The sequence below is a fragment of the Caulobacter sp. 05L422 genome (assembly GCF_056397765.1).
In genome coordinates this window covers 1-55572 of record NZ_JBFTOB010000012.1, presented here as the reverse complement: position 1 = coordinate 55572, position 55572 = coordinate 1, and the positions used below count along the sequence as shown (strand labels likewise).

At 67.3% G+C, this 55572-nt stretch carries 58 protein-coding genes and 2 tRNA genes (1 of these 60 only partly in view); 51 read left to right on the top strand and 9 right to left on the bottom strand.

The annotated features are described in order from the left end of the window. On the bottom strand, positions 1-306 hold the start of the coding sequence (locus AC1DMQ_RS12810; protein WP_477033941.1) for a glycosyltransferase. Its footprint begins 948 nt before the window's first position; only the first 306 of its 1254 coding nucleotides appear in the window; the start codon lies at positions 304-306; its stop codon lies beyond the left edge, outside the window. A 118-nt stretch (positions 307-424) separates the two neighbouring features. Here AC1DMQ_RS12810 and AC1DMQ_RS12805 point away from each other — a divergent pair, with 118 nt between their 5' ends. Together AC1DMQ_RS12805 and AC1DMQ_RS12800 are read left to right on the top strand one after the other, a co-directional pair. Next, positions 425-1297, top strand: a complete 873-nt coding sequence (locus tag AC1DMQ_RS12805) for an SPFH domain-containing protein (RefSeq protein WP_477033940.1) — start codon at positions 425-427, stop codon at positions 1295-1297. A 284-nt stretch (positions 1298-1581) separates the two neighbouring features. Next, a complete protein-coding gene (locus AC1DMQ_RS12800) occupies positions 1582-2817 on the top strand; it encodes a glycosyltransferase family 4 protein (protein ID WP_477033939.1) in 1236 nt (411 codons plus the stop codon). On the opposite strand, the gene AC1DMQ_RS12795 is transcribed toward AC1DMQ_RS12800, so the two are convergent. Continuing rightward, positions 2814-3893, bottom strand: a complete 1080-nt coding sequence (locus AC1DMQ_RS12795; RefSeq protein ID WP_477033938.1) for an LLM class flavin-dependent oxidoreductase — start codon at positions 3891-3893, stop codon at positions 2814-2816. The two genes, AC1DMQ_RS12800 and AC1DMQ_RS12795, sit on opposite strands and share 4 nt — an antisense overlap. 58 nt (positions 3894-3951) lie before the next feature. Here AC1DMQ_RS12795 and AC1DMQ_RS12790 point away from each other — a divergent pair, with 58 nt between their 5' ends. Beyond that, entirely contained in the window at positions 3952-4257 is a 306-nt protein-coding gene (locus AC1DMQ_RS12790; protein WP_477033937.1) for a UBP-type zinc finger domain-containing protein, read from the top strand. 21 nt (positions 4258-4278) lie between these two features. Beyond that, the gene (locus tag AC1DMQ_RS12785; protein WP_477033936.1) at positions 4279-5277 is read left to right on the top strand and encodes a hypothetical protein; all 999 of its coding nucleotides are present in this window, start codon (positions 4279-4281) and stop codon (positions 5275-5277) included. 19 nt (positions 5278-5296) lie between these two features. Here AC1DMQ_RS12785 and AC1DMQ_RS12780 read toward each other — a convergent pair. Continuing rightward, positions 5297-5373 (bottom strand) — tRNA-Asp (locus tag AC1DMQ_RS12780). Between the two features lie 77 nt (positions 5374-5450). Further along, positions 5451-5527 (bottom strand) — tRNA-Asp (locus tag AC1DMQ_RS12775). A 311-nt stretch (positions 5528-5838) separates the two neighbouring features. On the opposite strand from AC1DMQ_RS12775, the gene AC1DMQ_RS12770 reads away from it, so the two are divergent. The 28 genes from AC1DMQ_RS12770 to AC1DMQ_RS12635 all read left to right on the top strand — a co-directional run bounded on the left by AC1DMQ_RS12770 (position 5839) and on the right by AC1DMQ_RS12635 (position 30441). Further along, positions 5839-6216: an NADH-quinone oxidoreductase subunit A gene (locus AC1DMQ_RS12770; RefSeq protein WP_035074791.1), complete on the top strand. Its 378-nt coding sequence runs from the start codon at positions 5839-5841 to the stop codon at positions 6214-6216. Then, on the top strand, positions 6186-6803 hold the full coding sequence (locus tag AC1DMQ_RS12765; RefSeq protein WP_477033935.1) for a NuoB/complex I 20 kDa subunit family protein: 618 nt from the start codon (positions 6186-6188) through the stop codon (positions 6801-6803). The genes AC1DMQ_RS12770 and AC1DMQ_RS12765 overlap by 31 nt, the downstream gene beginning before the upstream one ends. Then, positions 6800-7456: an NADH-quinone oxidoreductase subunit C gene (locus AC1DMQ_RS12760; RefSeq protein ID WP_477033934.1), complete on the top strand. Its 657-nt coding sequence runs from the start codon at positions 6800-6802 to the stop codon at positions 7454-7456. Before AC1DMQ_RS12765 ends, AC1DMQ_RS12760 begins: the two co-directional genes overlap by 4 nt. Before the next feature lie 5 nt (positions 7457-7461). Next, entirely contained in the window at positions 7462-8712 is a 1251-nt protein-coding gene (locus AC1DMQ_RS12755) for an NADH-quinone oxidoreductase subunit D (RefSeq protein ID WP_477033933.1), read from the top strand. Beyond that, positions 8709-9041: a nuclear transport factor 2 family protein gene (locus tag AC1DMQ_RS12750; protein WP_477033932.1), complete on the top strand. Its 333-nt coding sequence runs from the start codon at positions 8709-8711 to the stop codon at positions 9039-9041. The genes AC1DMQ_RS12755 and AC1DMQ_RS12750 overlap by 4 nt, the downstream gene beginning before the upstream one ends. Beyond that, positions 9038-9724 carry an NADH-quinone oxidoreductase subunit NuoE gene (gene nuoE, locus AC1DMQ_RS12745; RefSeq protein WP_477033931.1) on the top strand — a complete coding sequence of 229 codons (687 nt, stop codon included), beginning with the start codon at positions 9038-9040 and terminating at the stop codon, positions 9722-9724. The genes AC1DMQ_RS12750 and nuoE overlap by 4 nt, the downstream gene beginning before the upstream one ends. Continuing rightward, the gene (locus AC1DMQ_RS12740) at positions 9724-9954 is read left to right on the top strand and encodes a hypothetical protein (protein WP_477033930.1); all 231 of its coding nucleotides are present in this window, start codon (positions 9724-9726) and stop codon (positions 9952-9954) included. The genes nuoE and AC1DMQ_RS12740 overlap by 1 nt, the downstream gene beginning before the upstream one ends. Further along, positions 9951-10217, top strand: coding sequence for a hypothetical protein (locus AC1DMQ_RS12735; RefSeq protein ID WP_477033929.1), 267 nt, complete (start codon positions 9951-9953; stop codon positions 10215-10217). The genes AC1DMQ_RS12740 and AC1DMQ_RS12735 overlap by 4 nt, the downstream gene beginning before the upstream one ends. Positions 10218-10220: 3 nt before the next feature. Continuing rightward, positions 10221-11540, top strand: a complete 1320-nt coding sequence (nuoF, locus tag AC1DMQ_RS12730; protein ID WP_477033928.1) for an NADH-quinone oxidoreductase subunit NuoF — start codon at positions 10221-10223, stop codon at positions 11538-11540. A gap of 6 nt (positions 11541-11546) precedes the next feature. Beyond that, positions 11547-13607: an NADH-quinone oxidoreductase subunit NuoG gene (nuoG, locus tag AC1DMQ_RS12725; RefSeq protein ID WP_477033927.1), complete on the top strand. Its 2061-nt coding sequence runs from the start codon at positions 11547-11549 to the stop codon at positions 13605-13607. Positions 13608-13611: 4 nt separating this feature from the next. Next, positions 13612-14685: an NADH-quinone oxidoreductase subunit NuoH gene (gene nuoH, locus AC1DMQ_RS12720; RefSeq protein ID WP_477033926.1), complete on the top strand. Its 1074-nt coding sequence runs from the start codon at positions 13612-13614 to the stop codon at positions 14683-14685. After that, complete coding sequence (locus AC1DMQ_RS12715; protein ID WP_477033925.1) at positions 14682-14930, top strand: hypothetical protein; 249 nt, start codon at positions 14682-14684, stop codon at positions 14928-14930. Before nuoH ends, AC1DMQ_RS12715 begins: the two co-directional genes overlap by 4 nt. Positions 14931-15030: 100 nt before the next feature. Continuing rightward, positions 15031-15522, top strand: coding sequence for an NADH-quinone oxidoreductase subunit NuoI (gene nuoI / locus AC1DMQ_RS12710; RefSeq protein WP_477033924.1), 492 nt, complete (start codon positions 15031-15033; stop codon positions 15520-15522). 82 nt (positions 15523-15604) lie between these two features. Then, on the top strand, positions 15605-16216 hold the full coding sequence (locus tag AC1DMQ_RS12705) for an NADH-quinone oxidoreductase subunit J (protein ID WP_477033923.1): 612 nt from the start codon (positions 15605-15607) through the stop codon (positions 16214-16216). Beyond that, the gene (gene nuoK / locus AC1DMQ_RS12700; RefSeq protein WP_056446651.1) at positions 16213-16518 is read left to right on the top strand and encodes an NADH-quinone oxidoreductase subunit NuoK; all 306 of its coding nucleotides are present in this window, start codon (positions 16213-16215) and stop codon (positions 16516-16518) included. The genes AC1DMQ_RS12705 and nuoK overlap by 4 nt, the downstream gene beginning before the upstream one ends. 5 nt (positions 16519-16523) lie before the next feature. Then, positions 16524-18608 carry an NADH-quinone oxidoreductase subunit L gene (nuoL, locus tag AC1DMQ_RS12695; RefSeq protein WP_477033922.1) on the top strand — a complete coding sequence of 695 codons (2085 nt, stop codon included), beginning with the start codon at positions 16524-16526 and terminating at the stop codon, positions 18606-18608. A 9-nt stretch (positions 18609-18617) separates the two neighbouring features. After that, positions 18618-20102, top strand: a complete 1485-nt coding sequence (locus AC1DMQ_RS12690) for an NADH-quinone oxidoreductase subunit M (protein ID WP_477033921.1) — start codon at positions 18618-18620, stop codon at positions 20100-20102. Positions 20103-20110: 8 nt separating this feature from the next. Continuing rightward, the gene (gene nuoN, locus AC1DMQ_RS12685; RefSeq protein ID WP_477033920.1) at positions 20111-21562 is read left to right on the top strand and encodes an NADH-quinone oxidoreductase subunit NuoN; all 1452 of its coding nucleotides are present in this window, start codon (positions 20111-20113) and stop codon (positions 21560-21562) included. Position 21563: 1 nt separating this feature from the next. Then, positions 21564-22316, top strand: a complete 753-nt coding sequence (locus AC1DMQ_RS12680) for a biotin--[acetyl-CoA-carboxylase] ligase (protein WP_477033919.1) — start codon at positions 21564-21566, stop codon at positions 22314-22316. Next, positions 22313-23101, top strand: coding sequence for a type III pantothenate kinase (locus AC1DMQ_RS12675; protein WP_477034055.1), 789 nt, complete (start codon positions 22313-22315; stop codon positions 23099-23101). Before AC1DMQ_RS12680 ends, AC1DMQ_RS12675 begins: the two co-directional genes overlap by 4 nt. After that, positions 23098-24792, top strand: coding sequence for a ribonuclease J (locus AC1DMQ_RS12670; protein ID WP_477033918.1), 1695 nt, complete (start codon positions 23098-23100; stop codon positions 24790-24792). The genes AC1DMQ_RS12675 and AC1DMQ_RS12670 overlap by 4 nt, the downstream gene beginning before the upstream one ends. 88 nt (positions 24793-24880) lie before the next feature. Beyond that, positions 24881-25546, top strand: a complete 666-nt coding sequence (locus AC1DMQ_RS12665) for a rhomboid family intramembrane serine protease (protein ID WP_477033917.1) — start codon at positions 24881-24883, stop codon at positions 25544-25546. 196 nt (positions 25547-25742) lie between these two features. After that, the gene (locus AC1DMQ_RS12660; RefSeq protein ID WP_477033916.1) at positions 25743-26060 is read left to right on the top strand and encodes an antibiotic biosynthesis monooxygenase family protein; all 318 of its coding nucleotides are present in this window, start codon (positions 25743-25745) and stop codon (positions 26058-26060) included. 58 nt (positions 26061-26118) lie between these two features. Beyond that, entirely contained in the window at positions 26119-26535 is a 417-nt protein-coding gene (gene mce / locus AC1DMQ_RS12655; protein WP_477033915.1) for a methylmalonyl-CoA epimerase, read from the top strand. After that, positions 26535-26795, top strand: a complete 261-nt coding sequence (locus tag AC1DMQ_RS12650) for a DUF1467 family protein (protein ID WP_477033914.1) — start codon at positions 26535-26537, stop codon at positions 26793-26795. The genes mce and AC1DMQ_RS12650 overlap by 1 nt, the downstream gene beginning before the upstream one ends. Positions 26796-27129: 334 nt before the next feature. Beyond that, positions 27130-28467, top strand: coding sequence for a proline--tRNA ligase (gene proS / locus AC1DMQ_RS12645; RefSeq protein ID WP_477033913.1), 1338 nt, complete (start codon positions 27130-27132; stop codon positions 28465-28467). After that, positions 28467-29741, top strand: coding sequence for a lipoprotein-releasing ABC transporter permease subunit (locus tag AC1DMQ_RS12640; protein WP_477033912.1), 1275 nt, complete (start codon positions 28467-28469; stop codon positions 29739-29741). Before proS ends, AC1DMQ_RS12640 begins: the two co-directional genes overlap by 1 nt. Positions 29742-29754: 13 nt before the next feature. After that, positions 29755-30441, top strand: coding sequence for an ABC transporter ATP-binding protein (locus AC1DMQ_RS12635; protein ID WP_477034054.1), 687 nt, complete (start codon positions 29755-29757; stop codon positions 30439-30441). A gap of 20 nt (positions 30442-30461) precedes the next feature. On the opposite strand, the gene AC1DMQ_RS12630 is transcribed toward AC1DMQ_RS12635, so the two are convergent. Both AC1DMQ_RS12630 and AC1DMQ_RS12625 read right to left on the bottom strand, forming a co-directional pair. Beyond that, positions 30462-31694 (bottom strand): hypothetical protein, encoded by a 1233-nt coding sequence (locus AC1DMQ_RS12630; protein ID WP_477033911.1) that lies wholly within the window; start codon positions 31692-31694, stop codon positions 30462-30464. 65 nt (positions 31695-31759) lie between these two features. Next, on the bottom strand, positions 31760-32719 hold the full coding sequence (locus AC1DMQ_RS12625) for a nucleoside hydrolase (protein ID WP_477033910.1): 960 nt from the start codon (positions 32717-32719) through the stop codon (positions 31760-31762). A 165-nt stretch (positions 32720-32884) separates the two neighbouring features. Between AC1DMQ_RS12625 and sidA the strand changes: the two genes are divergently transcribed. The 3 genes from sidA to AC1DMQ_RS12610 all read left to right on the top strand — a co-directional run bounded on the left by sidA (position 32885) and on the right by AC1DMQ_RS12610 (position 36964). Continuing rightward, positions 32885-32974 carry a cell division inhibitor SidA gene (sidA, locus tag AC1DMQ_RS12620; RefSeq protein WP_035018457.1) on the top strand — a complete coding sequence of 30 codons (90 nt, stop codon included), beginning with the start codon at positions 32885-32887 and terminating at the stop codon, positions 32972-32974. A gap of 24 nt (positions 32975-32998) precedes the next feature. Further along, positions 32999-36433, top strand: a complete 3435-nt coding sequence (gene dnaE, locus AC1DMQ_RS12615; RefSeq protein WP_477033909.1) for a DNA polymerase III subunit alpha — start codon at positions 32999-33001, stop codon at positions 36431-36433. A gap of 180 nt (positions 36434-36613) precedes the next feature. Further along, entirely contained in the window at positions 36614-36964 is a 351-nt protein-coding gene (locus AC1DMQ_RS12610; RefSeq protein ID WP_477033908.1) for a GFA family protein, read from the top strand. Between the two features lie 231 nt (positions 36965-37195). On the opposite strand, the gene AC1DMQ_RS12605 is transcribed toward AC1DMQ_RS12610, so the two are convergent. From AC1DMQ_RS12605 to AC1DMQ_RS12595, 3 genes are all read right to left on the bottom strand, one after another. Further along, the gene (locus tag AC1DMQ_RS12605) at positions 37196-37702 is read right to left on the bottom strand and encodes a cupin domain-containing protein (RefSeq protein ID WP_477034053.1); all 507 of its coding nucleotides are present in this window, start codon (positions 37700-37702) and stop codon (positions 37196-37198) included. Positions 37703-37920: 218 nt separating this feature from the next. Beyond that, a complete protein-coding gene (locus tag AC1DMQ_RS12600; protein ID WP_477033907.1) occupies positions 37921-38571 on the bottom strand; it encodes a haloacid dehalogenase-like hydrolase in 651 nt (216 codons plus the stop codon). Between the two features lie 96 nt (positions 38572-38667). Next, positions 38668-39585: an HNH endonuclease gene (locus AC1DMQ_RS12595; protein ID WP_477033906.1), complete on the bottom strand. Its 918-nt coding sequence runs from the start codon at positions 39583-39585 to the stop codon at positions 38668-38670. Positions 39586-39848: 263 nt separating this feature from the next. Between AC1DMQ_RS12595 and rpsB the strand changes: the two genes are divergently transcribed. The 16 genes from rpsB to AC1DMQ_RS12515 all read left to right on the top strand — a co-directional run. Further along, a complete protein-coding gene (rpsB, locus tag AC1DMQ_RS12590; RefSeq protein WP_477033905.1) occupies positions 39849-40793 on the top strand; it encodes a 30S ribosomal protein S2 in 945 nt (314 codons plus the stop codon). Positions 40794-40950: 157 nt separating this feature from the next. Beyond that, entirely contained in the window at positions 40951-41889 is a 939-nt protein-coding gene (gene tsf / locus AC1DMQ_RS12585; protein ID WP_477033904.1) for a translation elongation factor Ts, read from the top strand. Positions 41890-42088: 199 nt separating this feature from the next. Beyond that, positions 42089-42826, top strand: coding sequence for a UMP kinase (gene pyrH, locus AC1DMQ_RS12580; protein WP_477033903.1), 738 nt, complete (start codon positions 42089-42091; stop codon positions 42824-42826). A gap of 25 nt (positions 42827-42851) precedes the next feature. Then, positions 42852-43418: a ribosome recycling factor gene (gene frr / locus AC1DMQ_RS12575; RefSeq protein ID WP_477033902.1), complete on the top strand. Its 567-nt coding sequence runs from the start codon at positions 42852-42854 to the stop codon at positions 43416-43418. A gap of 44 nt (positions 43419-43462) precedes the next feature. Further along, the gene (gene uppS, locus AC1DMQ_RS12570) at positions 43463-44242 is read left to right on the top strand and encodes a polyprenyl diphosphate synthase (RefSeq protein ID WP_477033901.1); all 780 of its coding nucleotides are present in this window, start codon (positions 43463-43465) and stop codon (positions 44240-44242) included. Continuing rightward, positions 44220-45068: a phosphatidate cytidylyltransferase gene (locus tag AC1DMQ_RS12565; protein ID WP_477033900.1), complete on the top strand. Its 849-nt coding sequence runs from the start codon at positions 44220-44222 to the stop codon at positions 45066-45068. The genes uppS and AC1DMQ_RS12565 overlap by 23 nt, the downstream gene beginning before the upstream one ends. Then, positions 45065-46270, top strand: coding sequence for a 1-deoxy-D-xylulose-5-phosphate reductoisomerase (locus AC1DMQ_RS12560; protein WP_477033899.1), 1206 nt, complete (start codon positions 45065-45067; stop codon positions 46268-46270). Before AC1DMQ_RS12565 ends, AC1DMQ_RS12560 begins: the two co-directional genes overlap by 4 nt. Positions 46271-46289: 19 nt before the next feature. Further along, positions 46290-47774, top strand: coding sequence for an RIP metalloprotease RseP (rseP, locus tag AC1DMQ_RS12555; protein ID WP_477033898.1), 1485 nt, complete (start codon positions 46290-46292; stop codon positions 47772-47774). A gap of 17 nt (positions 47775-47791) precedes the next feature. Continuing rightward, positions 47792-50152, top strand: coding sequence for an outer membrane protein assembly factor BamA (gene bamA / locus AC1DMQ_RS12550; RefSeq protein WP_477033897.1), 2361 nt, complete (start codon positions 47792-47794; stop codon positions 50150-50152). Positions 50153-50157: 5 nt separating this feature from the next. Next, on the top strand, positions 50158-50799 hold the full coding sequence (locus tag AC1DMQ_RS12545) for an OmpH family outer membrane protein (protein ID WP_477033896.1): 642 nt from the start codon (positions 50158-50160) through the stop codon (positions 50797-50799). 48 nt (positions 50800-50847) lie between these two features. Beyond that, positions 50848-51873: a UDP-3-O-(3-hydroxymyristoyl)glucosamine N-acyltransferase gene (gene lpxD / locus AC1DMQ_RS12540; RefSeq protein WP_477033895.1), complete on the top strand. Its 1026-nt coding sequence runs from the start codon at positions 50848-50850 to the stop codon at positions 51871-51873. Next, positions 51870-52346, top strand: coding sequence for a 3-hydroxyacyl-ACP dehydratase FabZ (gene fabZ, locus AC1DMQ_RS12535; protein ID WP_477033894.1), 477 nt, complete (start codon positions 51870-51872; stop codon positions 52344-52346). Before lpxD ends, fabZ begins: the two co-directional genes overlap by 4 nt. After that, a complete protein-coding gene (gene lpxA / locus AC1DMQ_RS12530; RefSeq protein ID WP_477033893.1) occupies positions 52343-53137 on the top strand; it encodes an acyl-ACP--UDP-N-acetylglucosamine O-acyltransferase in 795 nt (264 codons plus the stop codon). Before fabZ ends, lpxA begins: the two co-directional genes overlap by 4 nt. 10 nt (positions 53138-53147) lie before the next feature. Further along, positions 53148-53990, top strand: a complete 843-nt coding sequence (gene lpxI / locus AC1DMQ_RS12525; protein WP_477033892.1) for a UDP-2,3-diacylglucosamine diphosphatase — start codon at positions 53148-53150, stop codon at positions 53988-53990. After that, positions 53987-55186 carry a lipid-A-disaccharide synthase gene (gene lpxB / locus AC1DMQ_RS12520; protein WP_477033891.1) on the top strand — a complete coding sequence of 400 codons (1200 nt, stop codon included), beginning with the start codon at positions 53987-53989 and terminating at the stop codon, positions 55184-55186. Before lpxI ends, lpxB begins: the two co-directional genes overlap by 4 nt. A 107-nt stretch (positions 55187-55293) precedes the next feature. Then, a partial coding sequence (locus AC1DMQ_RS12515; protein ID WP_477033890.1) for a hypothetical protein occupies positions 55294-55572 on the top strand: 279 nt, incomplete at its 3' end.

The window sequence follows — 55572 nt, the reverse complement described above, 5'->3', positions numbered from 1 at the left end:
CAGCGTGTCCTTGGCGTAGGCGAGGGCGGGGCCTGCCATCACCCGGTCCAGCAGGCGCTGGATCACCGCCAGCGGATTGTCGGCCTCGTGATCCTTCAACCGGTCGTCGTCACGGGTCTTGCCGGTCTGGAACGGCGCGGTCGTCCAGGCCCCGAACGGCACGTCCAGGGCGGCGGCGTCGGGCGCGTTGCACGGATCGCTCAGGACCAGCACGGCGTGGCCGCGCGCCGCCAGGTCGCGGGCGACCAGCAGCATGGGCTGCACATGGCCGCCGCCTTCCCAGGTGGTGAAGAGATATCGCGCCATCCGACCTCGCACGCCCCGCTTTTTGCAGGCTTTGGGGATGCCTGCCTACGCGGTCCGGGCGAGCCTTGCCATAAGCGATCAAAGTGATATCACTTTGACATCAAACCTGGAGGGCTCCATGTCCGACGCGCCGAATATCAACCGATCGACCGAACGCGCCTTTGGCGGGATCGGCGGCGGGCTGCCGCTGCTGTCGCTTCCCCTGCTGATCGCCGCCGCCGTCTGGGGTTTCACGCACGGCCTGCCGGCGGTCGGCGCCGTGCTGATCGTCCTGTTCCTGCTGACCAGCCTGGGCTTCTACTCGCTGCAGCCCAACGAGGCCTATGTCGTCACCCTGTTCGGGACCTATGTCGGCACGGATCGCCGGACCGGCCTGCGCTGGGTGCTGTTCTGGTACGGCCGCAAGAAGATCAGCCTGCGCGTGCGCAACGTCACCAGCGAGCGGCTGAAGGTCAACGACAAGCGGGGCAACCCGATCGAGATCGCCGCCAACATCGTCTGGCGCGTGTCGGACACCGCCCAGGCCCTGTTCGACGTCGACGACTACACCGCGTTCGTGAATATCCAGATCGAGACCGCGCTGCGGGAAACGGCCTCGCACTATGCCTATGACCACGACGACAGCGGCGAACCCACGTTGCGGGCCGACGCCGACCAGGTCGGCGAGCGCCTGCGCAGCGATCTGCGGGGCCGCACGGCGGTGGCCGGGGTGGCGATCGACGAGACCCACCTGATGCATCTGGCCTACGCCCCGGAGATCGCCGGCTCGATGCTCAAGCGCCAGCAGGCCGAAGCGGTGCTGGCGGCGCGCCGCACGATCGTCGCCGGCGCGGTCGGCATGGTCGAGAACGCGCTGCAACAGCTCAGCGAGCGGGACGTCGTCGTCCTGGACGACGAGCGCAAGGCGGCGATGGTGTCCAACCTGCTGGTGGTGCTGTGCGCCGACCGCGAGGCCCAGCCCGTGGTCAACACCGGCACCCTCTACGGCTGATCCGTTGGCCGCGTCCCCACCCGAGTCGCCGAAAAGCGGGCGCCGCGCGTTCCTGATGCGCGTGCGCCCCGAAGTGCTGGCCGCCGTCGAACATCTCGCGGCGGCCGAACTGCGCAGTGTCAACGCCCAGGTCGAAATGCTATTGCGCGAAGCCCTGTTGCACCGCGGTGCGCTGCGACCGCTGGACAGCGGTTCAGCTTCGGAGGAACCTCCGTCCCCGTGAGTGTCTTAAGGCTCTGTGGCCGCCTCGGTGGGCGCGGCTGACTAAGCGAGGTTCCGGCGTGATGGATTTGAGGTTTGATCCGCCCTCGGCGTTCAACGAGGCAGAAGAACCCCTGTTCAGGGCGGTCCGGTCCGGCGGCAAGCCGGTCAGGCTGGTTGACACCACCATGCTCTACGCGCCTCGCAGCGGTGGAGTGCGACGCTATTTGAACTCCAAGCGGACGTGGATCGCGGCGAATCGGCCCCAGGTCCGGCACACGCTCGTGGTGCCCGGTCCGCGCGATGCGCACGACGGTCACGGACGAGTCTCGATCTACGCGGCGCCTCTGCCGTTCGGCGACGGCTATCGCTGGCCGGTGGTCAAGAACGCCTGGATGGAGCGCCTGATCCGCCAGCGGCCCGACATCATCGAGGCCGGTGATCCGTACACCCCAGGTCTGGCGGCCCTGAAGGCCGGCGACGCCCTGGGCGTGCCGGTGGTCGGCTTCTGCCACACCGATCTGGGCGCCCTGGCGGCGCTGCATATCGGCGAATGGGCGGAAAAGCCGGTGCAGAAACGCTGGGCGGCGATCTACAGCCAGTTCGACCAGGCCGTGGCGCCCAGCCAGTTCATCGCCGGGCGGCTAATCGAGGCCGGGGTCCAGAACGCCATCGGCCTGCCGCTGGGCGTCGACACCGAGATCTTCAATCCGCACCGCGGCGACCGCGAGGCCTTGCGGCGCAAGCTGGGCCTGACCAGCCGTCATCGGATCCTGGTGTTCGCCGGCCGTCCGGCCAAGGAGAAGAAGCTGGACGTGCTGGTCGAGGCGGTCGAGCGCCTGGGCGATCCCTACGTGCTGCTGTTCGTGGGGGCGGGCTCCGGAGCGCCGTCCAGCGACCGGGTGATCTGCATGGACTATCAGCGCGACCCGCAGAGCCTGGCCGCCGTGCTGGCCGGCTGCGACGCCTTCGTCCACGCCAACGACAACGAGCCGTTCGGCCTGATCGTGCTGGAGGCCATGGCCTGCGGCCTGCCGGTGATCGGCGTGGCGGCCGGCGGCGTGGCCGAGTCCGTGGACGAAACGGTCGGGGCCCTGGCCACGGCCTCGGAAGCCCGCGCCTTCGCCGAGGCGGTCGAGTCGGTGTTCGCCCGCGACGTGAGGGCCTTGGGCCAGGCCGCGCGACAGCGGGCCGAGCTGCGGCACGGCTGGGACCCGGTGTTCCGCAAGCTGTCGGCGATCTACGGCCGGCTCACCGGCTGCGCCGCCTTCGAGGACGTGGCCGCCGCGCCGGTCCCCGAACTGATCGGCTGGAACTAGGCGGCGGCCTTCGTCAGCTGGCCGCGCACCTGGGCCAGGATCTCGTAGGACCGCAGGCGCGCCCCGTGATCGTGGATCTGCGAGGCGGCCATCAGCTCGTCGGCGCCGGTGGCGTCCAGCACCTTCTGGATCTTGGCGCGGACCGTGTCGGGCGAGCCGATCGCCGAATAGCGGAAGGTGTGGTCCAGCCCCGCGATCTCGGCCTCCGAGGCGACCTCGCGAATATCGTCGACCGGCGGCGGCAGCAGGCCCGGATTGCCGCGACGCAGGGCCACGAATTGCTGCTGGCTTGAGGTGGACAGGCGGCGGGCCTCGTCATCCGTGTCGGCCGCGCAGACCCCGATGCAGACCAGGACGTAAGGCTGGGCCAAGGCCGCCGACGGCTTGAAGGTGCGCCGATAGACGGCGATCGCCTCCATCAACTGGTCGGGCGCGAAGTGGGCGGCGAAGGCGAAGGGCAGGCCGAGGGCGGCGGCCAGCTGGGCGCTGTAGGTGCTGGAACCCAGCAGCCAGAGCGGCACGTCCTGGCCCTCGCCCGGCACGGCGCGCACGGCCTGGCCCGGCTGGGCCGGCTGGAACCAGGCCTGCAGCTCGACGACGTCCTGGGCGAAGCTGTCGACCGCGCCCATGTAGCGGCGCAAGGCCCGCATGGTGGCCTGGTCGGTGCCGGGCGCGCGGCCCAGACCCAGGTCGATGCGGCCGGGATGGAGAGCGGCCAGGGTCCCGAACGCCTCGGCCACCATCAGCGGCGCGTGGTTGGGCAGCATGACGCCGCCCGAGCCGACCCGGATCGTCGAGGTGCCGGCCGCCACGTGGCCGATGACCACGGCGGTCGCGGCGCTGGCGATTCCCGGCATGTTGTGGTGCTCGGCCAGCCAGTAGCGGTGATAGCCCAGCCCTTCGGCGTGGCGAGCCAGGTCCAGGCTGTTGTGAAGGGCTTGGCCGACGCTGGTTCCTTGCGGAACGGGGGCCAGGTCGAGGACGGAAAAGGGCAGGGGATGGGCGTGCGACATGCACGCTAGATCGGGACGCGAAGGGCGAACCTCAAGGCAGCAGCTTCCTACTAGCCGCGTCATCGCGATCCGCGCACTAATCGCGATGTGAGACCGCGCTGGCGGTGAGCGGGAGACGGCCATGGCGTTGAAATGCACCCACCTCGACCAGATCCAGGACGTGACGCCGGGAACGGCCGGCTGCGAGGAATGCCTGCAGTCCGGCGATCGTTGGCTGCACCTTCGGCTTTGCCGCACGTGCGGTCATGTCGGCTGCTGCGACCAGTCCAAGAACAAGCACGCCACCAAGCACTTCAAACTGACGGGCCACCCGATCATCGAGGGCTACGACCCGCCGGAAGGCTGGGGATGGTGTTATGTCGACGAGGAGTTCTTCGAATTCGATGCGCCGACCCCACATCCTGGGCCCATCCCACGTTTCTATTGATCGAGCGTCGAGACCTCCGCCATGGGCAAGCCGAGCAAGATTCTCCTCCAGACCACCATCCAGACGGCCGCTGAAGACTGGTCGATCGCCCGGTTCTCGATGCTGGCGGACTATCTGGGGCAGCTTCGCGACCCTGACGGCGACCCGGTCTTCGAGGTCGTGGCTCGCGACCGTGGACCGCTCGACAGGCCCGATCCGGTGTTATCGGAGCTGGAGGAGTCGGATTTCGCGGCGATGTGGCTGTTTGCGGTCGATGTGGGCGACGGGCTCAGCGCTGACGAATGCACGGCCATCTCGCGGTTCCGGGCTCGTGGCGGCGGCCTGATGGTGACGCGCGACCACCAGGACCTGGGCAGCAGCGTCTGCACCTTGGGCGGGGTCGGGGCGGCGCATTACTTTCACAGCAAGAATCAGGACCCGGACGGATCACGCCACCAGATCGACGACCCGTTCACGACCTACATCAGCTGGCCGAACTATCATTCCGGCGCGAACGGCGACTTCCAGACCATCAAGATCGTGGGCGACGTCCATCCCGTCCTGAGCGACGCCGCCTCGGAAAGCGGGGCCATACGCTTCCTGCCGTCGCATCCTCACGAAGGGGCGGTCGGCGCGCCGGCCGATGATTCGACCGCGCGGGTGATCGCCACGGGCGTCAGCAAAGTCAGCGGCGCGGCCTTCAACCTGGCCGTGGCGTTCGAACCCTCGCCGGATGGCGGCCCCGCGGTGGCCCAATCCACGTTCCATCACTTCGCCGACTACAACTGGAATCCCGCCGTCGGTGCGCCCAGCTTCGTCTCCGAACCGCCCGGCGACACCCTGTCGCGTTCGCCACAGGCTCAACGCGACATCAGGCTCTATGCGCGTAACGTGGCGCTCTGGCTGGCAGGACAACCCGTCGAAAGGCCCGTGCATGACGCTGTGCTGGATGACTTGCATCAGGACATCGTGCTGGATGAGGAGCTGGACGAAAGCTTTCCGGCCAGCGATCCGCCGGCCGCTACGCGTCGTGGCGGCTGATCTGCAAGGGAAGTGGAAGTGGCGCGAATGACGGGACTTGAACCCGCGACCTCCGGCGTGACAGGCCGGCGCTCTAACCAACTGAGCTACATCCGCGTCGGGCGCGAACCAATGTCCGGCGCGGTCGTTCCATAGACTAGCCTGGCGGTGGGAAGCAGCCAACTTCAGGGAAGTGGCGCGAATGACGGGACTTGAACCCGCGACCTCCGGCGTGACAGGCCGGCGCTCTAACCAACTGAGCTACATCCGCATCAGGCTCCGCCGAAGCGAAGTGCGACCCGCCGTGCGGCGAGGGGCGTCTGATATGTCGGGCGAAGACTCGTGTCAACGGCCATATCGAAGAAGCGACAAAACGCGGCTGAGGCGGGCGGGATTTCGTCCGGACCGGCCAAAAAGCAACAATCCGACGTGCTGTTCGCGATGCACGCGCCGGTGTCCGTTTTTCACAGATCGCCGTTAGGTAAAGGCGGTCTAGTTGCGACCGTTTCTCAATGTAGCGCAGGCGTTTGAAGCGTCGGCGACACTGGGCTACAACCCGCTCGATTCAAGCCAAGGGCTGTCATGAACGCCTTCCTTCTCCAGTATCTGCCGATCGTGATCTTCCTAGGGATCGCGGCGGTCATCGGCATTGCCTTCATCCTTGCCGCCGCGGTGCTCGCGCCCAAGGCGCCGGACCCGGAAAAGCTGTCCGCCTACGAATGCGGCTTCAACGCTTTCGACGACGCGCGCATGAAGTTCGACGTCCGGTTCTACCTGGTCTCGATCCTGTTCATCATCTTCGACCTGGAAGTGGCGTTCCTGTTCCCGTGGGCCGTCTCGCTGATGAAGCTGCCGCATGACGTGGCCGCCTTCGCGTTCTGGTCGATGATGGTCTTCCTGGGTGTTCTGACCGTCGGCTTCATCTACGAATGGAAGAAGGGCGCCCTCGAATGGGAGTGATCGTTCCCCCCACCGGCGCGGCGCCCAGCTCCCCGCTCGTTCCCGCCGGCTCGGCCGCGCGGTCGACCGTGCAGGGCTATGACCCCAAGCTGCACGACCCCTATTTCGACGGTCTGTCGGGCCAACTGGCCGACAAGGGCTTCGTCATGGCGGCCGCCGACGACCTGATCACCTGGGCCCGTACCGGCTCGCTGATGTGGATGACGTTCGGCCTGGCCTGCTGCGCCGTCGAGATGATGCACTCGGCCATGCCGCGCTACGACCTGGAGCGCTACGGCTTCGCGCCGCGCGCCAGCCCGCGCCAGTCGGACGTGATGATCGTCGCCGGCACCCTGACCAACAAGATGGCTCCGGCTCTGCGCAAGGTCTACGACCAGATGCCCGAGCCCCGCTACGTCATCTCGATGGGCAGCTGCGCCAACGGCGGCGGCTACTATTATTACAGCTACAGCGTCGTGCGCGGCTGCGACCGGATCGTGCCGATCGACATCTATGTGCCGGGTTGCCCGCCGACCGCCGAGGCCCTGGTCTACGGCGTGCTGCAGCTGCAGAAGAAGATCCGTCGCACGGGGACGATCGAGCGATGACCGACGTTGTTTCCACCGAAGAAGTCACCCCCGAGCCGGCCCTGGCGCCGCTCGAGACGCTGGGCCAGGCGATCGTCGCCAATTCGGCCGGCGCGATCACAGCCTGGTCCGTGGCGTTCGGCGAGCTGAACCTGCTGGGCCCGGCCAATCGGGTCGTCCAGGCGCTGACCTATCTGCGCGACCACCCCGACTATCGGTTCCACCAGCTGGTGGACCTGACGGGCGTTGACTATCCGGAGCGCGAGCGCCGGTTCGACGTGGTCTATCACCTGCTGTCGCTGATCAAGAACCATCGCGTGCGCTTCAAGGTCCAGACCGACGAGGACACCGCCGTTCCCAGCGTCACGCCGGTGTTCCCGGTCGCCGACTGGTTCGAACGCGAAGCCTTCGACATGTACGGGATCTTCTTCGACGGTCACCCCGACCTGCGCCGGATCCTGACCGACTACGGCTTCCACGGCCACCCGCTGCGGAAGGACTTCCCGATGACGGGCTATGTCGAGGTCCGCTACGACGACGAGCTGAAGCGCGTGGTCTACGAGCCCGTGAAGATCACCGAGTTCCGCGCCTTCGACTTCATGTCTCCGTGGGAGGGCGCCAAGTACGCCCTGCCGGGCGACGAGAAGGCCGAAAAGCGGGCAGGGGACGCGTAAGAGTCATGACTGGTTCCAACTCCCCCGCCGCCGCGACCGACTTCTTCCACGACGCGCCGTCGCTGCCGGCCGTGCCGGAAACCCCGGTGCGCAAGTTCAACATCAACTTCGGTCCGCAACACCCGGCCGCGCACGGCGTGCTGCGCCTGGTGCTGGAGCTGGACGGCGAGATCGTCGAACGCGTCGATCCGCACATCGGCCTGCTGCATCGCGGCACCGAGAAGCTGATGGAGGCCCGCACCTACCTCCAGAACATTCCGTACTTCGACCGCCTCGACTACGTGGCGCCGATGAACCAGGAACATGCGTTCTGCCTGGCCATCGAGAGGCTGCTGGGCGTTGACGTGCCGATGCGCGGCAGCCTGATCCGCGTGCTGTTCTGCGAGATCGGCCGGGTGCTGAACCACCTGCTGAACGTGACGACCCAGGCCATGGACGTCGGCGCCCTGACGCCGCCGCTCTGGGGCTTCGAGGAGCGCGAGAAGCTGATGGTGTTCTACGAGCGCGCCTGCGGCGCTCGCCTGCACGCCAACTACTTCCGGCCGGGCGGCGTCCACCAGGACCTGACCCCGTCGCTGATCGACGACATCGAGAAGTGGGCGAAAGCCTTCCCGAAGATCTGCGACGACATCGAAGGCCTGATCACCGACAACCGCATCTTCAAGCAGCGCAACGTCGATATCGGCGTGGTGACCAAGGAAGACGCGCTGGCCTGGGGCTTCTCGGGCGTGATGGTGCGCGGCTCGGGCATCGCCTGGGACCTGCGCCGCAACCAGCCCTACGAGTGCTACAACGACTTCGAGTTCGACATCCCGCTGGGCAAGAACGGCGACTGTTACGATCGCTATCTGTGCCGCATGCAGGAGATGCGCGAGTCGACCAAGATCATCCTGCAGGCCATCGAAAAGCTGCGCGCCACGCCCGGCCCGGTGATGACCGAGGACAACAAGGTCAGCCCGCCGCGCCGCGCCGAGATGAAGCGGTCGATGGAAGCCCTGATCCACCACTTCAAGCTCTACACCGAAGGCTTCCGCACGCCGGAAGGCGAGGTCTACGCGTCGGTCGAGGCCCCCAAGGGCGAGTTCGGCGTGTTCCTGGTGTCGAACGGCACCAACAAGCCGTACCGCTGCAAGATCAAGGCGCCGGGCTTCTCGCACCTGGCGGCCATGGACTGGATGAACCGCGGCCACCAGCTGGCCGACGTCTCGGCCATCCTGGGCTCGCTCGACATCGTGTTCGGCGAGGTCGACCGGTGAGCCTGGAAGCCATCGCTCAGGCCCAGCTGGACGCCTACAACGCCCAGGACCTGGACGCCCACTGCGCCCATTTCGCCGACGACGTCGTGGTCGCCGGCCTGAACGGCGACGTTGCCCGCACGGGGATCGAGGCCTATCGCGCGTGGTACGAGGCCGCGTTCGCGCAGTTCCCGAACAACAAGGCCAAGCTTCTCAACCGCATCGTGGTGGGCGCGAACGTGATCGATCACGAGCACGTCGACCGCGGCAACGGCGATGCGCCCTTCCAGGTCGCCGCCATCTACACCTTCAGGGGCGACAAGATCGCCCGCGTGGATTTCGCACGATGAGCGTACGTCGCCTCGCCAAGGAACAGCCGGCCAGCTTCGCCTTCTCCAAGGACAGCCAGGCCAAGGCCGACTGGTGGAAAGCCAAGTATCCCGCCGAGCGCAAGCAGTCGGCGGTGATCCCGATGCTGTGGCTGGCCCAGAAGCAGGAAGGCTGGGTCTCCGAACCCGCCATCCAGGAGATCGCCAAGCAGCTGCAGATGCCGGTCATCCGCGTGCTGGAGGTCGCCACATTCTACGTGATGTTCCAGCTGCAGCCGGTCGGCAAGGTCGCCTTCGTCCAGCTGTGCGGCACCACGCCGTGCCAGCTGCGCGGCGCGCTGGACCTGAAGGCCGTGCTGAAGGCCAAGATCGGCGAAGCCAACGACGTCTCGGCCGACGGCAAGTTCAGCTGGGAAGAGGTCGAGTGCCTGGGCGCGTGCTGCAACGCGCCGATGGCCGCCATCAACGACTATTACTACGAGGACCTGACGCCGGAGAGCCTGGCCCAGATCCTCGACGACTTCGCCGCCGGCAAGTCGCCCAAGCCGGGCAGCTATGAAGGCCGTGGCGCGTCGGAACCCAAGGGCAAGATCCAGACCCTGACGGACCCGAAGCTGTTCGACGGCTCGCTGGCCAAGAAGATCAAGATCCCGAACCTGCCCGAAAAGCCGAAGAAGGCTCCGAAGACGGAGCCGGCGGCCTGATGCAGAACGCCGACGCCATCCAGAAGAAGCGCCTGACCACGATGTTCGCCATCGATGTGGTCTGCTTCGTGCTGGCCGGCGCGGCGATCATCGGGTTCGTCGCCGCCAAGATCGCCTGGCTGGCGCCCGTGTTCATCGGCGCCATCGCCGTCGGCCTGGGCGCGCAGATCTGGTTCATCCTGGGCTGGATGAAGGCCGCCAAGCAGAACGAGGAGGGCAAGCCGTCGTGACCGACGATTCCGCACTCCTGGCCAAGCGCGTGGCCTATGTGAGGACCATCCGTGGTCTTTACCGCAACGAGCGCATCGCCGGTCTCGTCGGCTCCCTGATCGGGGCTCTGCTCCTGATCTGGGGCCGGATGAGCCCGGAAGCGCCCGCCTGGGCCGTTCCTGTCGCTTTCCTGGTGATAGGCGCCGCTTGGGTGCTTTTCGCCTATGTCATCATTCGTCGGACGCGCTATGTGCGCGCCCATCCATTCGATCCGCAAAGCTGAGTCATGGTCGGTATCCTCGAAGACAAGGACCGCATCTTCACGAACCTCTACGGTCTCCACGATTGGGGCCTCGAGGGCGCGAAGAAGCGCGGCTGCTGGAATGGCACCAAGGACATCCTGGACGCGGGTCGCGACTGGATCATCGACAACATGAAGAACTCCGGCCTGCGCGGCCGGGGCGGGGCGGGCTTCGGCACCGGCCTGAAGTGGTCGTTCATGCCCAAGGAAGTGAAGGACGGTCGTCCGCACTACCTGGTCGTCAACGCCGACGAGTCCGAGCCGGGCACCTGCAAGGACCGGGAGATCATGCGGCATGACCCGCACCTCCTGATCGAAGGCTGCCTGATCGCCTCGCGCGCCATGCTGGCCCACGCCTGCTACATCTATATTCGCGGCGAATACGTCCGTGAGCGCGAAGTGCTGGAAGCCGCCATCAAGCAGGCCTACGAGGCCAAGCTGATCGGCAAGAACAACGTCCACGGCTGGGACTTCGACCTCTACGTCCACCACGGCGCCGGCGCCTATATCTGCGGCGAAGAGACGGCCCTGCTGGAAAGCCTGGAAGGCAAGAAGGGCCAACCGCGCCTGAAGCCGCCGTTCCCGGCCGGCGCGGGCCTCTATGGCATGCCGACCACGGTCAACAACGTCGAGTCGATCGCCGTCGCCGGCACGATCCTGCGTCGCGGCGCGGCCTGGTTCGCCGGCTTCGGCCGTCCGAACAACGCCGGCACCAAGCTGTTCTGCGTCAGCGGCCACGTGAACCTGCCGTGCAACGTCGAAGAAGCCATGAGCATCCCCTTCCGTCAGCTGATGGAAGACCATTGCGGCGGCATCCGCGGCGGCTGGGGCAACCTCAAGGCCGTGATCCCGGGCGGCTCGTCCGTGCCGATGATCCCCGCCGAGCAGTGCGAAGACCTGCCGATGGACTTCGACGCCCTGCGCAACCTGCGCTCGGGCCTGGGCACCGCGGCCGTCATCGTCATGGACAAGTCCACCGACCTGGTCCGCGCCATCGCCCGGCTGAGCTACTTCTACAAGCACGAGAGCTGCGGCCAGTGCACGCCGTGCCGCGAAGGCACCGGCTGGATGTGGCGGGTCATGGAGCGCATGGCCACCGGCGAGGCCGATCCGAAGGAGATCGACACCCTGCTGGACGTCACGACCCAGGTCGAGGGTCACACCATCTGCGCCCTGGGCGACGCGGCCGCCTGGCCGATCCAGGGCCTGTTCCGTCACTTCCGCCACGAGGTGGAGGACCGGATCGCATCCTATCGTAGCGGTCGCCTGCACGTGCAGGGCGCCAAGCTGATCGCGGCGGAGTAAACGATTATGGCAATCGCCAAGGTCAACGGCGTCGAGGTCGAGTTCGAGCCCGGCATGACGGTTCTGCAGGTGGCGGAACTGGCCGGGGAAGAGATCCCGCGCTTCTGCTATCACGAGCGCCTGAGCATCGCCGGCAACTGCCGCATGTGCCTTGTCGAGGTGAAGCCCGGCCCGCCCAAGCCGCAGGCGTCATGCGCCCTGCCGGCCGCCGAGGGCCAGGAGATCTTCACCAAAACCCCGATGGTCAAGAAGGCCCGCGAAGGGGTGATGGAGTTCCTGCTCATCAACCACCCGCTGGATTGCCCGATCTGCGACCAGGGCGGCGAGTGCGACCTGCAGGACCAGGCCATGGGCTATGGCCGCGACGACAGCCGTTACGAAGAGAACAAGCGCGCGGTCGAAGAGAAGGCCATGGGCCCGCTCATCAAGACCGTGATGACCCGCTGCATCCAGTGCACGCGCTGCGTCCGCTTCATCACCGAAGTTGCCGGCTCGCCCGAGATCGGCCTGATCTCGCGCGGCGAAGACGTTGAAATCACGACCTATCTGGGCGCGGCGGTGACGTCGGAGCTCAGCGCCAACGTCATCGACCTGTGCCCGGTCGGCGCCCTGACCTCCAAGCCCTACGCCTTCGAGGCGCGGCCCTGGGAGCTGAAGAAGACCGAGAGCGTCGACGTCATGGACGCCCTGGGTTCGGCCATCCGCGTCGACAGCCGCGGCAACGCGGTGCTCCGCGTGCTGCCGCGCGTCAACGAGGAGGTCAACGAAGAGTGGATCAGCGACAAGACGCGCTACGCCGTCGACGGCCTGCAGCGTCAGCGCCTGGACCGCCCGTACGTCCGCGTCGGCGGCAAGCTGCAGCCGGCCTCGTGGGCCCAGGCCTTCGCCGCCGTCGCCGCCAAGATCAAGGCCGCTCCGGCTGACCGCATCGGCGTGATCGCCGGCGACCTGCAGGACGCCGAGAGCCTGAAGGCGACCAAGGACCTGTTCACCGCCCTGGGCGTGAAGAACCTCGACGCCCGCCAGGACGGTTCGGCCCTGGGCGCGGGTCCGCGCGAGAGCTGGCTGTTCAACTCGACGATCGCCGGCATCGAGAACGCCGACGTGGTGCTGTTCGTCGGCGCCAATCCGCGCCTCGAGGCTCCGGTCCTGAACACCCGCTTCCGCAAGCAGTGGATCGCCGGCAAGACCCGCTTCGGCGTGATCGGCGAGCAGGTCGACCTGACCTTCGACTACGACTATCTCGGCGCCGGGACCCAGACCCTGTCGGGCCTGGCCAAGGCCAAGAACGACTTCGTCACCGCCCTGAAGAACGCCCAACGTCCGGCGATCATCATCGGCCAGGGCGCCCTGTCGCGCGCCGACGGCGCCGCCGTGCTGAAGGCGGCCGCCGCCGTGGCCAAAACCTTCGGCGTGGTGCGCGAAGGCTGGAACGGCTGGAACGTGCTGCACACCGCCGYCGCCCGCGTGGCCGGCCTGGACCTGGGCTTCACGCCCGGCGAGGGCGGTCTGTCGGCTTCGGAGATGCTGAAGCCGGGCGCGCTGGACGTGCTGTTCCTGCTGGGCGCAGACGAGTGCGAGACCGCCGCTTCGGACGCCTTCAAGGTCTATCTGGGCACACACGGCGACGCCGGCGCCCACAAGGCCGACGTCATCCTGCCGGGCGCGGCCTACACCGAGAAGAACGGCCTCTATGTGAACACCGAAGGCCGCGTCCAGATGGGCGAGCGGGCGGTGTTCCCCAAGGGCGACGCCAAGGAAGACTGGTCGATCCTGCGGGCTCTCTCCGAGCACCTGGGCGCCAAGCTGCCCTATGACAGCCTGGACCAGCTGCGGGCCAAGCTGTTCGCCGAGCACCCGACCTTCGGCCAGATCGACTTCGCGCCGGGCTCGATCGCCACGTCGTTCGACCTGTCGGGCCTGGGCGGGGCCGGCGAGCTTTCGGACGCCCCGTTCGAAAGCCCGATCAAGGCCTTCCACCTGACCAACCCCATCGCGCGCGCCAGCGTGACCATGGCCGAATGCGCGGCCACGGTTTCCGGCGCCGCCAAGATCGCGGCGGAGTAGGCCGGTGAGCGAATTCTTCTCCAACCCCGCCGTCACCTGGACCCTGCTGACCACCGGCGGGATCCTGCTGGTGGTGATCTGGGTCCTGCTGAGCCTGGCCTTCCTGCTGCTGGCCGACCGCAAGATCTGGGCCGGCGTGCAGATGCGCAAGGGCCCCAACGTGGTGGGTCCGTTCGGCCTGCTGCAATCGTTCGCCGACTTCTTCAAGTTCGTGCTGAAGGAAATCATCATCCCGGCCGGCGCCGACAAGGTGATCTTCCTGCTGGCCCCGCTGCTGAGTCTGGTCCTGGCCTTCGTGGGCTGGGCCGTGGTGCCGTTCGCGCCGGGCTGGGTGGTCTCCAACCTCAACGTCGGCATCCTGTACCTGCTGGCGATGAGCTCGCTGGGCGTCTACGGCATCATCATGGGCGGCTGGGCTTCGAACTCGAAGTACCCGTTCCTAGGCGCGCTGCGTTCGGCGGCGCAGATGGTGTCGTACGAAGTGTCGATCGGCCTGATCATCATCACGGTGATCCTGCTGGCCGGCACCATGAACCTCAGTTCCATCGTCGAACAGCAAGCCGGCTGGATCTGGAACTGGAACGTGTTCGGCGGCTCCGGCCTGAAGAACATCATCCTGGCCCCGGTGATGATCATCGCGATGGGCATGTTCTTCATCTCGGCCCTGGCCGAGACCAACCGCCCTCCGTTCGACCTTCCGGAAGCTGAATCCGAACTCGTGGCCGGCTACCAGGTCGAGTACAGCTCGACCCCGTACCTGCTGTTCATGGTCGCCGAATATTCGAACATCGTCCTGATGTGCGCGATGATCAGCGTCCTGTTCTTCGGCGGCTGGAACCCCGGTTTCCCGATCGGCTTCACGGCCGGCTGGCCGCCGTTCCTGGTCAACTTCCTGCTGGCCCTGGTGTTCTACTTCAAGATCGTGGTGGCGTTCTTCATGATCGCCATGGCCAAGGCCATCGTGCCTCGCTACCGCTACGACCAACTGATGCGCCTGGGCTGGAAGGTCTTCCTGCCGATGTCGCTGGTGCTGGTGATGCTGGTCTCGGCCTGGCGCGTCTTCGGAATCCAGGGGTGATCGGCGGAAGGGCATATCTGGCGGTCGCCGCCCTCGGCCTGATCCTGGCCGGTTGCGCGACCGACGGCGCGGCTCCGGCCAAGACGTCCTATTCGCTGGGGCGCGGCACGGCCGGTTACGACCAACTGCGTCGCGACAGCGAGAGATGCGCCGCCGACGGCGGCAAGATCGAAGCCAAGCAGGACGGGGGCGACCCCACCCAGCTTTCGAACTACACCTGCGTCATCCCGAAGTCGGGCAAGTGACGCGAACGGCCCTCATCCGGTGGATGGGCGGCCGCGAACGGATCGAAGCGGGCAGGGGGCGTTCGTCCCTCCCAAGAGATGAAGTGTTAGGAGAGCTCTGGTGTTCCAGCGCATCACACAGGCGGTCAAGGGCGTGGCTCTGCTCGACTTCGCGGGCGCCTTCGGCCTGGGCATCAAGTACATGCTCGCGCCCAAGAAGACCGTGATCTATCCGAACGAGCGCGGCCCGCAGTCGCCCCGTTTCCGCGGCGAGCACGCCCTGCGCCGCTATCCTTCGGGCGAAGAGCGCTGCATCGCCTGCAAGCTGTGCGAAGCCATCTGCCCGGCCCAGGCCATCACCATCGAGGCCGAGCCGCGCGACGACGGCAGCCGCCGCACGACCCGCTACGACATCGACATGGTCAAGTGCATCTACTGCGGCCTGTGCCAGGAGGCCTGCCCGGTGGACGCCATCGTCGAGGGGCCGAACATCGAGTTCGCCGTCGAGACGCGCGAAGAACTTTACTACGACAAGGAAAAGCTGCTCGACAACGGCGACCGTTGGGAACGGCTGATCGCGAAGAATCTGGAGTTGGACGCGCCCTACCGCTAAAGGACGGGTCGCGATTCCGAGGGTTAGCGGCGGGGCCGTCCGGCACGTCGGGTTTTTGTGGTTTTCTGAGGGAGCACCTGCCTTGCAGGCGATAGCTTTCTATTTGCTCGCGGTAGCGACCGTGGCGGCGGGTCTTCTCGTCGTCTCGGCCAAGAACCCCGTGCACTCGGTGCTCTTCCTGATCACCGCCTTCTTCTCGGCCGCCGGCCTCTTCGTCCTGCTGGGCGCGGAGTTCCTGGCGATGCTGCTGATCGTCGTCTATGTGGGCGCGGTCGCGGTGCTGTTCCTGTTCGTCGTGATGATGCTCGACGTGGACTTCGCCGAGCTGCGACAGGGCTTCGCCCAGTACCTGCCGGTCGGCGGTCTGGTCGGCGGGGTGCTGACGATCGAGATGATCATGGTCGCCGCCTCGGTGGTGACGGGCGGCGCGGCCGGCAAGAACGCGATCCCCAACGCCTCACCGGGCGGCGTGCCGAACACCGAGGCGATCGGCCGGGTGCTCTACACCGACTACATCTTCTTCTTCCAACTGGCGGGCCTGGTGCTGCTGGTGGCCATGATCGGCGCCATCGTCCTGACCCTGCGTCACAAGCCGGGCGTCAAGCGCCAGAACATCGGCCAGCAGAACGCCCGCACGCCCAAGACCGGAATGGAAATCGTGCAGATCAAGCCCGGCGCGGGGATCAGCGAATGATCGGCCTGTCTCATTATCTCGTCGTCGCCGCCATCCTGTTCACGATCGGCGTCTTCGGCATCTTCGTGAACCGCAAGAACATCATCGTCATCCTGATGTCGATCGAGCTGATCCTGCTGGCGGTGAACATCAACCTGGTGGCCTTCTCGGTCTATCTGCATGACGTGGTGGGGCAGGTCTTCGCCATGTTCGTGCTGACCGTCGCCGCGGCCGAAGCGGCCGTCGGCCTGGCCATCCTGGTGACGTTCTTCCGTAACCGCGGAGACATCGCCGTCGACGACGCCAGCGTGATGAAGGGCTGATCGCAGTGCAGACTCTCGTCACCATCATCGTCTTCGCGCCGCTTATCGCCGCGATCATCGCGGGCCTGTTCGGCCGCCGCATCGGCGACGTCGCCTCGCAGGCGATCACGACCGGCGGCCTGCTGCTGGCCTGCGGCCTGTCCTGGTACACGTTCAGCCAGTGGACCTGGGGTCACATGGAGGCCTTCACGGTCGACCTGCTGCCCTTCATCCACGTGGGCAACTTCGTCTCCAACTGGTCCATCCGCATCGACGCCCTATCGTGCGTGATGCTGATCGTGGTGACGACGGTATCGGCCCTCGTGCACGTCTATTCCTGGGGCTACATGGCCGAGGACGACAGCAAGCCGCGGTTCTTCGCGTACCTGTCGCTGTTCACCTTCGCCATGCTGGCCCTGGTCACCGCCGCCGACTTCATGCAGCTGTTCTTCGGCTGGGAAGGCGTGGGCCTGGCCTCGTACCTGCTGATCGGCTTCTGGTTCAAGAAGCCCTCGGCCAGCGCCGCGGCCATCAAGGCCTTCGTCGTGAATCGCGTGGGCGACTTCGGTTTCGCCCTGGGCATCATGACCACCTACTGGGCGTTCGGTTCGATCCAGTTCCACGAGATCTTCCCGCAGATCGCCGCCGGCGCGGCGCGCACCTGGGAGTTCGCGGGCCACACCTTCCCGCTGGTCGACATCGCCTGCTTCCTGCTGTTCATCGGCGCGATGGGCAAGTCGGCGCAGTTCTTCCTGCACACCTGGCTGCCGGACGCCATGGAAGGCCCGACCCCGGTCTCGGCCCTGATCCACGCGGCGACCATGGTCACCGCTGGCGTCTACATGCTGTGCCTGCTGTCGCCGATGTTCGAATACGCGCCCGTCGCCAAGAACATCGTCACGGTGATCGGCGCGATCACGGCCCTGTTCGCGGCCACGGTCGGCCTGACCCAGAACGACATCAAGCGGGTCATCGCCTATTCGACCTGTTCGCAGCTGGGCTACATGTTCTTCGCGGCCGGCGTCGGCGCCTATCAGGCGGCGATGTTCCACCTGTTCACCCACGCCTTCTTCAAGGCGCTGCTGTTCCTGGGCGCCGGTTCGGTGATCCACGGCATGCACCACGAGCAGGACATGCGGAAGTACGGCGCCCTGGCCAAGCTGCTGCCGGTGACCTTCTTCGCCATGACCATCGGCACCATCGCCATCACGGGCCTGGGCCTTCCGCCCCTGCACCTGGGCTTCGCCGGCTTCTACTCGAAGGACACCATCATCGAGGCGGCCTACGCCGCCGGCGGTCACAACGGCATCGCGATGTTCGCCTGGGTGATCGGCGTGCTTGTGGCCGGCCTGACCTCGTTCTACTCCTGGCGCCTGGCGTTCTTCACCTTCAACGGCCAGGCCCGCTGGGGTCACGACGATCATCATGCTCATGACGCGCACGCCGCCCATGGCCATGACGACCACGCCCACGCCGAGACGCACGACGAGCCGCTGCCCGACGATCATGCGCACGACGACCATGGCCACGGCCATGATCACAAGCCGCACGAGAGCCCCTGGGTGATGCTGGTTCCGCTGATCGTGCTGTCGGTCGGCGCCATCTTCGCCGGCTTCTTCTTCACCGACTTCTTCGTCGGTCACCACCAGGAAGAGTTCTGGCGCGGCGCGATCTTCAACGCCCCGACCAACCACGTGCTGCACGAGGCCCATGAAGTGGCCGAGTGGGTGAAGTGGAGCCCGCTGATCGCCTCGATCGTCGGCCTGCTGATCGCCGTCTGGGTCTATCTGATCAAGGGCAACGAGCGCCTCGGCGCCGCTCTGGCGGCCCGCAACGGCCCGCTGTACGTGTTCTTCTACAACAAGTGGTTCTTCGACGAGCTGTACCAAGCCACCTTCGTGCGCGCGGCCAAGTTCCTCGGCGACCTGTTCTGGAAGGGCGGCGATCAGAAGCTGATCGACGGCTTCGGACCGGACGGCGTCAGCGCCGTCAGCTACGGCGTCGGCCGTCGGACCGGCAAGCTGCAGTCCGGCTACCTCTACCACTATGCGTTCGTCATGCTGCTCGGTGTCGCCGGTCTGCTGGCCTACGCCCTGTTCCGCTTCCACTAGGGAAGATCGATGACCGGCCTTCTCAGCCTCACCACCTTCGCCCCGCTCGTCGGCGTGGTCCTGTTGCTGGCGGTTCGCGCCATGCAGGGCGACAGCGCCAAGACGGACAACCTGGCCAAGTGGATCGCCCTGGCGACCACCCTGGTCACCTTCGCCCTGTCGGTCGTGCTGGTCGCCCAGTTCGACCCGAAGAACCCGGGCTTCCAGTTCGTGGAAGACCTCAACTGGTTCGCGGGCCTGCACTACCGCATGGGCGTGGACGGGATCTCGATCCTGTTCGTCCTGCTGACCACCTTCCTGCTGCCGATCTGCGTGATCGCCGGCTGGAAGTCGGTCGACAAGCGGGTGGTCGAGTACCTGATCTGCTTCCTGGTCCTGGAGACCCTGGTGGTCGGCGTGTTCTGCGCCCTGGACCTGATCCTGTTCTACCTCTTCTTCGAGGGCGGCCTGGTTCCGATGTTCCTGATCATCGGCATCTGGGGCGGCAAGCGCCGGGTCTACGCGGCCTACAAGTTCTTCCTCTACACGCTGCTCGGCTCGGTGCTGATGCTGGCGGCCATCCTGTCGATGATCGCCATCGCCCACACCTCGTCGATCCCGGCGCTGATGGTCTTCAAGTTCGCCCCGTGGCTGCAGACCTGGCTGTGGCTGGCCTTCTTCGCCAGCTTCGCGGTCAAGATGCCGATGTGGCCGGTCCACACCTGGCTGCCCGACGCCCACGTCGAGGCGCCGACGGCCGGTTCGGTGATCCTGGCGGGCATCCTGCTGAAGATGGGCGGCTACGGCTTCCTGCGCTTCAGCCTGCCGATGTTCCCCAACGCCTCGGAGCTGTTCCAGCCGCTGGTGTTCGCGATGTCGGCCATCGCCATCGTCTACACCTCGCTGGTCGCCTTCCGTCAGACCGACATCAAGAAGCTGATCGCCTATTCGTCGGTGGCCCACATGGGCTTCGTGACCATGGGCATCTTCTCGGGCAACGTGGCGGGCGAGCAGGGCGCGATCTTCCAGATGCTGAGCCACGGCCTGATCTCGGGCGCGCTCTTCCTCTGCGTCGGCGTGGTCTATGACCGCATGCACACCCGCGAGATCGCCTTCTACGGCGGCCTCACCAACCGCATGCCGTGGTACGCGGCGGTGTTCATGCTGTTCACGATGGGCAATGTCGGCCTGCCGGGCACCTCGGGCTTCGTCGGCGAGATCCTGACCATGACCGGCGTCTACCAGGCCTCGACCTGGACGGCGATCGTCGCCACGACCGGCGTGATCCTGTCGGCGGTCTACGCGCTGAACCTGTACCGTCGCGTGATGTTCGGCGAGATCGTCAATCCCGAGCTCAAGACCATCACCGACCTCGACAAGCGCGAGATCCTGATCTTCGCTCCGCTGATCATCGGCACCCTGGTGCTTGGTGTTTATCCCAATCTCATCTTCAACCTGACCGCGTCGTCCGTCGACGGGCTCGTCGGCGCCTGGCGCGCCGCCGTGGGCGGGTGAGGGACCCCATGACGTTCGCCGCCAACTTCTCCCTCGTTCTTCCCGAAGTGATCCTCGGGGCCTCGGCCCTGGTGTTGCTGGTCTGGGGCGCCTTCCACGGCAAGGTCACGCCGCTGTTCACCGGCGCGGCCGTCCTGGCCCTGCTGGGCGCGGCCGTCGCCGCCGTGGTCGGGCCGCACGGTCACGCCTTCAACGGCGTCTATTCCGCCGACGCGGCCGCCACCTACGCCAAGGTCGCGATCTTCGGCTTCAGCGCCGTGGCGATCGTGCTGGGCGACCGCTGGCTGGCCGTTCGCGGCGACCAGAAGTTCGAGTTCGCCGTCCTGGTGATCCTGTCGGCGCTGGGCATGGGCGTCACCGCCTCGGCCGGCGACCTGATCAGCCTCTATATCGGCGTCGAGCTGCAGTCGCTGGCGCTGTACGTCCTGGCCGCCTTCCGCCGCGACGACGCCAAGTCGTCGGAAGCGGGCCTGAAGTACTTCGTGCTGGGCGCGCTGTCGTCGGGCCTGCTGCTGTACGGCGCCTCGCTGATCTACGGCTTCGCCGGCTCGACCCGCTTTGAAGACATCGCCGCCGCCGGCGCCGCCATGGCCCACGGCGGGCACGGCACGGGCCTGCTGTTCGGCTTGGTGTTCCTGCTCTGCGGCCTGGCGTTCAAGGTCTCGGCCGCGCCGTTCCACATGTGGACCCCGGACGTCTACGAAGGCGCCCCGACCCCGGTCGTCGGCTTCTTCGCCGCCGCGCCGAAGCTGGCCGCCATGATGATGTTCGCCCGCGTGCTGGGCGACGCCTTCCCGGACTCGGTGGCCCAGTGGCGCCAGATCCTGGTCATCACCGCCCTGGCCTCGGTCTTCGTCGGCGCGTTCGCGGGCCTGGCCCAGAACAACCTCAAGCGCCTGTGGGCCTACAGCTCGATCGCCAATGTCGGCTACGCCCTGCTGGGCGTGGCGACCGGCGGCGAGACCGGCCTGCACTCGATGCTGCTGTTCATGACCCTGTACATGGTCGACGTCACCGGCTTCTTCGCTTGCCTTCAAGCCTTGTCGCGCGACGGCAAGCCGATGGAGACCATCGAGGACATGGCCGGTCTGGTGAAGCACCGTCCGGGCATCGCCGTGGCCATGACCGCGTTCTCGCTGTCGGCCCTGGGCATGCCGCCGTTCTCGGGCTTCTGGGCCAAGTTCTACGTCTTCGGCGCGGCCATGGGTTCGGGCGACGTGCTGCTGCAATGGGCGGCGGTGCTGGGCCTGGTCGGCAGCGTGGTCGCGGCGTTCTACTATCTGCGTCTGATCAAGACGATGTGGTTCGACGCACCGGCCGGCGCGGTGGACAAGCCGCAGCCGATCGCCCGCGTGGTCGGCTTCGTGGCCGCCGCCTTCTCGTTCCCGATCGTGCTGGTCGCGCTGATCTGGCTGGACCCCGCGGCAAGGGCCGCCGCGGCGGCCTTTGGCCACGCGTGACGTGACGGGCGCTCTTTCGCCCGCGCCCGTCGTCGTCCTCGACGAGATCGACTCGACCAACGCCGAGGCCCGTCGCCGCGCGGAAGCGGGGGAGGCGGGCCCGGTCTGGATCGTCGGCCTGCGCCAGACCGCCGGCCGCGGCCGGCGGGGCCGCGCCTGGGAGACCGGCGACGGCAACCTGGCCGCCACCCTGCTGTTCGCCACCGACAAGCCGCCGGCCGAGGCCGCCCAGGTCTCGTTCGTCGCGGCCCTGGCGGTCGCGGACCTGCTGGCCGCCTACGTGCCCGCCAGCCTCGTCAGCCTCAAATGGCCCAATGATCCGTTGCTCGGCGGGCTGAAGGTCAGCGGGATTCTGGTCGAGTCCGGCGCCCGGCCTACCGGCGGCCTGTGGATCGCCGTCGGGGTGGGCGTGAACCTGGCCCGCAAGCCGATCGACAGCGAACGGCCCGCCACCGCCCTGACCACCTACAGGGACGCCCCGCCGCCGTCGCCCATCGACGCGATCGAAATCCTGGCCGCCGCCTTCGCGCGTTGGCAGGACGTCTGGATGCGCCTGGGCTTCCCGGCCATCGCCGACGCCTGGACCGCCCGTGCCCACGGCCTGGGCGAGGCCTGCGTGGCCCGTCTGGGGACCGAAACCCTGGAAGGGATCGCGGAAGGGCTGGACGGCGACGGCGCGCTGCGTCTTCGTCTGGCGAACGGCCAACTGCGGCGGGTCACCGCCGGCGACGTCTTTTTCGGAGGGGCCTCCTGATGCTGCTGGCCATCGAACAGGGCAACACCAACACCATGTTCGCCATCCATGATGGCAACGAGTGGATCGCCCAGTGGCGCGCCGCCACCGAGAGCACGCGCACGGCCGACGAATACGTGGTCTGGCTGTCGCAGCTGCTGTCGATGCACGGCCTGGGCTTCCGGGCCATCGACGCCTGCATCATCTCCAGCGTCGTGCCGCAGTCGATCTTCAACCTGCGTAATCTTTCGCGCCGCTATTTCAACGTCGAGCCGCTGGTGATCGGCGAGAACGCCAAGTTGGGCGTCGACGTGCGCATCGACAAGCCGTCCGAGGCCGGGGCCGACCGCCTGGTCAACGCCGTGGGCGCGCACATGATCTATCCCGGCCCGTTGATCGTCATCGACAGCGGCACGGCCACCACCTTCGACATCGTCGCCGCCGACGGCGCGTTCGAGGGCGGCATCATCGCTCCGGGCATCAATCTTTCCATGCAGGCCCTGCACGAGGCCGCGGCCAAGCTGCCGCGCATCGCCATCCAGCGTCCCGCCCGCAACCGCGTTGTCGGCACAGACACCGTCAGCGCGATGCAGTCCGGCGTGTTCTGGGGCTATATTTCACTGATCGAGGGCCTGGTGGCCCGCATCAAGGCCGAACGGGCCGAACCCATGACCGTGGTCGCCACCGGCGGCGTCGCCTCGCTGTTCGAGGGCGCCACCGACAGCATCGACCACTTCGATTCAGATCTGACCATTCGTGGTCTCCTCGAAATTCATCGCCGTAACACCCATTTAGAGACTCAATGACCAAATATACCGACAAGCCTTCCCCCAAAGACGAGCTCGTCTTCCTGCCTCTGGGCGGGTCGAACGAGATCGGCATGAACTTCAATCTGTACGGCTATGGCCCGGCCAACGACCGCAAGTGGATCGTCGTCGACCTGGGCGTGACCTTCGGCGACCAGACGACGCCCGGCGTCGAGATCATCCTGCCCGACCCCGAATTCATCGAGGCACACGCCAAGGACATCATCGCGATCGTCCTCACCCATGCCCACGAAGACCACCTGGGCGCCGTGCACTGGCTGTGGCCGCGCCTGAAGGCGCCGGTCTACGCCACGCCGTTCACCGCCTTCCTGCTGCGCGAGAAGCTGCGCGACGCCGGCCTGCTGGGCGAGGTGCCGATCACCGAGATCCCGCTGGGCGGCAGCTTCGACCTGGGTCCTTTCCACCTGGAAATGATCACCCTGACGCACTCGATCCCCGAGCCGAACGGCGTGGCGATCAAGACGCCGCTGGGCACGATCCTGCACACCGGCGACTGGAAGATCGATCCCGATCCCCAGCTGGGCGGCCCCACCGACATCGAGGCCATCCAGCGCCTCGGCGACGAGGGCGTGCTGGCCATGGTCTGCGACAGCACCAACGTCTTCGTTGATGGCGTGGCGGGCTCCGAAGCCGGCGTCCGCGTGGCGATGAACAAGCTGATCAAGGGTCTGACCGGCAAGATCGCCGTGGCCTGCTTTGCCTCGAACGTCGCCCGGATGGACACCGTGATCCGGGCCGCCCAGGCCGCCGGCCGCAAGGTCTGCCTGGCCGGCCGCTCCATGCACCGGATGAGCGCCGCGGCCCGCCACGTCGGCCTGCTGGAGGGCCTGGAGCCCTTTATCACCGACGACCAGGCCAAGTACCTGCCCGAGAACGAAGTGCTGTTCCTGTGCACCGGCAGCCAGGGCGAAGCCCGCGCTGCCCTGGCCCGGATCGCCGAAGGCACCCACCCGCACGTCAAGCTCTCGCAGGGCGACCACGTGATCTTCAGCTCGCGGGTGATCCCGGGCAACGAGATCCCGATCCGCAACCTGCAGAACAAGCTGGCCGACCGCGGCGTGCGCCTGCACACCGAACGCGACACCCCCGGCATCCACGTCAGCGGCCACCCGTGCCGCGACGAGCTGAAGCAGATGTACCAGTGGGCCCGGCCGCATATCGCCGTGCCGACCCACGGCGAGCGCCGCCACCTGATCGAGCACGCCGCCTTCGCCAAGGACCTGCAGGTGCCGCACGCGGTCAGCCCGCGCAACGGCGACATGGTGCTGCTGGCCCCCGGCCATCCGCAGATCATCGACGAGGTCCCGTCGGGCCGCCTCTATGTCGACGGCGGCGTGGTGACGCCCGAGAACGGCGAGGCCCTGCGCGAGCGGCGTCACGCCGCGTTCAACGGCATGCTGGCCGTGTCGGTCGTGCTGGACGGCCGCAACAAGATCGTCTCCGGCCCGCAGGTCCGCGGCCTGGGCCTGGCCGGCGACGCCGAATATCCGCTCGACGACGCCCTGGACGACCTGGCGGAGGAGGCCGAGACCGCCTTCAAGCGCCTGAGCGGCGACCAGTGCGAGATCGACGAGGCGATCGAAAGCGCCCTGTCCAAGGCCGTGAAGAAGGCCGCCTTCCGCATCTGGGAACGCAAGCCCGTGGTCGAGACCACGGTCCTGCGGATCTAGCCCCACGATGAGCGACGGACGGACCTCCGTTCCCGAGACCCCCCAGGATGCTCCGCGTCGCGAGACGATGTGGGGCAGGGGGCCGTCCATGCTCTGGTTCGAGGCCTGGCCTGTCCTGGTGATGACAGGCCTGCTCTGGCTGGTCTTCGCGGGCCAGCTGCTCGCCGACGCCTACGGCCAGGGCGACGCGGTCTTCGTGTTCGGCGCGCTGTCGAAGGTCGGGCTGGACTATGGCCTGTGGTGGACGCCGATGACCCACATGTTCCTGCATGCGGGTTGGCTGCACATCGCCATGAACAGCGCCGCGTTGGTGGCCTTGGGGCCCGCGATCGCCCAGCGGCTGGGACGCGACGCCATGGGCGGTCTGCTGTTCCTGGTCTTCTTCCTGGTCTGCGGCTTGGCCGGCGGAGCGGCCTTCCTGCTGCTGGCCCCGGCGAACGTTCCGGCGGTCGGCGCCTCGGGCGCGATCTTCGGCCTGTGGGGCGCCGTCGCCCGGCTGGCCGCTCCGGGACAGATCAAGCTGGCGCCGCTGTTCTCACGCGGCGTCGCCCAGCAGGTCGGCTCGGCGATCGTCTCCAACCTGCTGGTCGTCGGACTCGGCGCCGCCTATGGCCTGGCGTCGAACCAGGGGATCATCGGCATCGCCTGGCAGGCCCACCTGGGTGGGTTCGTCGCCGGAATCCTGCTGATCCAGGTCATGCCGGTGCGTTTCCACTGGCTGAAGGGCCTGCCCAAGGGCTCGCAGCCGTTCTGATCGGCTGCTAGGCTGTTCCCGTCGAAAAGGAGCCTGCGGGTCAGGTAAGCCCCGCCAGGCCGCAAGGCCCTCCGTCCATCCGGACCCTCGGCAAGCCCAGGCGCTCACGCGTCGCCGGGCTTGGCGAGGCCGTGTCCGGGCAGGAATCCGGCCGTCTCTCCAGGCCCCATTCCAGACCCATGTCGGAGAGACCTTCATGCCCAGGATCATCGCCAATCTCGGCGTCGTCACCCAGATCAACGTCTTCACCGCGCCGCAAGGTGGGCAGGACGCCCTGATCGACTTCCTGAAGGACGCCGCCCAGGCCGCCAGCGGCGTCGACGGTTGGCTGTCGGCCAGCCTGCATCGCGAGCTCGGCGGAAACCGCGTCGTCAACTACGCGCAGTGTACGGACCAGGCCGCCATGCGCCGCGTCTTCCAGGCGTTGGACGCAGGCGGCTGGATCGACGGCAACAAGCACCTCGGAAACGCCTCGCCGGGGCTCTATGAAGTCGTCTATACCCTCGAAAAATAGAACAGGGTCGCGCGGTCCTCACCGGACCGCGCCGCCTTCGCAGGACAGACGAACGCGCATGATCGGCAAGCTCAACCACGTCGGCGTGGCCACGCCCTCCATCGACGAGTCGGTGAAGATGTATCGCGACCTGCTGGGCGCGACCTCGCACACCGAGAAGTGGGCCATGCCCGAGCAGGGCGTGTGGGTCTGCTTCGTCAACCTGCCCAACAGCCAGATCGAGCTGATCGAGCCCTATGGCGAGGCCTCGCCGATCCATGGCTTCCTGGCCAAGAACCCCAAGGGCGGCCAGCACCACATCTGCTTCGAGGTGGAGAACATCTTTGAGTCCCGCGACAGCCTGGTCGCCAAGGGCGCCACCGTGCTGGGCGAACCGCGCATCGGCGCCCACGGCACACTGATCATCTTCGTTCACCCCAAGGACATGGGCGGCATGCTTGTCGAGCTCATGGAAACCCCTAAGGAAGCCCACTGATGGGTCCCGTCACCTGCATCGCCGTCTATCTGACCATCTGGTGGACCACGCTGTTCGCCGTGCTGCCGCTGGGCAACCGCACCTTCAAGGAGATGGGGATCGAGCCGCCGCCCGGCGCCGACCCCGGCGCGCCGGTCAATCCGAACCTGAAGCGCAAGTTCTTCACGACGACCTGGGTGTCGGCCCTGGTCATGGCCGCGCTGCTGCTGGTCATTCACTTCGGGCTGATCCAGCTGCCGGCTCTGCCCGCCACCTATTGATCACAGGAATGGCGCCCAAGCCTTGGGCGGGCGACGTCATAATTGCCGGCATTCGCCCAATCCGTGGGCGAACTTCGCCAACTGGTCAGGCCAGACGCAATCGGGCGCCCCGAACAGTCGTTCGGGGCATAACCTCAGACTCACGAGGCCGGCTTTTCCGACCTTGCTCTGTGGCGTCTTCCCCGACGATGACTTGAAAGGCCGCGCGAGGACCGCGCGGCCTTCTTTTCTTTGTCCACAGCATTGGCTCAGCCATCTTTTCGCCGCGCGCGTTGCCAAGCTGACGCCCAAGCGGCTATCTCAACGCCTCGAATTCCCCGGAGACGTCTCGTCCATGCGCCTGTCGCGCTATTTCCTGCCCGTTCTCAAAGAAGCCCCCTCCGACGCCCAGATCGTTTCGCACCAGCTGATGCTGCGCGCGGGCATGATCCGCCAGGAGGCGGCGGGCATCTACGCCTGGCTGCCGCTGGGCCTGAAGGTGCTCAAGAAGGTCGAGCAGATCGTCCGTGAAGAAATGGATCGGGCCGGCGCGATCGAACTGCTGATGCCGACGATCCAGCTAGCCGACCTGTGGCGCGAGAGCGGCCGCTACGAGGCCTATGGCGACGAGATGCTGCGCATCACCGATCGCAACAAGCGCGATCTGCTCTACGGCCCCACCGCCGAGGAAGTCGTCACGGACATCTTCCGGGCTCACGTGCGGAGCTACAAGGAACTGCCCAAGAACCTCTACAACATCCAGTGGAAGTTCCGGGACGAGACCCGTCCGCGCTTCGGCGTGATGCGTGGCCGCGAGTTCCTGATGAAGGACGCCTACAGCTTCGACCTCGACGCCGAGGGCGCGCGCAAGGCCTACAACCGCATGTTCGTGGCCTATCTGAACCTGTTCTCGCGCATGGGCCTGAAAGCCGTGCCGATGCGCGCCGACACCGGCCCGATCGGCGGCGACCTCAGCCACGAGTTCATCGTCCTGGCCGACACCGGTGAAAGCGCCGTGTTCTGCCACAAGGATCTGGTCGAGATGGCCGCGCCCGGCCCGGACGTCGACTGGTTCGGCGACCTGCAGCCGCTGGTGAACCAGCGCACGGCGCTCTACGCCGCCACCGAGGAAATGCACGACGAGGCGGCCTTCGACGCCATTCCCGAGGGCGACCGCCTGTCGGCGCGCGGCATCGAGGTCGGCCACATCTTCTCGTTCGGGACCAAGTATTCCGAGCCGATGAAGGCCCTGGTCACCGGACCGGACGGCAAGGACGTGCCGGTCCAGATGGGCAGTTACGGCGTCGGCGTCTCGCGCCTGCTGGGCGCGATCATCGAGGCCAGCCACGACGAGGGCGGCATCATCTGGCCCGAGTCCGTCGCTCCGTTCGACGTGAGCATCATCAACATGCGCCAGGGCGACGCCGCCTGCGACGAAGCCTGCGAGACCGCCTATCAGGCGCTCAAGGCCGCCGGCCGCGATCCGCTCTATGACGACACCGACACCCGGGGCGGCGCCAAGTTCGCGACCGCCGACCTGATCGGCGTGCCGTGGCAGCTGATCGTTGGTCCCAAGGGCATCGCCGAGGGCCTGGTCGAGATCAAGAACCGCAAGACCGGGGAGCGCCACAGCGCCCCGCTGGCCGATGTGATCGCTCAGCTCTCTGGCCCCAAAACGGACCGGGCCGCCTGATGGCTCTCGGCGCCGGCCCGTTCGGAACCTGGGAACGCACCGTTGCCTGGCGGTACCTGCGCAACAAGCGCAAGAACGGCGGCGTGGCGCTGATCGCCATCATCTCGTTCGCGGCGGTGATGCTGGCGGTCTTCGCCCTGATCACCGTGATGAGCGTGATGAACGGCTTCCGGGCTGAGCTTCTGGGCCGGCTGCTGGGCTTCAACGGTCACGTCTATGCCCAGGGCCCGCTGCTGAACGGACCGGACCGCGACGGCATCATCGGCCGCATCAAGGCCGTGCGCGGCGTGACCCAGGCCGCGCCGATGGTCGAGGCCCAGGCCATGGTCATCGGCCCGAGCCAAGTGTCCGGCGCCATCGTGCGCGGGGTCACCCCGGCCGACCTGCGCGGCATGAAGATGATCTCGACCAACATCAAGCGCGGCTCGTTGGCCGGGTTCGGCGAAGGCGAATACGGCGGCGACATCGTGCTGATCGGCGACCGCATGGCCCGCAACCTGGGCCTGTCGGTCGGCGACGCCATCACCCTGATCTCGCCCTCCGGCCCGGCCACCGCGTTCGGCACCTCGACGCGCGAGAAGGACTATACGGTCGGCGGCATCTTCAGCGTGGGCATGAGCCAGTTCGACGAGAGCTTCGTCTATATGGCGCTGCCCCAGGCCCAGCTGTTCTTCGGCCGCGACACCTCGATCGACTACGTGGAGATCAAGGTCACCGACCCGGACAAGGCCAAGGAGATCAAGCCGATCATCGAGCAGGCCAGCGGCCCGGGCGCCTTCGTCCAGGACTGGATGGACAAGAACTCCAGTTACTTCAACGCCCTGCAGGTCGAGCGCAAGGTGATGCGGCTGATCCTGTTCTTCATCGTCGCCATCGCCACCCTGAACATCATCTCGGCCCTGGTCATGCTGGTGAAGAACAAGGGCCGCGACATCGCCATCCTGCGGACCATGGGGGCCAGCCAGGCCTCGATCCTGCGGATCTTCATCATGGCCGGCGCCTCGATCGGCCTGTCGGGCACCCTGGCGGGCCTGCTGCTGGGCACGCTGTTCTGCGCCAATATCACCGCCATCCAGAACTTCGTGGAGTGGGTGACGGGTACGGCGGTGTTCAGCGCCGACATCTATTTCCTGGCCCACATCCCGGCCAAGATCGACTGGGCCGAGGTGGCCAGCATCGTCGGCATCTCGACGGCCATGAGCATCCTGGCCACCCTGCCGCCCGCCATCCGCGCCTCGCGGCTCGATCCGGTCGAGGCCCTTCGCTATGAGTGATCCCACCCAGCCCGTGGCCAGCCCCGTCCTGGCCCTGCGCGGCGTCGAGCGCACCTATGTCACCGAGGCCGGGGCGCTGAACGTGCTGCGGGGCGTCGACCTGGACGTCTATCCAGGTGAAGTCGTGGGCCTGATAGGACCGTCCGGTTCGGGCAAGTCGTCGCTGCTGCACGCGGCCGGCCTGCTGGAAAAGCCCAACGCCGGCCTGATCGCCCTGGACGGTCGCGACTGCTCCAAGCTGTCCGAGCGCCAGCGCACCAAGGTGCGGCTGTCGACCGTCGGCTTCATCTACCAGTTCCACCACCTGCTGCCCGAGTTCAGCGCCGTCGAGAACGTGGCCATGCCGGCCATGATCGCCGGCAAGAGCCGGGCCGAGGCGCGCGCCGCCGCCACGGAGATGCTGAACCAGCTGGGCCTGGCCGAGCGGCTGGGCCACCAGCCGGGCCAACTGTCCGGCGGCGAGCAGCAGCGCGTGGCCATCGCCCGGGCCCTGGCCAATCATCCCAAGCTGCTGCTGGCCGACGAGCCGACCGGCAACCTCGACCCGGCCAATTCGGCGGCGGTGTTCCAGTCTCTCTACGAGCAGGCCCGGCAACGGGGCGTGGCGGCTTTGATCGCCACCCACAACATGGAGCTGGCCCGCTACATGGACCGGGTCTTCGCGCTGAAGGACGGGCACCTGGTTCCCCAGAGCTTCTAGCTGGAAAGCGCTTCTAGACTCTAGAACAGGTACCGCAGCGCGGTCTGCACCACCGTCTGGGTCTGCTGGGGCGCCTCGCCCAGGCGGACCCGTTCGGGGCGGTCGCTGTCGATGTGCAGGCCCTCGAACACCGGGTGGACGTCCGGCCGCACGTCCCAGCGATAGGCGACCAGCGCGGCCCAGCCGTGCTCGGCGTTGTTGTCGACCGCCTTGTTGGTGCGGTCGGTGGTCGAGAACTGATCCAGCCGGCCGGTCAGCGATCCGGGACCCAGGTCCCGTGTCGCCGAGACATAGGTCGCCTGGAAGCCGACATCGGTCCAGACGCCGTAGGCGGTGGACTTGCCCATCAGGGTCTCGCCCTGCATCGCCTGGGCGCGCAGGTGGGTGGCGGCGTCGATGTCCCAGCGGGCGCCCAGGTTGAAGAACCGCGTCTCCCAGGACCATTCGTGATTGTCGACGGTCGTCCGGTCGCCGTCGTTGTCGTAGGCGAACAGGTCCAGCATCAGGTTCGGGCTGGGCCGCCACTCGAGGCGCGCATAGACGCCGGCGCGGCCGTCCAGCTCGCGCACCGGGGTCGTGAACGGCGCCTGCCGCTTGGCCATGAACGGGCTGACCGGCGGCAGCGGGAAATCGCCCGTGGCGCTGGACTTCAGGTCGTGCAGCGCCCAGCCGCGGAAAGTCAGCAACGTGCCCGAGGTGTCGCCGTGGGTGAAGACGCCGACCGTGGCGGCCAGTTTCTGGCCGGCGAGCGCGCCGCGCACCGTGGCCTCCAGCCCGACGACCTTGGTCTCCTCCGCCACCCAGCTGTTGATCGCCGAGGGGGTGATCGTGTCGGGCACGGACCATTCCAGCCCGTCGTGCTCCAGCGAGATCGGCGGGTACATCAGGCCGGCGCGGGCGTTCAGCCTCAGGCTGCCGGCGATGTCGCCGCGATAGGTCAGATAGGCTTCGCCGGCGTCGACCACGCGGTCCTGGGCCTGCTGGCTCTGGGCGACGATGACCGCGCCGAGGCGGGAGGAGAAGCGGGGGTTCCAGACGATCGAGGCCTCGCCGAGCGCGGCCTTGCCGCCGTCCCCGAACCGACCCTTGCCCAGGCCGCCGTCGATCCACGAGGTCTCGCCGTCGGCGGCGCCCAGGCGCAGGTCGATCAGGCCCGAAACGGTCTGGCGCGAGAACAGGTCGGCCTCGGCGCGGGCGTCGATCGCCGCCGACAGCCCGACGGTCGCGGCCATGAGCGCGACGAACTTCCGCAATGATTTCTCCCCCAACGGAGGAAAGCTAGTCCGACGCGTGCTGAGATTGAGTTAAGCGCTGCGGGTCAGAGCAGAGCGCGGCGCAAGGCCGCATGGAAGCCCGCCTGATCGATCTTCTTGATCACCCGCGCGTTCGGCGCCCGGCGTTTCAGCGCCGGATCGGCCACCTCGATGTCGGGCAGGATCGTGTGTGAAACGCTCAGATAGCCGCGCGTCAGCTCGCCCATCGTCTCGACGTCGACCACGGCCATCTCGGCCTCCAGGATCAGGCTCTCGTCCAGGGCCACGGCGCAGGTCAGGGCGTCGGGGTGCAGGCTGCCGTCCAGGTGCTGGGTCTCCTGGGCGAAGGCCAGGGAGGTGCGGTTGACCTGGGTGAAGAACCTGGCGCGCGGCGTGCCCAGGGCGTCCAGCGCCGCCAGTTGCTCCAGGTCCAGCAGACCGTCGCGCAGGGTCTCCGTCCAGGTGACGATGGTCATCGGGAAGCCGGCGTTGATGACGATCTTGGCCGCCTCCGGATCGACATAGAGGTTGTACTCGGCCGCCGGGGTGACGTTTCCGACGCCGTTGTCCGTGCCGCCCATGATCCACAGGTGCTTGACCGCCTGTGCGATGCGCGGCTCGCGCAAATAGGCCAGGGCAATGTTGGTCAGGGCGGCCTGGGCGATCAGGGTGATCTCGCCGGGCGCCTCCATCACCCKCCGCACGATCTCGTCGGCGGCGTGGCCGGGGGAGGGGCGTTGCGCGGCTTTCGGAAAGCCGCTGTCGCTCATGCCATCGGCCCCGAACACATAGACCGCGTCCAAGGGCGCGCGGGTGAACGGCCGCTGGGCGCCCAGATAGACCGGAACCTCGCCGCCGCGCTCGCAGGCTTCCAGGGTGGCCAGGGCGTTCTCGGCGTGCTGCTCGAAGCCGACATTGCCGTGGGCGATGGTGATGGCCTCGACGCTCACGTCGGGACGGCGCAGGGCGAGCATCAGGGAGAACACGTCGTCCCCGGCGGTGTCGGTGTCGATGATCAGGCGCATGGGGCGATCTGCGCCGATCCGCCTGTCAAATCCACCGGAAATCGCCGTTTTGGCCCGTCCACGCGAGGCCGCGGCAAAAAAGCTCGCAATCGAACAAGGGTCTCTTGCGCATGAGAACAAAAGTGGAATATAGAACAAACAAGCAACGACCGCAGGAGGGTTCCCATGGTCCGTATCGCGCGTGAGTCTTTGGCGCTTGTATCTGTCGCCAGCTTCGTCTGGATGATGTGCCAGGTCGCCCAGTTGGTGGCCTGAGTCGTGTAGCCATGAGGTGCGGTGATGTCGGGCAATGAAGGGCAGGGGTTCGTCCACCTTCGCGTGCGCTCGGCCTATTCGCTGCTGGAAGGCGCCATCAAGGCCGACAAGATCCCGGGCCTGGCCGCGACGGCCGGCATGCCGGCGGCGGGTCTGGTGGATCGCAACAACCTGTTCGGGGCGCTGGAATATTCCGTCTATTCCAAGGACTACGGGGTCCAGCCGATCATCGGCTGCGCCCTGGCGGTCTCGGGGGTAGGGGCCGGGCCGACCGAGCGCTGGGCCCGCACGCCGACCATCACCCTGCTGGCCCAGAGCGAGCGAGGCTATCTGAACCTCTCGGAACTTTCGTCCCTGGCCTATCTGGAAAGCGGCGAGATGGCCGAGCCGGTGGTGCCCTGGGCCAAGGTGGTCGCGCACGCCGAGGGGCTGATCCTGTTGTCGGGCGGCACCGACGGTCCGGTCGACGCCCTGCTGGCCGCCGGCAAGACCGCCGAGGGCGAGGCGGCCCTGGCCGAGATGCAGCGGGTGTTCGGCGACCGCTTCTATGTCGAGCTTCAGCGTCACGGCCTGCCACGCCAGGCCGCCGCCGAGCCGGGTCTGGTCCAATGGGCCTATGAGAACGACGCGCCGCTGGTCGCCACCAACGACGTCTATTACGCCAAGCCCGCCCTCTACGACGCCCACGACGCCCTGCTGTGCATTTCCGACGGCGCCTTCGTGGGCCAGGACGAGCGCCGGCGGGTGACGCCCGAGCATTGGTTCAAGCCGGCCGAGGACATGCGCAAGCTGTTCGCCGACCTGCCGGAAGCCTGCGACAACACCCTCGACATCGCCCGCCGCTGCGCCTTCATGGTGCAGAAGCGCGACCCGATCCTGCCCAGCTTCCCCACCGGCGACGGCCGCAGCGAGCCCGAGGAACTGACCCACCAGGCCAAGGAAGGCCTGAAGATGCGCCTGGCGGCCCTGGATAAGCTGGCGGTCGAGGAGCAGGTCTATTGGGACCGGCTGGACTTCGAGCTCTCGATCATCATCAAGATGGGCTTCCCCGGCTACTTCCTGATCGTGTCGGACTTCATCAAGTGGGCCAAGGAACACGGCATCCCCGTGGGCCCCGGGCGGGGTTCGGGCGCCGGGTCGCTGGTCGCCTGGGTGCTGACCATCACCGACCTCGACCCGCTGCGCTTCGGCCTGCTCTTCGAGCGGTTCCTGAATCCCGAGCGGGTTTCCATGCCCGACTTCGACATCGACTTCTGCCAGGAGCGGCGGGAAGAGGTGATCGTCTACGTGCAGGAGAAGTACGGCCGCGACCGCGTCGCCCAGATCATCACCTTCGGTTCGCTGCAGGCCCGCGCCGTGCTGCGCGACGTCGGCCGGGTGATGCAGCTGCCGCTGGGCCTGGTCGACCGGCTCTGCAAGATGGTGCCCAACAACCCGGCCGCGCCGGTGACCCTGGCCCAGGCCATCGACATCGAGCCGCGCCTCAAGCAGGCCCGCGACGAGGACGGCAACGTCAAGGCCTGTCTGGACGTCGCCCTGCAGCTGGAAGGCCTGTTCCGCAACGCCTCGACCCACGCCGCCGGCGTGGTGATCGGCGACCGGCCCCTGACCCAGCTGACCCCGCTCTACAAGGATCCGCGCTCGGACCTGCCGGCCACCCAGTTCAACATGAAGTGGGTCGAGAGCGCCGGCCTGGTGAAGTTCGACTTCCTGGGCTTGAAGACCCTGACGGTGCTGGACCGGGCCGTGAAGCACCTGGCCAAGCGCGGCGAGATCATCGACCTGGGCAAGCTGCCCTTCGACGACACCAAGACCTACGAGCTTCTCGCCTCCGGCCAGACGGTCGGCGTGTTCCAGCTGGAAAGCCAGGGCATGCGCGACACCCTGCGCAAGATGCGCTGCGGCTCGATCGAGGAGATCACCGCGCTGATCTCGCTGTACCGCCCGGGTCCGATGGACAACATCGACACCTTCGTGGACTGCAAGTTCGGCCGAAAGCCCGTCGACAACCTACACCCCTCGCTGGAGGTGGTGCTGAAGGAGACCTACGGCGTCATCGTCTACCAGGAACAGGTGATGCAGATCGCCCAGATCCTGGCGGGCTACAGCCTGGGCGAAGCCGACCTTCTACGCCGGGCCATGGGCAAGAAGAAGAAGGAGGAAATGGATCTCCAGAAGATCCGTTTCGTCGCTGGGGCCAAGGAAAAGAGCGTCCCCGAGGAGCAGTCCGGCTCGATCTTCGAACTGGTGGCCAAGTTCGCCGGCTACGGCTTCAACAAGTCGCACGCCGCCGCCTACGCCCTGATCGCCTATCAAACGGCCTGGCTGAAGGCCAATACGCCGGTCGAGTTCCTGGCCGCGTCGATGAGCCTGGATCTGTCGAACACCGACAAGCTGGCGGTCTTCCACCAGGACGCCCGGCGCTTCGACATCACCGTGCGGCCGCCGGACGTCAATCGCTCGGGCGCCGACTTCGAGGTCGAGAACGGCGAAGTGCTGTACGCGCTGGGCGCCGTGCGCAACGTCGGCCTGGAGGCGATGAAGCACCTGGTCGCCATCCGCGAGGAGGGCGGTCCGTTCCGCGACATCTTCGACTTCGTCGAGCGGGTCGACCCCAAGCTGGTCAACAAGCGGGCGATCGAGAACCTGGCGCGGGCCGGGGCCTTCGACTCCCTGTCCAAGAACCGCGCCCAGATCTTCGCCTCGGCCGACGTGCTGATCGCCCACGGCCAGAGCATCGCGGCCGATCGCCAGGGCGGCCAGCACGCGCTGTTCGGCGGCGACCCGGCCGCCGGCCGTCCGCGCCTGAAGAAGACCGAGCCCTGGAGCCAGGTCGACCTGCTGGACGAGGAACTGGCCGCCGTCGGCTTCTACCTGACCGGCCACCCGCTGGACGACATGGTCGGCGTGCTGCGCCGCCGGCGCACCCACATGCTGACCGAAGTGATCCCGCGCGCCGAGGCCGGCATGGAGGCCTTCCGGATGTGCGGCGTGGTCCGCCGCCGCCAGGAACGCGCCTCGCAGAGCGGCGAGCGCTTCGCCTTCGTCTCGCTGTCGGATCCCAGCGGCGAATACGAGGTGCTGTTCCCGCCCGAGGCCCTGCGCAAGTGCCGCGAGGTGCTGGAGCCGGGCAAGGCGGTGTCGATCAAGGTTCGCGCCAAGGCCCGCGACGGCGAGGTGCGGTTCTTCGGCGACGACGCCGAGCCCATCGAGAAGGCCATCGAGAACATGGTGGCGGGCCTGCGCCTGCACCTGTCGCCCTCGGCCACCGAGATCGAGGCCTTGCGGAAGCGGCTGGAGCCGGCCGCCTCGCCGCGCGGCGGCGAGGTCAGCCTGATCGCCGCCCTGGGCGGCGGCCGCGAGATCGAGATGAAGCTGCCCGGCCGCTACACCCTGGACGCCGCCCTGCGCGGCGCCCTGAAGACCGCGCCGGGCGTGGCGCTGCTGGAAGACGTCTAGGGCGACCGCTCGACGGCGCTTGGGAGCGGGCTTCCGGCCCTTGGCGTTGACTGCGCTTGAGATCGGTTGGCCCGGTGTCGGTTCGGGCCGCTTTCTTACGTCTTGAAGAGAAGGCCGGGTCCACCGGCTCGCGTTCACATCACGCGCCGGGCTTCGGCGCGACCATCAGGGAGAGAGGCGATGGCCAGACACGAAGGCGGCTGCCAGTGCGGCGCGGTGCGATACGCGGTCGAGGTCTCGCTCGACAACCTGATCACCTGCAACTGCTCGCGGTGCGGCAGGCTGGGATCGGTGCTGGCCTTCGCGCCGGCCTCGGCGTTCGAGCTGAAGCAGGGGCAGGACGCCCTGACCGAATACCGCTTCAACACCCACAAGATCGCGCACCTGTTCTGCAAGACCTGCGGCATCGAGTCCTTCGGCCGCGGCGTCGGGCCGGACGGTACGGAGATGGCGGCGATCAATGTCCGCTGCCTGGACGACGTCGACGTCTTCGCGCTGGAACCGCACAAGTTCGACGGCAAGTCGCGTTAGGGCGGTTCACAGTCGAGCCTGATCCCCGAGTTTGCTGTCCGCCATGAACACGTTTGTCGGCCGCCACCGAAAATCGGTTCGCGCCATGATCCACGGGTCAGGTTTCGGGCTGGACGCCGGTGGCCGTTTCCGCCCCCTTCCGGTCCTTGGCGGGGTCGGTTTCGGGCCCCTGCTGGAAACTCTAGGCGACGTCCGAGACACCCGTGAAATGGCGCGCCAAAGCCGGATCGGTCATTTCGCCCCGGGCAATTTGATCCCCAGCAGGACCAGTCGGTCGCCAGTGATCCCGAACCAGTGAGGTACGCCCGCGGGGATCAGGATGACGTCGCCTGGGCCGAGTGTCCGTGTCACACCACCCTCGATCTGGCTTCCCTCGATCAAATTGGCGTTTTTGACCTTTGAATCGGCCATGGCTCCGCCCGAAACAAGCGTGCCAGAACCTTCCAGGACGATCGCGTATTCCGCTTCGGCAGGGTGAACAGCGGGGCGGCCCGGCTTCTTCCATATTTCGATCGCCGCCACGGTCGCGCCATCGCGAACCAGGGGGCGCCACATGAACCCCTGGTCGGGCTTCATCGTGGCGAGCATCTCGCGTAGCTGAGCTTGGACATCCGCGCCGCTCGCGAAACCGGACGGGTCGGTTGCTTGAGCGGGGCTCGTCTGCGCGCAAGCGGCGGCGACGCCTGACGAGAGCGCAAGCAGCAACGACGTCGCGCAGATCGTGAAGGCTCTAGCCATTGTCTTCACCGCAGCTCTCCCTGGGTCGTGGACCATAAACGCGAATGACCGCTTCCGCCTAGGTTAGCTGCTCCCCCTCTGGGGGAGGTGTCGCGGAGCGACCGAGGGGGCCATCGCCGCCGATTCAAAGCTAGCCCCGTCCGGCCCGCCAGGCCACCTCCGCCAGACGGTGGGGATTTGACCGCGTCGGCTAGCCACCCCTGACGGTCAAGTCGCCCCTACCAGGCCATGGCGCGGCAATTGGGCAGGCGAGCGCGGCTGAGGCGGCGATGGGCGGCCTTGCCGCAGCCGACGATCATCGGCGCGTCGGCCCCGCGCAGCAGCGGCAGGTCGTCGAGGCTGTCGGTGTAGGCATAGGCCCAGCGCTTGCCGTGGCCCGCCTCGGCCAGGGCCTGGCACTTGCGTTGGTTGCGGCAATGGACGTCGGCCACCCAGCCGCCGGCCCGGCGCTTGAGCGAGGTGCCCAGCACGACGATGGGCCGGCCCAGCGGGGTGATCAGGGCCTGGGCCAGCACGGTCGGGGCCGCGGTGACCACCACCACCTCGTCGCCGTGGGCCAGATGCTCGTCGAGCGTTTCCATGCCCGGCCCGCGCCAGCGCAAGGGCAGGGTCCTGGCCTGGAGCTGGCCGGCGAAGTCCGCGCAGGATTCGCGCAGCTTGCGCTCGCACAACCCGGCCGTGGCGATCCAAAGCAGGATCGAGGCCCCGGCCCGGCGGGTGCGGGGCGCGATCACCATCGGAATGGCGACCGGGGCGACCAGCAGCGTGGCCAGAAGTCGGGGAACGGAGCGGCGAACCCGGCCCCACAGCCACAGCGCCGTGGAATCGCCATCCAGCAGAGTGCCGTCGAGATCGAAGACCGCGAGCATGGCCTTCTCCTAGCGTCCGAACCTGTCAGGCATGTGTCACGCCTGTGGGCAGGGTGTGTCGGTCTGTGGATAAAACGCGGCCGGTGACCTTTTCGCTCACACGTCGGCGAAGGCCTGCCTGTGTCGCGCGACATAAGCGGAGTGCGGCCAGAGGCTCCGGTCCGCAGGTAAATGGATGCGGTCCATCTGATTGACGAATAGCCCGCGCAGTTCGCTTGGCACTTTGTTGTGAGAAACCAACAATCGGTAGTCGTCGGTCAGGGAGATCAAATGGCGATCGAATAGCCAATGGATCGTGCCGGATAGGGCGATGCCGTTCTGTATGGTGTCGGGGCCGCCGTCGCCGACGGGCCAGATGTGGGCGGCCTGGACTTCGGACCGACCACCACCGTTGATGATCTGCAGGCGTGTCACCGCGCAACGATCATCATAGGCCTCGCAGACTTGCCTTCGAAAGTTCGCATCTCGGATTTTGCGATTGATCAGGATCGCCTCGACGCGTCGGGCTTGCTCCGCTGGCGGAGCATCGAACACGAACGTTTCGCTGAGCTCTTGAAAGCCGCCGGGCGGTCCTAAGCGACGTGCGTTTGATGGCTCCAGGGTCTCGCTCAAGCCCGCTAGGACGATTGCCGCGAAATCCGCGTCATCCAGTGGCCTCATGGCGCGACCCTGGACGCCCGCGCCAACTCGATTTGCGTCCTCGATCGCTCGCAGGGGGCCTTCCCAATAGCCAAACTGCCCAACGAAGGGCACGGGGACGTCGAAGGGGAGATAGTCGCCAAGCATCGCGTAGGCGTGGTCTGGGCGCATCGGATCAGGCCTGACGTCCAATACGCGTGCAACCGCCACATAGGCTCTGCGGCCTCTATTTCGCTGAGGTTCGCGCAAGATGACCCAATCGCCCTGTGCTGCGAGCGCGGCGGCCATGTAATTGCTGCGCGCGGGAAAATGATAGCGATGGGGAAGTTCGTCATCGTAGCCAGAGTTTGGCTTGGTGTCGAAAACAGCCTTCACAGTCATTCCCTAGTTGGCGCAAACATCCAAGCGTCGCCGAGCACTGGAGCGCTGCCAGCTTGACCGGTCAAGGGCATGATCCCGCACCATACCGCGCCGTTGGGGCTTGCTTTCTGGTCCGTTCACGCCTATTTGCGCGGCCATTCCACACGTGGACGTGCGGCGACGCCGGGGAGACATCCCGTCGTTACCGTTCCGGTCCCGGTCCGAATCGTCGGAGCGGGGGTGTCCACGGAGGTTCAACCGGAAGAAGGAGACCTATCATGGCGCTTCCCGAATTCTCCATGCGTCAGCTCTTGGAAGCTGGCGCCCACTTCGGCCACCAGACGCACCGCTGGAACCCGAAGATGGACCGCTACATCTTTGGTTCGCGTTCGAACATCCACATCATCGACCTGTCGCAGTCGATCCCGCTCCTGCACCAAGCCCTGGTGAAGGTGCGTGAAGTCGCCGCCGCCGGCGGCCGCGTGCTGTTCGTCGGCACCAAGCGTCAGGCTTCGGACCCGGTCGCCACCGCGGCCAAGCGCTGCGCCCAGTACTACGTCAACCACCGCTGGCTCGGCGGCACCCTGACCAACTGGCGCACCGTCTCGGGCTCGATCGCTCGCCTGCGCGAACTCGAAGGCATCATGGGCGGCGAAGGCGCCGGCCGTTCCAAGAAGGAACTGCTGCAGCTGACCCGCGAGCGCGACAAGCTGGAGCTGTCGCTGGGCGGCATCAAGGACATGGGCGGCATCCCCGACATCATGTTCGTGATCGACACCAACAAGGAAGCGATCGCGATCCTGGAAGCCCGCAAGCTGAACATCCCGGTCGTCGCCATCCTCGACACCAACTGCGATCCGGACGGCATCACCTACCCGATCCCGGGTAACGATGACGCCGCCCGCGCTCTGCAGCTGTACTGCGACCTGATCGCCGACGCCGTCCTGGACGGCCTGGCCGCCGGCCAAGCCAACTCGGGCGTCGACCTGGGCGCCTCGATCGCTCCGATCGAACCGACCCTGGCTCGCGAACTGACCCCGGAGCCGGTGGCTGAAGCCGCCGCCGCCCCGGTCGCCGCCGAGGAAGTCGCTGCACAGGAAGCGGCGTTTGAAGCCGCCGCAGCTCCTGAAGCGGCCCCGGCCGTCGAAGCCGCTCCGGAAGCCGCTCAAGAAGCGACCGCCGAAGCGATCGAAGCCGTCGCCGAAGAGCCGGCCGCGAGCTGATTTTCCGATCGCCGGATCGGGATTTCGGTCCCGATCCGGTCTTCGTGAACCTGACATGCGACCGGGCTATCAAGCCCGGTCGTAATTTTGTTTCACGCGTTTCCCGAAGGCGACCCGGTCGCGGTGGGAGACGCTCCGATATTCAATGGAGGAACTCATGGCTGAAGTGACCGCTGCGCTGGTGAAAGAGCTGCGCGAAAAGTCCGGCGTCGGCATGATGGACTGCAAGAAGGCCCTCGTCGAAAACAACGGCGACATCGAAGCGTCCATCGACTGGCTGCGCGAGAAGGGTCTGTCCAAGGCCGCCAAGAAGGCCGACCGCGTCGCCGCTGAAGGCCTCGTCGGCATCGCCGTCCGCAATGACGGCGCCGGCATGACCGCCGCCGCCGTCGAAGTGAACGCCGAGACCGACTTCCTGGGCCGCAACGAGCTGTTCCAGAACGCCGTCCGCAAGATCGCGGCCGTCGGCCTGGACAACGACGGCGTGGACGCCATCAACGCGGCCAAGACCGCCGACGGCGACGTCGTGTCCGACACCCTGACCAACCTGATCGCCACGATCGGCGAGAACATGGTCCTGCGCCGCGCGGCCAAGTTCACCGTCGCCCAGGGCGCGGTGTCGTCCTACATCCACAACGCGACCGCTCCGGACCTGGGCCGCATCGGCGTGCTGGTGGCCATCGAAGGCGCCGGCGACCAGGCCAAGATCCTGGAGCTGGGCCGCAAGATCGCCATGCACGTGGCCGCGACCGCCCCGCTGTCGCTGTCGCCGGACGACCTGGACCAGGCCGCCATCGAGAAGGAGCGCCAGATCTTCACCGCGCAGGCGCTCGAGTCGGGCAAGCCCCCGGCCGTCGTCGAGAAGATGGTCGAAGGCCGCATCCGCAAGTTCCTGGAAGAAGTCGTGCTGCTGAAGCAGGCCTTCGTCATGAACCCGGACCAGACCGTCGAGCAGCTGGTCGCCGAGACCGGCAAGGAACTGGGCTCGCCGCTCACCGTGAAGGGCTTCGTTCGCCTGGCCCTGGGTGAAGGCGTGGAGAAGGCTCCGGAAGGCGATTTCGCCGCCGAAGTCGCCGCCATGGCCGGCCAAGCCTAAGTCTCTTCCGCCGCCTTCAGGGGCGGCGGACTGGACCGCCTATGAAAAGGCGCGGCGCGCATCGAGCGCGCGCCGCGCCTTTTTTGCGCCCGGGTCGCGCATCTGCACGCGATCTGGCCGGTTTCAGCCCGGAAAACCGATCCCACTTTTTCGGAACGCGCACTATGTTGCGTCCCGACGACTCAGGAAGAGCCTCCGCATGTCCGAACCTCAGCACAGACCCTACCGCCGCGTGCTTCTGAAGGTTTCGGGCGAGGTGTTGATGGGCGACACGCCCTACGGCATCGACACCAAGACCGTCGAATCGGTGGCCGAGGACATCCGCGAGATCGTCCAGTCCGGCGTCGAGCTGTGCCTGGTGATCGGCGGCGGCAACATCTTCCGCGGCATGGCCGGCGCGGCCAAGGGCATGGAGCGCTCCAGCGCCGACTACATGGGCATGCTGGCCACGGTGATGAACGCCCTGGCCATGCAGGACGCCCTGGAGCGCATCGGCGTCTCCACCCGCGTGCAGTCGGCCATCCCGATGGCCACGGTCTGCGAGCCCTACATCCGCCGCCGCGCCCAGCGTCACCTTGAAAAGGGCCGGGTGGTGATCTTCGCCGCCGGCACCGGCAACCCGTTCTTCACCACCGACACCGCCGCGGCCCTTCGCGCCGCCGAGATGCAGTGCGACGCCCTGTTCAAGGGCACCAGCGTCGACGGCATCTACAGCGCCGATCCCAAGAAGGACCCGGCCGCCAAGCGCTACGACACGCTCAGCTACATGGACGTCCTGGCCAAGGACCTGCGGGTCATGGACGCCTCGGCCGTGGCGCTGATGCGCGACAACAACATTCCGATCGTGGTCTTCTCCATCAAGGGGCGCGGCAACCTGCTGAACGTCTTGAAGGGGCAGGGAACGCACACCGTCGTTTCCGGCGACCGCGCCGCTTAAACTTCCAGCGAAGAGAGCCCAAGCCATGGCCACCGCCGAAAAACCCGTCCTATCCGGTTACAAGGACCGCATGGACAAATCCGTCCTGTCCCTGAAAGAGGACTTCGCCGGTCTGCGCACCGGTCGCGCCTCGTCCAGCCTGTTGGACCAGATCATGGTCAACGCCTACGGCTCGATGGTGGCGCTCAACACCGTGGCCTCGATCAGCGTGCCCGAGCCGCGCCAGATCAACGTCAACATCTGGGACAAGGGGGTTGTCGCGGCGGTCGAGAAGGCCGTGCGCAATTCCGATCTGGGCCTGAACCCGGTTGTCGAGGGCAACAACCTGCGCATCCCGATCCCGCCTCTGACGGAAGAGCGCCGGAAGGATCTGTCGAAGATCGCCGGCAAATATGCCGAGGCCCAGAAGGTCGCGGTCCGCAACATCCGTCGTGACGCCAACGACGACCTCAAGAAGGCCGAGAAGGCTTCCGTCATCAGCGAAGACGAGCTGAAGAAGATGGAGACCGAGGTCCAGAAGATGACCGACGAGGCCATCAAACGCATCGACGAGGCCTTGAAAACCAAAGAACAAGAGATCATGCAGGTTTAGCATCGACCTGCGTTGTGGGGGGCGATGAGGGAAGGCTGAAGCGCATGGCGCCGACGACCGGCCTGCAGAATGTCTCGACGCGCCCCGGGGGCGCGAAGTCGGGGCAATCTCTGCATGTGGCCATCATCATGGACGGCAATGGCCGATGGGCGAAGCGGCGCAATCTGCCGCGCGTCCTGGGCCATCGGGCCGGCGTCAACGCCCTGAAGCGGACCGTCGAAGGCGCCGCCGACCTGGGCGTGGGCGTGATGACGGTGTTCGGTTTCTCCACCGAGAACTGGAGCCGGCCGCCGCAGGAGGTGTCGGAACTGATGGGCCTGCTGAAGGCCTATCTGGAATCCGACCTCGAGCGCCTGGCCCGCGAAGGCGTGAAGGTTCGGATCATCGGCCGTCGGACCGGCCTGGCCGCCGACGTGCTGGCCGTGATCGATCGGGCCGAGAGCCGGACCAGCCACAACAGCGACTTCCTGCTGCAGGTGGCGTTCAACTACGGCGGCCGCGCCGACATCGCCGACGCCGCCCGCGCCTTCGCAGAGGCCGTGGAGCGCGGCGAGGCCCGGGCCGCCGACATGAACGAGGCCGTGTTCGAACAATACCTGTCCACCGCCGGCGCGCCGGCCCCGGACCTCATCGTGCGCACCAGCGGCGAGCAGCGGATCTCGAATTTCCTGCTTTGGGAATGCGCCTACGCCGAACTCGTGTATCAGGACGTTCTGTGGCCGGACTATGGGCCCGAACACCTGGCCGCCGCGTTGACGGAGTATCGCAGCCGCGACCGTCGCTATGGAGGTATCGCCGTCGATGACGTCGCCGTCGCCGGCTAAACGTTTTAACTGGAGCAACCTGCGGATCCGTGTCGCTTCGGCCACGGTGCTGGTGCCTACGGTCGTGGCCGCCGTGTGGTTCGGGAACGTCTGGTTCCTGGGCCTGATCCTGGTCGGCGTGGCGCTCCTGGCCCGGGAGTGGGCGGAGATGAGCGCCCGCCGCGCCGCGCTGGGCGTGGCGGTGGCCATCGGCGCGGCCGTGGCGATCTCGGTGATCGTCGCCTTTCTCGGCCACTACTACATCACCTGGCCCGTGGTGATCGCCGGCGCCCTGGCCGCGGCCCTGATGGCGCGCGGCGCCGTCGAGCGCCGGGCCGACGCCGCCTATGGCGTGATCTACATCGCCCCGGCCGTCATCGCGATGATCTGGCTGCGCCGCATGGACGCCGGCCTCAGCTGGACCCTGCTGCTGTTCACGGTGACCTGGTTCGCCGACATCTTCGCCTTCGCGGTCGGCAGCCTGCTGAAGGGCCCCAAGCTGTGGCCGCGCTATTCGCCCAACAAGACCTGGTCGGGCTTCTTCGGCGGTCTGGTCGCCGCCTCGCTGGGCGCGGTCGGCATCGTGGCCCTGTCCCAGGCGCTTCCGGCCTTGCCCGACCTGCATCTGCCCTGGCCCGTCGCCGCCGCGATCGGCCTGCTGGGCGGCTTGGCCACCATGGCCGGCGACCTCTGGGAATCGATGCTCAAGCGCCGGTTCGGCGTGAAGGATTCGGGCGACCTAATCCCCGGCCATGGCGGCATGCTCGACCGCGTCGACGGCCTGATGTTCGCCGCGATCGTGGTCGCCGGCGCGCGACTGCTCGACCAGTGGGGATGGCTGCCTTGACCCCCACAAGCGAGGGTAGGGCCCGCAAGGTGGTGGTGCTGGGGTCGACGGGGTCCATCGGCGTTTCGACGCTGGACCTGTTCGAACAGGCCGAGGTCGCCGTCGAGATCCTGGCCCTGACAGCCGGCCGCAACGTCGAGAAACTGGCCGAGCAGGCGCTGCGCTGGCGGCCGCAGGTCGCGGTCATCGACGACGAGACGTGCCTGCCCGAACTGCGCGAACGCCTGGCCGGTTCCGGCGTGCGGGCCGCCGCGGGCGCCGCCGCCGTCTCCGACGCCGCCGCCATGGGCGCGGACTGGGTGATGTCGGCCATCGTCGGCGCGGCGGGCCTGGCCCCGACCCTGGCCGCCGCCCGCACGGGCGCGGTCATCGCCCTGGCCAACAAGGAAAGCCTAGTCTGCGCCGGACCGGCCCTGCTGGCCATCGCCCGCCAGGCCGGCGGCTCGGTGATTCCCGTCGATTCCGAGCATTCGGCGATCTTCCAGGTGCTGCAGCGCGATTGTATCGACCAAGTATCGCGCCTGATCCTGACGGCCTCGGGCGGACCCTTCCGCACCTGGGACAAGGCGGCCATGGCCCTAGCCACGCCGGAGCAGGCGGTGGCCCATCCCAACTGGTCGATGGGCGCCAAGATTTCGGTCGATTCCGCGACGATGATGAACAAGGGCCTCGAGATGATCGAGGCCTCGTACCTGTTCGAGACCCCGCAAGAGCGCATCGACGTCGTGATCCACCCGCAGTCCGTGATCCACAGTCTCGTCGAATACGCCGACGGCTCGACCCTGGCCCAACTGGGCCCGCCGGACATGCGCAGCCCGATCTCCTGCGCCTTCTCCTGGCCCCAGCGCCTGTCCTGGCCCGCCAAGCCCTTGAATCTGGCCGCCTACGGCCAGCTGACGTTCGAAGAACCGGACCTGGACCGCTTCCCGTCGATCGCCATCGCCCGCGAGGCCCTGCGCCTGGGCGGCGGCGCGCCGGCGGCGATGAACGCCGCCAACGAGGTGGCCGTCGCGGCCTTCCTTGACCGCCAGATCGGCTTTCTGGATATTGCCGGCGCGGTGGCGGGGACTCTTGAGCGCATGAACGGCCTAGGAAATTTGGCTCAGAGCGACGACAACGCTCTCGAGAGCGCGATGATGACGGACGCTTCGGCTCGCCGCATTGCGGCCGAGGTTGTCGGTCAAGTTCGCCGTCCAAACTGAAGACGAGAAGAAATCCGACATGCTCGGCTTCATCCAGTCCGCCGCGACCTACCTTATCGCCTTCCCGTTGGTGATCCTGCTGGTCGTGACGATTCACGAACTGGGACACTTCTGGGCGGCCAAGGCCTGCGGCGTGGCCATCGACCGATTCTCGATCGGGTTCGGCAAGCCGATCGCCAAATGGCGCGACAAGGCGGGCGTGCAATGGCAGCTCGGCTGGCTGCCCCTGGGCGGCTACGTGCGCTTCTCGGGCGACGAGAACGTGGCCAGCGTGCCTGACCAGGACGACCTGCAGGCCTTGCGCGCCGAGATCGAGCGCCGCGAGGGCCGGGAAGCGGTCGCCCGCTACTTCCACTTCAAACCGCTGTGGCAGCGCGCGATCATCGTCGCGGCGGGCCCTGTCGCCAACTTCATCCTGGCCATCGTGCTGTTCGCGGCCCTGGTGGGCGTTTTCGGCGACGTCATCCGCCGGCCGATCGTCACCGGCGTGAACGCCGGCAGCCCGGTCGCCGAGGCGGGCTTCCGGCAGGGCGACGTCATCCTGTCGGTCGACGGCCGCAAGCTGAAGGACTTCACCGACCTGGATCAGTACGCGATGCTTCGCAGCGCGGTGCCGATCGATTTCGAGGTCAAGCGCGGCGACCAGACTCTGGCCCTGACGGCGACGCCGGCGCTCGCCGAGATCCCCGACGGCCTGGGCGGCAGCCAGAAGGGCGGCGTCCTGGGCTTCGGCGTTCCGGCGGTCGTCGACGAGGTGCAGCCGGGCGGCGCCGCCGAGCGGGCGGGCTTCAGGCGCGGCGACGTCGTGCAGCGCGCGGACGGGACGGCGATCAACAGCTTCGAGGACCTGACGGCCTTCGTGAAGCGACGCGGCGCGGTTCCGATCGCCTTCGACGTCTATCGCGGCGGACAGACGATCCAGCTGGTGGCGACCCCGGCCCTGGGCGACGCGCCCATGGCCAACGGCAAGACCGAACGCCGCCTGATGCTGGGCCTGAGCCGGATGATGCCCCGCCAATACATCGAACGGGTGCGCTACAATCCGATCCAGGCGCTCGGCTTCGGCGTCGCCCGCACCTGGGGCGTGCTCGACACGACCGTCTACTATCTGGGCCGCATGATCCGCGGCGAGGTTTCGGCCGACCAAATCGGCGGCCCCATTGGCATCGCCAAGACTTCGGGGCAGATGGCCCAGATGGGCGCGGCGGCCGGCACGAATCTGCCCACCATGCTGCTCGGCGCGGGGGTCAATCTTCTCCAACTCGCCGCGTTCCTGTCGGTCAGCATCGGCTTCATGAATCTGCTGCCGATCCCCGTTCTGGACGGGGGGCATCTGCTGTTCTACGCCTACGAAGCGGTCGCGCGGCGACCTCTGGGGGCGCGGCTGCAAGCTGCCGGTTATCGGGTTGGCCTTGCACTGTTGATGGGTTTCATGTTGTTCGCGACCTGGAATGATCTGCAGCGCTTGAGCGTGTTCAAATTCTTCGGCGGTCTGTTCTCTTGAGCGGTCGCCTTCCGTCCATGATTGGTCCCATGAACAAAATTCGCGCCCATAGCGCCGCGTTCGCCACCGGCGTTGCGCTCCTTCTCGGTTCCACGGCGCTGACCGCGCCACAGATCGCCTTCGCTCAGGCCCAGACGACGGGCGTGGTCCAGCGCATCGTGGTGCAGGGCAATGAGCGGATCGAGCAGGGGACCGTGCTGTCCTACCTGCCGATCCAGCCGGGCGAGACGGTCGATCCCCAGCGCCTCGACCTGGCGCTGAAGACCCTGGCCCGCACCGACCTGTTCGCCGACGTGAAGATCGAGCTCCAGGGCGGCGACCTGATCGTCAAGGTCGTCGAGAACCCGATCATCAACCAGGTGGTCTTCGAGGGGAACTCGGCGCTCAAGGAAGACAAGCTGAAGGACGAGGTGCAGATCCGTCCGCGCGGCATCTTCACCCGCGCCAAGGTCCAGGCCGACGTCCAGCGCATCATCGAGCTCTATCGCCGTTCGGGCCGCATCTCGGCCACGGTGACGCCCAAGGTGGTCGAACTGCCGCAAAAGCGCGTCGACCTGGTGTTCGAGATCAACGAAGGTCCCAAGAGCGGCGTGCTCGGCGTCAACTTCCTGGGCAACAGCGAGTTCTCGGACAACGACCTGAAGGACGTCATCGTCACCAAGGAGTCGCACTGGTACAAGTTCCTGACCAGCAACGACAACTACGACCCGGACCGGATCGAGTACGACCGCGAGCAACTGCGCAAGTTCTATCGCAACCGCGGCTATTTCGACTTCCGCGTCGTGGCCTCGGTCGCCGAACTGGCCACCGACAAGAACGGCTTCGCGGTCACCTACACGATCGAGGAAGGCCCCAAGTACAAGTTCGGCAAGATCACCGTCGAGACCGAGCTGAAGAAGCTGAATGGCGACCTGCTGGCCCAGATCCTGCCGGTCCGCACTGGCCAGCTGTACGAAGACGAGAAGATCGAGCAGGCCACCGACGCCCTGACCTTCGCGGCGGGCGCCGCCGGCTTCGCCTTCGTGGACGTGCGTCCGCGCTATGTGCCCAACCACGAGACCAACACCGTGGACGTGGTGTTCTCGGTGCGTGAAGGCCCGCGCGTCTACGTCGACCGGATCGACATCGTCGGCAACACCCGTACGCTCGACTACGTCGTGCGCCGCGAGCTGGAAGTGGCCGAAGGCGACGCCTACAACCGCGTCCTGGTCGACCGTTCGAAGAACAACGTCCGCGCGCTGGGCTTCTTCAAGGACGTCGACATCGAGGAGGTGCCGAGCGACCGGCCCGACCGCACGACCCTGCGGGTCAAGACCGAAGAGCAGCCGACGGGCGAACTGTCGTTCAGCGCCGGCTACAGCTCGGTCGACAAGCTGGTGCTGGACGTCGGCATCACGGAACGCAACTTCCGCGGCCGCGGCCAGAACCTGAGGGCCCGCGTCTCGGTCGGTTCGCTGCGTCAGCAGATCGACTTCGGCTTCACCGAGCCGCGCTTCCTGGGCCGCGACCTGCGCGCCGGCCTGGACCTGTATTCCTACCGCTACGACCTCAGCGACTACGCCGCCTACGACACCCAGTCGACCGGCGGCACGCTGCGCCTCGGCTTCCCGCTGACCTCGAACGCCTCGATGAGCCTGCGCTACCAGCTCCGTCAGGACAAGGTCAGCGTCGAGGACAGCCTCTGCGCCAGCGGTTCGGTGTCGGACATCCTCTGCCTGCAGCGCGGCTCCTACATCACCTCGCTGTTCGGCTACGGCATGCGGATCGACAAGCGCAACGACCCGATCCAGCCGACACGCGGCTGGTTCGCCGACCTGAGCCAGGATCTGGCCGGCTTCGGCGGCGACGTGAAGTACCTGAAGACCGAGACCGACGGTGGTTGGTACTGGGGCTTCAACAAGGACTTCATCTTCAGCGCCACCGGTTCGGCGGGCTATATCGAAGGCTGGGGCGGCGACAACATCCGCATCAACGACCGCTTCTACAAGGGCGGTTCGACGTTCCGCGGCTTCGAGATCGCCGGTATCGGCCCGCGCGACACGACGACGCAGAGCAGCGCCCTGGGCGCCAAGCTCTATGCGATCGGCACGTTCGAATTGACGGTTCCGACCTTCCTGCCCGAGCAGTACGGCATCAAGGCCGCGGTCTTCTCCGACTTCGGTACGGCCGGCCAATTGGACGACATCGATCGTCTGAACTCGGACGGCACCATCAACCCGAACATCAAGGACAACCTGGCCTTGCGTGCTTCGGCCGGTCTCAGCATCGACTGGAAGTCCCCCATGGGTCCAATCCGGTTCGATTTCAGCCATATTCTCGCTAGAGAAGACTACGACAGAACCGAAACCTTCCGGTTCTCCACCTCCACAAGGTTCTAACCAACATGACCTCCAAGTTCCTCGCCGCGACCGTCTCGGGTCTGGCCGCTCTCGCCACGGCGTCGGGCGCTTTCGCCCAGGCCGCGCCGCCCGCCGCCGCTCCGGCGGTCACCCATGGCGCGCCGATCGCCGGCGTCTGCATCTTCTCCAGCCAACGCGCCGTGGCGACCTCGCTGGTCGGCAAGGCTGTCGACGCTCGCCTGAAGGCCATCATCGCGCAGGTCAACGCCGAGCTGACCGCCGAGCGCACCAGCCTGGACAACGACGCCAAGGCGCTAGAAGCCAAGAAGGCCACGCTGGACCAGAGCGCCCTGGAGCAACAGGCCGCCGCCCTGCAAGTGCGCGCCAACGCCTGGCAGCGTAAGGGCCAGCTGCGCCAGCGCGAAGTCGAGGCCACCGAGCAGAAGCAACTGGCTCGCGTCTATCAGGAACTCGACCCGGCCATCCGTCAGGCCTATCAAGCCAAGACCTGCGCGATCCTGATCGAGCGGGAATCGGTCCTGCTGGGCAATCCGGCCATGGACATCACCGACGGCGTCGTGGCGGCCGTGGACGCCCGCATCAAGACCCTGACCTTCGACCGCGAACGTCTGGACCAAGCGGCTCCGGGGGCTCAAGCTCTCCAACCGACCCCTAAGAAGCCGTAGTTGAGTCGGCTCGGGCCTAACGCCCGGGCCGCTCCCCCGAGAGGACCAATGCCGGACCCGCGCTTTTTCGAAGACATGGGTCCGGCGACCCTCACGGAACTGGCCAGCCTGAGCGGTGCTCGGCTGGCCGATCCGGCCGACGGCCACCACCTGATCTCGCACGTCGCTCCGCTCGAGAGCGCCGACGCGGGCGCCGTCACCTTTCTGTCCGATCCCAAGCGCCTGGGCGACCTGGCCGGCCTGAAGGGCGCGGCCTGCTTCCTGCGGCCCGAGCACGCGGCGCAGGCTCCGGCTGGCTGCAGGCTGCTGCTGACCAGTCATCCGCAGGCCTCATGGGCCGCCGCTGCCGAAAGGCTGCACGCGCCGCGCCGTCACGACGGTTCGGTGCAGTCCATCCATCCCGATTGCGAACTGGAGGAGGGCGTCAGGCTGTCTCCGGGCGTCGTGATCGGGCAGGGGGCCAGGATCGGTMGCGGGACCTATCTGGCGCCTGGCGTGGTGATCGGACCGGGCGTGGCGGTCGGCCGCGACTGCCGGATCGGCGCCAACGCCGTGATCGGCTTCGCGCTGGTCGGCGATCGGGTGTCGATCCACGCCGGAGCGGTGATCGGCGAGGCGGGATTCGGCGCGGCCGGCGGTCCCAAGGGCGTCGTCGACCTGCCGCAATTGGGGCGGGTCATCCTGCAGGACGGGGTGACCATCGGCGCCAACAGCTGCGTGGATCGGGGCGCTTTCGGCGATACGACGATCGGCGAGAACACCAAGATCGACAATCTCGTCCATGTCGCCCACAACGTCCGGCTCGGTCGTAACTGCGTCGCCGCCGCCTTCACGGGCATTTCCGGCAGCACCGTGGTGGGCGACGGAGTCGCGTTCGGCGGCAAGGCCGGCGTGGCCGATCACCTGACGGTCGGCGCGGGCGCCCAGATCGGAGCCTCGGCGTCGGTCTTCAAGGACGTGCCGGCCGGCGAAACATGGACTGGGTTTCCGGCGCGACCGCTGAAGCGGTGGCTCCGAGAAACCGCATGGCTGTCGCGCAAGGCGGGCGGCCGGGGAATCAAGGGGCCAGAATGAGCCAATCCAAGACTGAAGAGCCTCTGGCCAATATCGACATCGCCGAGATCCTGAACCGGATCCCGCATCGCTACCCATTCCTGCTGGTCGACCGGGCCGAGGCCTATCGCGCCCACCAGTCGATCGTCGGCATCAAGTGCGTGACGATCAACGAGCCGTTCTTCCAGGGCCATTTCCCGGGCAACCCGGTGATGCCCGGCGTGCTGATCATCGAGGCCCTGGCCCAGACCGGCGCGGTGCTGATGAGCAAGTCGCTCGAGGTCGACACCGACGGCAAGACCATCTTCTTCATGTCGGTCGACAACGCCCGCTTCCGCAATCCCGTGCGCCCCGGCGACGTGATCCGCATGGAAGTCGAGGTGGTCCGCGCGCGTTCCAGCATCTTCAAGTTCAAGGGCGTGGCCAAGGTCGGCGACAAGGTCGCGGCCGAGGCCGAGTTCGCGGCCATGGTTGTGGAGACGCCCAAGGCATGACCCAGATCCATCCGACCGCCATCGTTTCGCCCGGCGCGCAGCTGGGCCAGGACGTCGAGATCGGCGCCTTCTGCACCGTGGGCCCCAAGGTCCAGCTGGGCGACGGCGTGCGGCTGGTCTCGCACGTGGTGATCGAGGGCGCGACGCAGATCGGGGCGGGTTCGACCGTCTATCCGTTCGCGGTGCTGGGCGGCGCGCCGCAGCACCTGGCCCACAAGGGCGAGGACACCCGGCTGGTGATCGGCGAGCGCAACATCATCCGCGAGCACGTGACCATGCACACCGGCACGGTGGGCGGCGGCGGAGTGACCAAGGTCGGCTCCGACAGCCTCTACATGGTCGGCGCCCACGTCGCCCACGACTGCATCGTCGGCGATCGCGTGACCTTCGCCAACAACGCCACGTTGGGCGGCCACGTGGTGATCGGCGACTTCGTGTTCATGGGCGGACTGTGCGCCGTCCACCAGTTCACCCGCATCGGCCGCTATTCGTTCGTCGGCGGCGGCGGCGTGGTGACCAAGGACGTCATCCCCTACGGCTCGGTGTGGGGCAACCACGCCCACCTCGAGGGGCTGAACCTGGTGGGCCTCAAGCGCCGCGGCTTCAGCCGCGAGGCGATCAACGCCCTGCGCGCCGCCTACCGCCTGCTGTTCGCCGACGAAGGCACCTTCCAGGAGCGCCTGGACGACGTGGCCGAAGCCCATGCCGACACGCCCGAGGTGATGGAGATCGTCGAGTTCATCCGCTCCGAGGCCAACAGGCCCCTGTGCCTTCCCGAGCGCGAAGTCTAGGAGGGCGACCATGCGCAAGCTTGGTCTGATCGCTGGAGGCGGGTCCCTGCCGGTGGAGCTGGCCCAGCACTGCGAGGCGGCCGGCCGGCCGTTCGCGGTGATGCGCCTGCGGTCGTTCGCCCAACCGGTCCTGGCCCGTTATCCGGGCATCGAGGTCGGGCTGGGCGAGTTCGGCAAGGTGTTCAAGGCGCTGCGGGCCGAGGGCTGCGAGGTGGTGTGTTTCGCGGGCGTGGTTGATCGGCCCGACTTCGCGGCCATCAAGCCCGACCTGCGCGGCCTGACCGTGATCCCGGGCCTGGTCAACGCCGCCCGCAAGGGCGACGACGCCCTGCTGCGCCGCCTGCTGGCCGAGTTCGAGAAGGAAGGCTTCGCGATCGAGGGCGCCCACGAGGTGCGGGGCGAGATGACGCTGCCGCGCGGGGCGCTGGGCAAGCATGTTCCCAAGGACAGCCACGTCGCCGACATGGACCGCGCCCTCGACGTAGCCCGGGCCATCGGGGCGCTGGACGTGGGGCAGGGCGCCGTGGTCTGCGACGGCCTGGTGCTGGCCGTCGAGGCCCAGGAGGGCACCGACGCCATGCTCCGCCGGGTGGCCGACCTGCCTCAGGCCATCCGCGGCAACGCCGAGGCTCCGCGCGGCGTGCTGGCCAAGGCGCCCAAGCCGATCCAGGAGACCAAGGTCGACCTGCCCACCATCGGCGTCGCCACCGTCCAGCGCGCGGCCCGCGCCGGCCTGGCCGGCGTGGTCGGCGAGGCCGGACGCCTGCTGATCGTCGATCGCGAGCAGGTCATCGCCTGCGCCGACGACCTGGGCCTGTTCGTGTACGGGGTCGAACCACGGGCCGACGCATGAGCCCCGAGAGCCTCCCGAAGTCCGGACCGCTGACCGTGATGCTGGTGGCGGCCGAGGCCTCGGGCGACGCCCTGGGCGCCAAGCTGGCCCGCGTGCTGCGCGACCGGCTCGGCGCCGACAAGGTGCGCTTCGTCGGCGTCGGCGGGGCCAAGATGGCGGCCGAGGGCGTCGAGAGCCCGTTCGACATCGCCCAGCTGTCGATCCTGGGCATCGTGGAGAGCCTGAAGGCCTATCCCAGGGCCATGGCGCGCCTGAAGGACACCCTGGCCCTGGCGGCCCGCGAAAAGCCCGACGTGGCGGTGCTGATCGACAGTTGGGGCTTCAACATCCGCCTGGCCAAGGCGCTGCGGAAGCAGGATCCCGACCTGCCCCTGGTCAAATATGTCGCTCCCCAGGTCTGGGCCTATCGCGCCAGCCGCGCCAAGGACCTGGCCGGGGCGGTGGACCTGCTGCTGTCGATCCAGCCGATGGACAAGCCGTTCTTCGACGCCGTCGATCTGCCCAGCGTCTTCGTCGGCAACTCTGCCCTGGCCCACGATTTCAGCCACGCCGATCCGGCCAAGCTGCGCGCCGCGATCGGCGCGGCGCCTGGCGAGCCGATCCTGCTGGTGCTGCCCGGCAGCCGTCCGTCCGAGATCCAGCGGGTCATGCCGCCGTTCGAGGACGCCGTGCGCCGGCTGAAGGCCGAGCGGCCGAACCTGCACGTCGTCGTGCCGGCCGCCTCGACCGTCGCCGAAAGCGTCAAGGCCCGGGTCGCGGCCTGGCCGTTCCGGGCCCATGTCATCGAGGGCGACGACCTCAAGGACGACGCCATGGTCGCCGGCACGGTCGCCCTGGCCTGCAGCGGCACGGTGACCACCGAACTGGCCCTGGCCGGCTGTCCGATGGTGGTCGGCTACGTCACCGGCAAGATCACCTACGCCTTGCTGAAATCGATGTTCAAGCCGCACTGGGTGACGCTGTTCAACATCGCCGCCGACGACACGGTCGCGCCCGAGCTGCTGCAGGAGGCCTGCACGGGCCAGGCCCTGGCCGCCGAGGTCGCCAGGCGGCTGGACGACCCTTCGCTGCGCAAGTCCCAGATCGCCGCCCAGAGCGCCGCCCTGGACCGGATGGGGCGCGGCATGCCCGACCCTTCGGAAGCCGCGGCTTCGGCCCTGCTGGACTTCCTGAGGGCGCGCGGATGGGCCGTCTAGGCGGCCGAGGTCCCGAAGGCGTTAAGCAAGCCTTTAAGATACGCTTCACGGCTCTCCGCTAGGTTGGAGGCCCTGGCGGTCCTCTCGTCGCCGGCTGGAGCCCTGGCGTGACGATCTTCCCGGTCGCCCCTTTGTCGCCCCTGACGCCGTCCACTCCGGTGAACCAGGCGGCCGACGCGCTTGCCCGGATCGCCGTCATCCAGACGGTCGAGACCCTGGGCGCGATGATCGACCAGTCCGATTCCCAATCTCAAGAGGATCTGGTCAACCTGGCCAAGAACGCCGTGGGCGAAGGCGAGGCCAGCCGGGCCCGGTTGGCCGAGGCCCGAGGCGTCGCCGGTGGTCCCGAGGTCCTGGCCGACACCCCCGCCCGCGCCGTCGCGGCC

What these genes read in the sequence shown, in the direction of transcription:
- AC1DMQ_RS12805 (WP_477033940.1), top strand. Translation starts at nt 425, where the DNA reads ATGTCCGACGCGCCGAATATCAACCGATCGACCGAACGCGCCTTTGGC.
- AC1DMQ_RS12800 (WP_477033939.1), top strand. Translation starts at nt 1,582, where the DNA reads ATGGATTTGAGGTTTGATCCGCCCTCGGCGTTCAACGAGGCAGAAGAA.
- AC1DMQ_RS12795 (WP_477033938.1), bottom strand. Translation starts at nt 3,893, where the DNA reads ATGACGCGGCTAGTAGGAAGCTGCTGCCTTGAGGTTCGCCCTTCGCGT.
- AC1DMQ_RS12790 (WP_477033937.1), top strand. Translation starts at nt 3,952, where the DNA reads ATGGCGTTGAAATGCACCCACCTCGACCAGATCCAGGACGTGACGCCG.
- AC1DMQ_RS12785 (WP_477033936.1), top strand. Translation starts at nt 4,279, where the DNA reads ATGGGCAAGCCGAGCAAGATTCTCCTCCAGACCACCATCCAGACGGCC.
- AC1DMQ_RS12770 (WP_035074791.1), top strand. Translation starts at nt 5,839, where the DNA reads ATGAACGCCTTCCTTCTCCAGTATCTGCCGATCGTGATCTTCCTAGGG.
- AC1DMQ_RS12765 (WP_477033935.1), top strand. Translation starts at nt 6,186, where the DNA reads ATGGAAGAAGGGCGCCCTCGAATGGGAGTGATCGTTCCCCCCACCGGC.
- AC1DMQ_RS12760 (WP_477033934.1), top strand. Translation starts at nt 6,800, where the DNA reads ATGACCGACGTTGTTTCCACCGAAGAAGTCACCCCCGAGCCGGCCCTG.
- AC1DMQ_RS12755 (WP_477033933.1), top strand. Translation starts at nt 7,462, where the DNA reads ATGACTGGTTCCAACTCCCCCGCCGCCGCGACCGACTTCTTCCACGAC.
- nuoE (WP_477033931.1), top strand. Translation starts at nt 9,038, where the DNA reads ATGAGCGTACGTCGCCTCGCCAAGGAACAGCCGGCCAGCTTCGCCTTC.
- AC1DMQ_RS12740 (WP_477033930.1), top strand. Translation starts at nt 9,724, where the DNA reads ATGCAGAACGCCGACGCCATCCAGAAGAAGCGCCTGACCACGATGTTC.
- nuoF (WP_477033928.1), top strand. Translation starts at nt 10,221, where the DNA reads ATGGTCGGTATCCTCGAAGACAAGGACCGCATCTTCACGAACCTCTAC.
- nuoK (WP_056446651.1), top strand. Translation starts at nt 16,213, where the DNA reads ATGATCGGCCTGTCTCATTATCTCGTCGTCGCCGCCATCCTGTTCACG.
- AC1DMQ_RS12690 (WP_477033921.1), top strand. Translation starts at nt 18,618, where the DNA reads ATGACCGGCCTTCTCAGCCTCACCACCTTCGCCCCGCTCGTCGGCGTG.
- nuoN (WP_477033920.1), top strand. Translation starts at nt 20,111, where the DNA reads ATGACGTTCGCCGCCAACTTCTCCCTCGTTCTTCCCGAAGTGATCCTC.
- AC1DMQ_RS12670 (WP_477033918.1), top strand. Translation starts at nt 23,098, where the DNA reads ATGACCAAATATACCGACAAGCCTTCCCCCAAAGACGAGCTCGTCTTC.
- AC1DMQ_RS12665 (WP_477033917.1), top strand. Translation starts at nt 24,881, where the DNA reads ATGCTCTGGTTCGAGGCCTGGCCTGTCCTGGTGATGACAGGCCTGCTC.
- AC1DMQ_RS12660 (WP_477033916.1), top strand. Translation starts at nt 25,743, where the DNA reads ATGCCCAGGATCATCGCCAATCTCGGCGTCGTCACCCAGATCAACGTC.
- mce (WP_477033915.1), top strand. Translation starts at nt 26,119, where the DNA reads ATGATCGGCAAGCTCAACCACGTCGGCGTGGCCACGCCCTCCATCGAC.
- AC1DMQ_RS12650 (WP_477033914.1), top strand. Translation starts at nt 26,535, where the DNA reads ATGGGTCCCGTCACCTGCATCGCCGTCTATCTGACCATCTGGTGGACC.
- proS (WP_477033913.1), top strand. Translation starts at nt 27,130, where the DNA reads ATGCGCCTGTCGCGCTATTTCCTGCCCGTTCTCAAAGAAGCCCCCTCC.
- AC1DMQ_RS12640 (WP_477033912.1), top strand. Translation starts at nt 28,467, where the DNA reads ATGGCTCTCGGCGCCGGCCCGTTCGGAACCTGGGAACGCACCGTTGCC.
- sidA (WP_035018457.1), top strand. Translation starts at nt 32,885, where the DNA reads ATGGTCCGTATCGCGCGTGAGTCTTTGGCGCTTGTATCTGTCGCCAGC.
- dnaE (WP_477033909.1), top strand. Translation starts at nt 32,999, where the DNA reads ATGTCGGGCAATGAAGGGCAGGGGTTCGTCCACCTTCGCGTGCGCTCG.
- AC1DMQ_RS12610 (WP_477033908.1), top strand. Translation starts at nt 36,614, where the DNA reads ATGGCCAGACACGAAGGCGGCTGCCAGTGCGGCGCGGTGCGATACGCG.
- AC1DMQ_RS12605 (WP_477034053.1), bottom strand. Translation starts at nt 37,702, where the DNA reads ATGGCTAGAGCCTTCACGATCTGCGCGACGTCGTTGCTGCTTGCGCTC.
- AC1DMQ_RS12600 (WP_477033907.1), bottom strand. Translation starts at nt 38,571, where the DNA reads ATGCTCGCGGTCTTCGATCTCGACGGCACTCTGCTGGATGGCGATTCC.
- rpsB (WP_477033905.1), top strand. Translation starts at nt 39,849, where the DNA reads ATGGCGCTTCCCGAATTCTCCATGCGTCAGCTCTTGGAAGCTGGCGCC.
- tsf (WP_477033904.1), top strand. Translation starts at nt 40,951, where the DNA reads ATGGCTGAAGTGACCGCTGCGCTGGTGAAAGAGCTGCGCGAAAAGTCC.
- pyrH (WP_477033903.1), top strand. Translation starts at nt 42,089, where the DNA reads ATGTCCGAACCTCAGCACAGACCCTACCGCCGCGTGCTTCTGAAGGTT.
- frr (WP_477033902.1), top strand. Translation starts at nt 42,852, where the DNA reads ATGGCCACCGCCGAAAAACCCGTCCTATCCGGTTACAAGGACCGCATG.
- uppS (WP_477033901.1), top strand. Translation starts at nt 43,463, where the DNA reads ATGGCGCCGACGACCGGCCTGCAGAATGTCTCGACGCGCCCCGGGGGC.
- AC1DMQ_RS12565 (WP_477033900.1), top strand. Translation starts at nt 44,220, where the DNA reads ATGACGTCGCCGTCGCCGGCTAAACGTTTTAACTGGAGCAACCTGCGG.
- rseP (WP_477033898.1), top strand. Translation starts at nt 46,290, where the DNA reads ATGCTCGGCTTCATCCAGTCCGCCGCGACCTACCTTATCGCCTTCCCG.
- bamA (WP_477033897.1), top strand. Translation starts at nt 47,792, where the DNA reads ATGATTGGTCCCATGAACAAAATTCGCGCCCATAGCGCCGCGTTCGCC.
- AC1DMQ_RS12545 (WP_477033896.1), top strand. Translation starts at nt 50,158, where the DNA reads ATGACCTCCAAGTTCCTCGCCGCGACCGTCTCGGGTCTGGCCGCTCTC.
- fabZ (WP_477033894.1), top strand. Translation starts at nt 51,870, where the DNA reads ATGAGCCAATCCAAGACTGAAGAGCCTCTGGCCAATATCGACATCGCC.
- lpxA (WP_477033893.1), top strand. Translation starts at nt 52,343, where the DNA reads ATGACCCAGATCCATCCGACCGCCATCGTTTCGCCCGGCGCGCAGCTG.
- lpxI (WP_477033892.1), top strand. Translation starts at nt 53,148, where the DNA reads ATGCGCAAGCTTGGTCTGATCGCTGGAGGCGGGTCCCTGCCGGTGGAG.
- lpxB (WP_477033891.1), top strand. Translation starts at nt 53,987, where the DNA reads ATGAGCCCCGAGAGCCTCCCGAAGTCCGGACCGCTGACCGTGATGCTG.